This is a genomic window from Acinetobacter sp. CY17 (genome assembly GCF_059515825.1).
In genome coordinates this window covers 1-57,671 of the sequence record NZ_JCAKMX010000021.1, presented here as the reverse complement: position 1 = coordinate 57,671, position 57,671 = coordinate 1, and the positions used below count along the sequence as shown (strand labels likewise).

The window sequence follows — 57,671 nt, the reverse complement described above, 5'->3', positions numbered from 1 at the left end:
CCTATGCTGGTTTTGCAAAAGGCATGCGTTCTTAGAAGTTAGTGTCTCAACTTACCAGTCACGTTCTTAACATCTTTATTTGTAGAATTTGTGATTTACTTGCAAAGTTTCTTGAAAACTTGTTGATTTATTAACAAAATAATCGGAATAAAAAGCTGTTTTTTTCTCAATAAGCCATTGTTAAGGTATAAAGAAGCACTATTTAACGTGCCAAATGATAAGAATCGTGAATTGATAAGGATATTTCATGTTGAACCGACCAATATTCCAATTGAGTGCATTAGCTTTAGCACTACAGGCAACCAGCTTAGTATATGCAGAAGATAACATTCGCCAGCTTGATGATTTGGTCTTACAAGCGCAAAGTGAAGATCCACTTGAAAGTAGTAAACAACAACTCATTACAGTGGCTGGTGCAACTAACCTCATTGAGGTTGCAAATCAGCAGCATAGAATCCAAAGCAATGCTGATATATTACAGGGTGAACCAGGAATTTATGCTCAAACTGCAGGTAATGAAGGTATTAAAATTTCAATTCGCGGCTCAGGTATCAATCGAGGGTCTGGAGCACATGCATCGGGCAACTATATTTTGCTAGATGATATCCCTTTAACAGGTCCTGGAGGCACGCCCTATGAGTTACTTGAGCCAAATTGGCTGTCTCATGTGGAGGTTCTGCGTGGCAGTAATGGTTTTGAAAAAGGTGCACTTGCATTAGGGGGCGCAATTAATTATGTAAGTCTCACGGGTAAAAATCATTCAGGCGCACAACTGAAAATTGCTGCAGGTAGTCATGCTTATCAAAAATACCACTTCAGCTATGGGCAAGATTTAGGTGATTTAGACTACTATATTGCTGCAACTCATACTCAAACAGATGGTTACCAACAGCATAGTCAAAGTGAGGCGACAGGTATTACGGCCAATATAGGCTACCAAATGAATGATCAAGTGGATACACGTTTTTATATACGCTACCGTGAAACTGAACATCAAACTCCAGGTCGTTTAACTCAGCAGCAAATAAAGGAAAATCCTGAGCAAGCCAATCCATATAATTTAACGATTGATGCAAAACGTATTCAGCCTGGCAGTACATGGCTGGCCAATCAAACCACATGGCACTTAGCACAAGGTGGTCGTTTACAAGCCAGTCTTGCTTACCATGATTATCCAATGGATTTACAAGAAAGTTTATACCGTATTTATGTCGACTACACGGACCTCACAGCAAAGCTGGCATGGAAACAACCGTTTATCTGGTTAGATCGGCAAAATATTGCAAAAGTCTCTTTGAGCAGTACTACGCAACATAATTCTGCCAATGGCACAGAAAGCTTGCGTTTTAACAATGCCTATGGCAATGCAGGTAGCGTGAGTCGCCGCTATGTTCACCGTGGTCATGATCAAGTTTTAAATGTACATAATGAGCTCGAATGGTCGCCAGGATTGTGGTTTATCACAGGTCTAGGTGCAATCTACAGCCAACGTGATGCTTATGTGACCTGGCCACAAGTGGATGAAAAGTTGCAACAGAATAAATGGGACTACGCCTATCGTTTGGGAGTACGTTATGAACTTAATGATGATACTCAGCTCTATGCGAACTTATCGCGTAGTATTGAACCTGCACATGCCTGGTCAATGTTATGGGGATCGAATCAATATTTCCCCGTAGGTAGTGGAACTGCAACAGGACGCCAAAATACCGCTGTCCCTCTAAGTAACCAACAGGCAACCAGCTTTGAAATTGGCGCACGCGGAGAGAGTACTGTTGGGGTTTGGTCTGCGACTTATCATCGTGCACATTTAAATGACGAACTCTTAATGGTTGAAATTCAAGCAGCACCCGATCAAATTATTGCTGAATCTAATGCCAGTGATACGATTCATCAAGGTGTAGAATTGGGCTTGAATAGCAAATTATGGCAAGCTTCAAATGGTGCAGATCTGTCTTTAAAACAAGCTTATACTTTTAGTGATTTTTATTATGAAAAAGATAACAATTTTAAGCGTAATGAGTTGGCCGGTATTCCTCGGCACTATTACCAGGCTCAGCTGAAGTATCAGCATCCACAGAGTTGGTTTGTGGGTTTGAATACTGAATATGTGGCAAAGATGCCGATTGATTATGCCAATACCCGCTATTCAGATGATTATCAAATTTGGGGGATTAATGCGGGTTGGAATGCGATTCGTCCAGGCATAGATCTATGGTTAGATGTTAAAAATCTAACCAATAAAAAATATAGTTCAACGATTACACCAGGCTTCAATGATTTAGGTGAAGATCGTGCGCGTGCTACACCTGGAGAAGGAAGGGCATTCTATGCGGGCATCAATTATCAATTTTAAGAGCAAATACTTGCATTGCTTCTTCTAAGAAAAAGCCCCTTATACTTGTCTTAAGGGGCTTAGTATACAAAGCAATTTACTGAATATGCTTAGACTTGAGCAGCTCTCTGCTGCTTTAAAACATTTGAGGCCCATTGAATAAAATCTTTTTCATTTAAGAAATGCGGTAATTCATGTGCATTAATACTTAAACTTTGTGGATGATGGCGATGAGTAATCTGGATTCTGTGGTGATCATTGATCATACAAGAAAGTCCCAATTCAAAAAAAAACTCCTGAATATTCTCTAGATTACTTTTTTTATTGATTTCTGGTCTTTCTAATAAAAAATAATAAATTTGGCGTAGTAAATAAACAGGTGATTGCGTCATTTTAACTCTCTAATTGTTATTAAGTTTTTCGTAGTATTTGCAATTTTTATAACAATGTCTATAGTCAAAAGCTTACAATTGCATAAAAAATGACCTTAATTTATATTTCGTTTATTGTTATGTTAAATTTATATAAGAATAAGTGGAAAAATCACATATTTTTAATCAAGGATACCCATGTTAATTCGCTTAAACTACGCTAGCCAGTATTTGTCTGGAGAACAAGACTTACTTGAAGATCTTCGCGCGATCTTGGTCAAAGCTCGGACTGTGAATGTAGCACAAGGCGTTTGTGGTGTTCTGTATTATGCGCATGGACATTTTTTTCAATGCCTAGAAGGTGAAGAGCAGCAGGTGATCTCTATATATGAAGGTATTAGAACTGATTCTAGACATCAGATATTGAAATGTTTTGAAATAGAAAATATTGAGACAGCCAGTTTTGCTCAATGGTCAATGAAATATGCCAAAACCAGTTCAATGTTACAGAGCTTCTTAAATAAGAAAGGGATTCAAAGTTTCCAGCCACAAAATTTACAACAGCAAGATTTGCCAGAATTTATTCATTTATTGCTTAAAGCAGATAGCCTAAGTATGAAAAAAGCGCGTAATGGGACAGCACGTGGCTATCAGCACTATTTTTAATTTTTTGATAAATGCTTTGAATTTCCAGGCAATATAACTTCCAAAAAATAGTCTAAGTATAGTAAATAATAAGAGCATATAATCAAAAACCTAATAAAAGATTAAAGAAAAGAGAATTTCATATTTGAAAATATTTTCAAATATGAAATTATTAACCTTATTGTAAGTAATTAAAATATATGGATTTTTACTATGGCATGGCTTTTGCTAAATTAGTGTTAGCAGGAGGAGCATGTCATGGATCTACAACAAAAACAAAATTTAAAAACCTTAATTCAACAGCAATTACATTACCGTTTAGCACGGGATATTCATATTCACAAACTAAGTGGTGGGGCGATTCAAGAAAATTGGGCTATTGCTTCATCAGAACAAGATTGGGCCATTGTGCTACGTAAGAATGCTGACACTGTCGTTGATGCTAGTTCAGATCGTGCTCAAGAATATCAACTACTTAGACGTTTATTTGAACTTGGTATTCAAGTGCCAGAGCCTTTGTATTTTTCTGCAAAGGACAATTTTCTAAATAGTGATTTTTTTATGATGCAAAAAATATCAGGTGTGACTGAAGGACACAAATTAGTCCGTCTTAAACAACCTGAATTACAAAAAAAGATTGTTCAGGATATTGGTCGGCATCTCGCGCGTATTCATCAGATACAACATGACCAAGAACTTGAAAAAATTCTGCCTTATCCAGACTCTAAGAATTATCTGACCAATTTAATCCAACAACTTACTCAACAATTAGAGAACCTTAAACGTGCACGCCCTATAGTGGAATTTGCTTTGCAATGGATGCAAAAACATCAACCAAGCGTTGATGAGATTGTCTTGGTGCATGGTGATTATCGGACAGGAAACTTGATGATTGAAGATGACCATATCAGTGGCATTTTAGATTGGGAGTTTACTCACTGGGGTGACCGCCGTGAAGATATTGGCTGGTTTACAGCAAAATGTTGGCGTTTTGGTCAAAATCAAGCATTGGCAGGGGGGATTGGGGATTATGAGGATTTTATGCGTGCCTACGCAGAAGAAAATGATATTTATATCCCTGAATTTGAAATGAAATTTTGGCATGTATTGGCACATGTGCGCTGGGCAATTGTCGCTATGCAACAATCCGATCGCAATTTAAATCATTTTCCTTATTCACTAGAGTTGGCTCTGACGGAGTTTTTAGTCCCACAACTTGAAAAAAATATTTTAGATCTTATTGGAGATAGAACATGAATCAAGAAAAACTATTAATGCTGATTCAAGCCAGTCAAGATTGTTTAAAGCATGAATTAATACCCAAACATAGCGAGTCTAAATATGAGCTTTTAATGCTGCTGCGTAGCTTTGATTTATTAAAGCAATACATCACCCATGCAGCACAGCAAGATCAATCCATTCAGGCCACATTACATGAGATCTATGGTGTTCCGATTACCAATATAGAAGAAGGTCTACAGCATTTATCTCAAGACTTACGTCAAGATTATCAAATAGATTGGTATAACTATCTTGTTAAACTTAATCGAGCAGAGCTTGCGATCACACACCCAGAGGAGCTTAAACATGGCTAATTGGGGACGTCTATATTTGGTTAGACATGGGCATGTGGATTATTTTGATGCTGAGCATCAACCCATTAATCCAAAATTTGCAGCACTTTCAGCACAAGGACGTCAGCAAATTCAACTTTTGTCTGAGCAGATGCAAGATCTACATCTTGATCATATTTACAGTTCAACTCTATTACGCGCAGAACAAACAGCAAGCATTTTAGCGGCTGAGCGTGATATATCTGTTCAAAAAATAGCAGATTTCTGTGAAATTCGTTCGGGGAGACTACGTGATATACACCTCGATCAAGCAGAAATTTTGATTAAGTATGCGTATGCGGCTGCGGAGCATCAACTCGAACAATTTATGCAAGGTGAACATTGGCAAGCCTTCCAAGAACGAGTATTGGCTGCATTACATGAGATTTTAATCCAAAACCCAGCTCAACAAATCTTAATTGCAGCCCATGATGCGGTCAACCGCGTCATCATTAATTGGGTATATGGACAAGACAAGCATCATTTTTATGTCCAAGAACAACATTATGGTTGCTTAAATATTATTGATTATTGGGTCAAAGATCAGCTGTTAGTTCAAAAACGCTTACAACTACAGAACTACACGCCTTATAACATTTTCAAAATCAATCAACAGCACAGTGCGATGGATGAAATCTATCGGATCTATCAACAAGCCAACGGATTTCAGGAACTTAAAACATGATTACTTTGACCCCAGAATTACAAGATTTACAACAAAAGGTCCGCCATTTTATCCAAGATAAAATTATTCCTTATGAAAATGACCCGCGCATGGACGAACATGGGCCTTCAGATGAATTGCGTGCAGAACTCATCCAACATGCACGCGAGGCAAATTTACTCACGCCACATGCTAGTCTTGCAAGCGGCGGCTTAGGTTGGACACATTTGCAAAAGGCAATTGCCTTTGAAGAAGCCGGCTATTCATGTTTAGGGCCCATTGCGCTGAACATTCACGCGCCTGACGAAGGAAATATCCATCTCTTAGATGCTGTTGCGAATGATGAGCAGAAACAACGTTGGTTAAAACCTCTGGTCGAAGGCCATATACGCTCTTGTTTTGCCATGACAGAGCCTGCACCAGGTGCAGGTTCAGATCCCTCTATGTTACTGACAACTGCCGTTAAAGATGGCGATGATTATCTGATTAATGGACGTAAATGGCTCATCACTGGGGCAGATGGGGCAAAGGTCGCCATTATCATGGCTAAAATGCCAGATGGTACAGCCTCTATGTTTTTGACTGATACTGATGTAACGGGCTATATCTTAGAAAAAAACATGCATGCGATGGATTCTTGCTTTGCTGGTGGACATGGCATATTACGTTTTGAAAACTTACGTATTCCAGCTAAGAATATTTTAGGTGAGGTCGGGCAAGGTTTTAAATATGCCCAAGTACGTTTGGCCCCAGCACGCCTCACACATTGTATGCGTTGGCTTGGACAAGCACGGCGTGCCCATGATACTGCGACAGCATACGCTAGAGTGCGACAATCTTTTGGCAGACGCTTAGGTGATCATCAAGGCGTTGGTTTTATGTTGGCTGACAATGAAATTGATTTGTTGACCACACGTTTAGCGGTGCATTACTGTGCCCAAGTCTTAGATGCCAAACAACGTGGTAATTATGAATCAAGTTTGGTCAAAGTATTGAGTGCCGATGCAATTTGGCGCGTGATTGACCGCAGCGTACAGGTACTGGGTGGGCAAGCAATGACAGATGAATGTGTGGTGAGTAAAATTTTTACTGATGCGCGTGGTTTTCGGATTTACGATGGTGCCAATGAAGTCCATCGTATGAGTATTTCACAAAAATTATTAAATCAAAAACAATAAAAATGAGGCGATCCTATGAACAATATTTTTGACGTTACGGGTAAAAATATCTTAATTACAGGGACATCAAGTGGCTTAGGTGAACATATTGCTCATCTTTTTGCAGCATCAGGTGCCAATATTATTATGTGTGCACGGCGCAGTGAACGCTTACAAGCATTACAAACCCAGCTTGAACAACAATATCAGGTGCGGATCTATCGCTATACGCTGGATGTCAATCAGCGTGAACAAGTCCAACAGATGCTAGGCGATTTAGAACAAAAGGGGGTCTATGTAGACGTATTAATCAACAATGCAGGAGTCAGTGACACCAAAAAGTTTTTAGATTATCAAGATCAAGATTGGGATAAGATTGTGGGCACGAATTTAAAAGCGCCTTGGTTATGTAGTCAAGAAATTGCCCAGCATTTCATTCGGCATAATATTCAAGGGGCGATTATTAATATTACTTCAATTTTGTCGCAATCGATTAATTTAGGGGTCAGTCCCTACTGTGCTTCAAAAGCGGGTCTCAAGCATTTGACGGAGGTGATGGCGGTCGAATTAGCACGTTATAAAATTCGCGTAAATGCCATTGCACCTGGTTATATGGTCACTGAAATTAACCAGGATTATTTGCATAGCGATGCCGGACAACAATTAATTAAAAAAATTCCGCTCAGACGCTTTGTTGAATTTGAAGACCTAAATGGGGCATTATTACTACTTGCCTCAAATGCCAGCCAAGGAATGACGGGCATTGAGATTAAGGTAGATGCAGGACATAGCTGCACACCCATTTAGATGATAACAATAAAGATAGGATGATTATGCTGAACCAAAAACCGATTCAAATTTTAGTGACTTATACCAAGTACCCACAGATCAATGGTTTTCGGGATTTGGTTGAGCAAACCATCCAAAATCTTGCCACAGACCAAATCGGTTTTCTTGAATGCCATATTTCAGAAGTCCTTGAAATGGCGCAGTGCTTAGTACAACAAGGGGCCAGTATAATTTTGTCGACCGGTGCAACGGCAAATTTCTTACAGAAAAAACTCTCTATTGAAGTCCATCCTATTCATACTGGGGCCTTTGATGTCTTACAGGCAATTTCTAACTTAAAAGACTGTCATAAAATTGCCTTAGTGGCCAATCAAGCGACCATCAATTTAGCCAATTATGCCGATGTCTTTGCTCTGGAAGTGAAGCAGTTTAGCTACGACTCCTATTTAAGTGCAAGGCATTGTATTCAACAAGCCAAACAACAAGGCTTTGATGCTGTGATTGGTTCACCTGTGGCTGTAGAGTTGGCTCAAAGTAATGGCCTAAAAGGGCAATTGGCTTTAAGCCATAATGCATTACAAGACCTTTGTTTAAATGCTTTACAGCGTTTAGATAAGATTCGTCAGGAAAAACAGCATTTACAGCATCTGACCGCGATTTTCGATCATTTAAGTGATGGTATCTGCGTAGTCGATCAACATAGTCGTATTTATTTTGTCAATGCTGCCTTGCAACAGATTTTGGGGATGAATTCGCAGCAATTACAACATCAAAACTTAAATAAAATTTTTAAAGATTTAAGCTTAAATAAAGAATCAAGCCTACAAACTATTGATTATAAAAATAAAAAAATTGCTGTACATCTCGCACCTATGCGTACTGAGCATTTAGATGGTTATGTGCTTAAAATTCAAGAATTACAACAGGTTGAGCGCTCAAGTCGGGAATTTCGAAAGATTTCAAGTCGCAAGTTTAACCCACGCTACCAATTTAGCGATTTGATCACTCAAAATCATGACTTTGAGCAAATTCTACAGCTAGCTAAAGAATATGCCAAAAGCGAAGCAACCGTACTCATTACTGGTGAAAGTGGTACAGGTAAAGAAGTCTTAGCACAAAGTATTCATCAAGCCAGCTTACGTCAGCAAGGTACATTTGTGGCAATTAACTGTGCTGCATTTCCAGAGAGTATTTTAGAAAGTGAATTGTTTGGTTATGAAGAAGGTGCTTTTACAGGGGCCAGAAAAAATGGAAAATTGGGCTTAATTGAAGCCGCAGATCAGGGAACTTTATTTTTAGATGAAATTGGCGACATGCCTTTACACTTGCAAACCCGATTTTTAAGGGTATTACAGGAACGACAAGTGCAACGTCTAGGAGCATTGCATAGCCATGCCATTGATATTCGTGTGATTGCAGCCACACATTGTCACTTGGAACAGTTGGTCGCTGAAGGACGCTTTCGCGCAGATCTATACTATCGCTTAAATATTTTAAGGTTACAGATTCCAAGTCTAAATGCACGGCGTGAAGATATCGTATATTTCAGTCAAAAATTTTTAGCCCGTAACAATATCGCTTGGCAAAATGTGCCTTCTTATGTAGTGAGGGCTTTAAATCAGTATCACTGGCCAGGGAATATTCGTGAACTTGAAAACGTCATCGAGCGCTTAAGTGTGATCTTAAACTTAACTGAACCGCTGACCCCAGCGCGTTTTAAACAGTATGTGCCCGAACTTTTCACTGAGCAACAAGGTTATATTCCTCCCCTTAAAGAAGTTAAATATCAGCAAGAACAAAGCCTCATTAGCCAAGCTTTAGAACAAGCTCAAGGTAATTTAGATTTGGCTGCTCAGCACTTGAATATCAGCCGTACTACTTTATGGCGTAAGATGAAATACTTGAATCTCAAACAACAAAAATAAAGGTGCAAAATTGCAATGAATTTCAATTTTGAAACAATGTTAATTTACGCAATATTTTGATTTAAATCATTTTTTTATTGGCATTATGCTTGCAATAGTCCTGTTATCTATGGATAAGGACAAAATAATAATGAATGGACAGATGATGTTCTGTGATTTAAACATCACTTCAATTATGCAACATGCCTTGTTAGCGTACCCACATCAGCAAATCGTGAGTTTAAAATCCGATGGTAAAGCGGTTCATCGTTATACCTATCAAGATGCATTTGAGCGTGTTGCCCAAGCTGCACATGCATTTGACCATTTAGGCATCAGATCTGATGCCATTATGGGAACACTGGCATGGAATACCTATCAACATATTGAACTGCACTATGCGATTCCTTGCTCAGGGCGGATCAACCATACCATCAATCCACGCTTGTTTCCCGAACAAATCTTACAGATTATTCAGGATGCTCAAGATCAAGTTTTATTTGTAGAACCTGAATGCATTGGCTTGGTCGAAAATATGTATGAACAGATTAAATCATGTGTGGAACATATTTTTATCTTGGGCGATATAGATCCGATGCTGCGTGCAACATTCCCATTTCAGTTTTACGAACAGATTTTACAGGATCAGCCGACCTCCTACCTATGGCCAGAAATTAAAGAGCAGCAAGCCAGTGGCTTATGCTATACATCGGGTACCACAGGACAACCAAAGGGAGTGCTTTATTCACATCGCAGTACAGTCTTACATGCTTTGATTTTAAGCATGCGCGAAGTGGTGGGGTTGGATCTGCATAGTGTGATGATGCCTATGGTGCCGCTCTATCATATCAGTGCCTGGGGAATGCCCTATAACACTATTTTATGTGGTGCAAAACTCGTCTGCTGCCATCAATTTGCCGGTCAAGCTGACAAAATGGTGCGCTTAATCCAGCAAGAGCAAGTTGATATTGCTATGGGTGTACCGACAATTTGGGCAGGTATTCAAGCCTATTTACAGCAATATCCACTACAGAACTTTCCCTTAAAACGCGCGATCTCTGGCGGCTCTGCAGCATCTTTGGCTTTAATTGAGCGTATGCAACGTCTCGGTATTCAACTCGATAATGCATGGGGAATGACAGAGACCAGCTCCTTAGCAGCATGTAATCATGGAGAATATGCACCAACATCTCATCCAGAACAAAGCTTAAAATGCGGCCGTCCAATCTTTGGGACACAAGTTCGGGTCAAAGATCAGCATCAACAGGTGTTGCCTTTAGGTGAATTGCAAGAGGGACAATTGGAAATTAGAGGTCACGCCATTGTCGAACACTATATGCACCAAGACAGTGGCGCTGAACAAGGTTGGTTTAATACCGGGGATATCGCCAGTATTGATAAATTGGGTTATATCCACATCACAGATCGTGTGAAAGATATGATCAAATCAGGCGGTGAATGGATCAGTAGTGTGGCCTTAGAAAACGCCGTGATGGGCTACGAAAAGATTCATGAAGCAGCTGTGATTGGGATAGAACATCCCAAATGGGGTGAACGCCCGTTGCTGGTGGTGGTCCCCAAGGCCCAATATGCCACGATTCAGCATGAAGAAATCATCAGCTATTTGTCATCATCCATCGAAAAATGGGCACTTCCTTCTGCCACTATTTGTGTCAAAAATATTCCGCACACCGCAACCGGTAAAATCAGTAAAAAAACCTTACGTGAACAATATCACAGTTATTTCGCGCAGATGAATGTTGTCTAAGACAACATAAGTCAAGGAGCATGTTATATGGATATACAACAACAAGAACAAGCCATTATTCAAGATCAGCATTTTCAGGCGATGGTACGTTCTCGCAATCGTTTTGCCTGGCTACTGAGTGCTAGCGTGTTGATCATTTACTTTATATTTATTTCAATTGCGAGTTTTAAACCTGAAATTCTGGCACAAACCTTTGGTGATCGTGTGTTAACGGTAGGATTACCTCTAGCAGCATTAGTGATTATTGTCAGTTGGTTGATCACAGGTATTTATATTTACATTACCAATCGTCATTTTGATCAGATTAAGTTACGTCTCAAGAAGGAGTATCACTATGAATAAATTCCTTCTACTGTTATTGGGCTTAAGTTTAAGCTTGCCTGCCTATGCCGCAGGGCAAAATTTAAACTGGACCGCAATTAGTATGTTTGCTGTCGTGGTATTCATGACCTTATTGATTACTTGGTGGGCAGCACGGCGTACCCGTTCAAAAGAAGATTTCTATACTGCGGGCAATTCTATTTCCGCCCAACAAAATGGTTTGGCCATTGCGGGTGATTATATGTCGGCGTCTACCTTACTTGGTGTCTCAAGTATGGTGTTTTTCAAAGGATATGACGGCTTTATTTATGTGACGGGCTTCTTTGTCTGTTGGCCTATTCTGACCTTTTTAATGGCAGAACGCTTACGTAACTTAGGCCGTTATACCTTTGCTGATATTGTATCCTACCGCTTAGATCCACAAAAAACCCGAATTTTAGCCACGTGTGGCTCACTGATTGTGGTGGTGTGCTATTTGTTATTACAAATGGTGGGGGCAGGGCAATTGATTAAACTACTCTTTGGAATTGACTATCAGATTTCAGTCATTTTAGTGGGTTGTCTCATGCTGGTATATGTCATGTTTGGTGGCATGCTGGCCACAACATGGATTCAGATTACCAAAGCGATTTTACTGCTTTTTGGTGGCACATTGCTCCTATATCTCGCACTCAAGCACTTTGGTTTTAGTCTAGATCGTTTAGCACATGCTGCGGTCACCAGCCATCAACTGGGTGAAAAAGTCCTACAACCGGGAGGTATGCTCTCTAATCCAATTAATGCTTTATCCACTTCGATTGGCTTGATTTTTGGTTTAGCCGGTTTACCGCACATTTTAATGCGCTTCTTTACTGTGCCCAATGCAGCGGATGCACGGCGCTCTGTGTTTTATGCCTCAGGTTATATCGGTTATTTCTTTATTATTGTCTGTATCTTAGGTTTTGCTGCAATTTCAATTGTCGGCACCAGTCCGCAATTTTTTGTCAATGGTCAAGTCGGTGGAGAATTACTCGGCGGCTCGAACATGGTCGCGATTCACTTAGCCGGTGCACTCGGTGGTAACGCTTTACTTGGCTTCTTGTCTGCTGTGGCATTTGCCACGATCTTAGCAGTGGTTGCAGGTTTAACCTTAGCAGGTGCGTCTGCGATTTCCCATGACCTATTTAGTAAAGTAATTAAAAAAGGCCAAGCAACGGAAAAACAAGAAATGCTGGTGTCACGCTTAGCGGTGATTGGCTTAGGAATCGTCGCAATTGCGTGTGGTATTTTATTTGAAAAAATGAATATTGCGTTCTTAATGGGGCTGACCTTTGGTATTGCCGCTTCAGCTAATTTTCCTGTGCTATTTTTAGCGATGTATTGGAAAGATCTCACCACGCGTGGCGCGATTTGGGGAGGATTTACAGGCATTATCTCAGCCATTGTACTGGTGATCTTATCACCAACGGTTTGGGTGGGTGTCATGGGCTATCAAACGGCGATTTTCCCTTATGATAATCCTGCGTTATTTTCGATGCCTTTTGCGTTTATGGTGAGTATTTTAGTTTCTAAACTGGATCAAAGTGAGCGTGCACGTATTGACCGTGCAGGTTTTGAACAACAAGTGGTACGTTCTGAACTAGGAGCACGTCAAGAAGATTTAGAAAAAGCACCTCTACACTAAACTTGGGACCTATAGGCGTCTTTAGCCAAAAGCTAAGGGCGCTTTTACTTTTAGTCACAACATCAATAAGAAAATTTCATTGATAAAAAGATGAAAATGCAAGTTTTGAGGCGTACATTAAGCACAGTTATATCATGGGACCTCAACTTTGATTTGGATTCTTTTTACCCTCATGGCTGCTTTCATGCAGGCGTGGCGGAATGCTTTTCAGAAGCAACTCAGTAGCAGTGTCGATGTCTATGGGGTGACATTGGCACGTTTCTTATTTGCTGTACCCTTGGCCATAGCCTATTTAGCATGGATGTATCATGCCCATCCTGTAGAGACCAATGTATCTTTTAATCTGCAATTTGCAGTGTATATTGTCATTGCAGGCATTACCCAAATTGCAGCTACTGCACTGATGGTACAACTCTTTAAGCAAAAAAATTATGCCATTGGTGTGGGGTTGGCCAAGAGTGAAGCGATTTTAGCTGCCATCATCGCCGTGCTGTTCTTAAGTGAGCCATTAAGTTTATATGCATGGGGTGGGGTGTTATTGGGTGCTGTGGCAGTATTTTTACTCAGTAGTGGACGACAACTGAAAGATTTATCTGTTTCCACTTTAACGATTGGTATTGCAAGTGGCCTATGTTTTGCCATTACCTCACTCTTAGTCAGAGAGGCCAGTTTAGAGCTGACCATGCTGCCACATCTACACCGCGCGGCGTGGGTCTTATTCTGGGTGATTAGTTTCCAATGTATCAGTATGTTGCTGTATTTAGGGCTGTTTAGTCGAAAAACGTTATATGCACTGTGGCAGCGTCTAGGCTTAACCTTAAAAGTGAGCCTATGCAGCTTTTTGGCTTCATTAGGTTGGTTTAGTGCCATGAGTTTACAGTCTGTTGCGATTGTCAAAACTTTAGGCCAAATTGAAATCTTATTTAGCTTACTCATTTCTATGTTCTTCTTTAAAGAAAAATTAGCTAGGCGTGATCACTGGGGGCTCGTCTTGGTTGTTGTCGCTGCCATATTGGTTATCTGGGCATAATGTAGGTCAATAATATAAGCTGTGTTTGTAACAAAAAAGCGCGATATCAGGTCGCGCTTTTTTGTATCAGATCGTAGATCACTTCATTGAGATCCCGCTATTACAAGTCGGGAATGCCGTACAGAGCGTTAAATCTACAAGCTTCCGCCACCATCAACATGAATCACTTGGCCAGTGATGAAGCTTGATTGCGCTGAGAGTAAGAATGAGACTGCGTTGGCTACATCTGCTGGCGTACCTATACGGCCCATTGGGATATTTGCCAATAATGCTTTTTCAGCTTCACTGCCTTTCGGACGAGTCTGTCTAAATAACTCTGTCTCGATCGGTCCTGGTGCGACACAATTGACTGTAATGCCATATTGTGCGAGTTCAAGTGCCCAAGTACGCGTACAGCCAACCAAAGCGCTTTTTGCGGCAGCATAGGCAGTTCGGTCTTTGGAGCCATACATCGCTCGACTACCAATATTGATAATACGACCATACTGTTGCTGTTTTAATTGTTCAACAAAATGCTGCGTCACCTGAACGGCTGACCTCACATTGAGATTCCATACATCGTGCAATGCATTCAGATCAATCTCACCTAAAGCCTGAGGTCGGCTAATTCCTACATTATTGATAATGCCATGGATCTGATATTGGGACGCAATAGTATTTAATATCGCTTGAGTTTGCTGAGTGTCACTAAGATCACACTGGAACATTTTTCCAGGAAAGTTAAGGTTTTCTGGATGTCTTGCAATCCCAATCACCTCATGACCTTCATCCTTGATTTTTTCACAGATTGCGCGCCCAATGCCACGGCTAGCACCAGTGACTAAGTATGTTTTTTGCATGACCCATATTCTATTTCAATGAAACAATTGAGGATCATCATACAATATCTGTACCCAACACAATATAAACCAGCCCGATCAAAATCGGGCTCTTCCAAGATTAAGCGTCTATGAGCTCATCTTGCTCGACTTTCTGTTGAGTTAAGTCACGGTACTGTGCAGCACGGTGATCTTCACTTAGACGTGGGCCTTGACCAAACAGCTTTTCACGTAAAGTACCTTGGCGATATTCTGTTTGATACACACCACGGCGTTGTAATTCAGGTACTACGTAGTCCACAACATCTTCGAAAGATTGATGTGCGAGGATATAAGCCAAGTTAAAACCATCAAGACCTGTCTCTTCCACCCATTCTTGCAAACGGTCTGCTACAGTAGTGGGTGATCCAACAATTACAGGACCATTACCCCCCATACTGGTCCATTTGGCAATTTCTTCAATGGTCCATACTTTATCTGGATCTGCTTTGACATATGAGTTCAGCAAAGATTGGATGGCATTGGTCTCAATATATTCAACTTGATCTGTGGATTGATATTGAGAAAAATCAACACCCGTCCACCCTGAAACCAAGGTCAGACCCCCATCATAACTGGCATATTGTTGATATTCGGCAAATTTTTTCTGGGCTTTCTCATCAGTTTCATCAACGACAATAGCAAGCATGGTATAGATTAAAACAGAATCTGGTGCACGACCTTCCTGAACTAAATTCGCTCGGATCCCATCCACGAGCGGCTTCACTGCCGCTTTAGTCGGTGCAGAAATAAACACACATTCTGCATTTTGGCTAGCAAAGCGCTGGCCACGGCTGGATGCACCAGCTTGATATAATACAGGGGTACGTTGTGGAGACGGTTCACAGATGTGGGTACCTGGAACACTAAAATATTTACCCTCATGACGGATCGGATGTACCTTTTTAAAATCAGCGAATACACCGCGTTGTTTATCACGGACAACAGCATCTTCTTGCCAAGAGCCTTCCCAAAGCTTGTACAAAACTTCTAGATATTCATCTGCAATGTCATAACGTTGGTCATGACTCACTTGCGTTTTTAAGCCTAAATTTTTAGAGCCACTTTCCAAATACGAAGTCACAATATTCCAACCGGCACGACCTTGGGTTAAGTGGTCAAGCGTCGTCATACGTCTTGCAAATGGATAGGGATGTTCAAATGAAATCGAGGTGGTTACGCCAAAGCCTAAATGCTCGGTAACGGCAGCCATTGCCGGCACCACTTGTAGGGGATCATTGACTGGGACTTGTACCGCACCTGTAAGAGCATGTTCATTATTACCATGGTACACATCATAAACGCCCAGCACATCGGCCAAAAAGACGCCATCAAATTTTCCACGTTCTAAAATTTTGGCTAAATCTGTCCAGTACTTTAAATTTTTATATTCTGTCGAACGATCATCAGGATGACGCCAAAGACCAGGGGACTGATGCGCAACGCAGTTCATTTCAAAAGCATTAAAGCGAATTTGTTTAGCCATATTGTTGTATCTATTTGAGTTACTATTGCTATGCATCTTAAATAAAAAATTTACCCCTATTTATAACAATTCACTGTTTGGATATCAGCTATTTATATTTGTCAAAATCTGCTTTAGATAGCGTGAAAAATGCTGAATAAAAAATAAATGTCTAAATATCAACATTAAAAACCTACTTAATTTTGCAATTTTTTTTATTTCCCTAAGTGAAATTAAGCATGCTAGCGTAGGCTTAATTTCACTAAGAGCGCCAAGAATGACTGCAAAAATTATTGATCCAATTCAAATAGATAGTCAGATTCCTAAAGATTTTTATCAGCTTGAGTCACCTGCACATATTATTCAAAATGATGCCGAAGCAATTTTGATTGCTCAACAATTAGCAGAACAATTTAGCTTAGAGTCAGGTGCACGTGATCAGGAGCGTCGTCTACCTTTAGCAGAGATTCACACTTATTCACAATCAGGTTTATGGGCAATGACGGTACCCAAACGCTTTGGTGGTGCCGAAGTCAGTTATAAGACTTTAGGTGAAGTGGTTAAAATTATATCCGCAGCTGACTCATCCTTAGGACAGATTGCACAAAATCACTGGGCTTTTTTAGAGCACATTCGTTTAGATGCAAGCTTAGAACAACAGCAATTTTTCTTTACAGAGGTACTAAAAGGCAAACGTTTAGGTAATGCCTTTTCAGAAAAAGGCTCAAAAACAGTGGCTGATCTGACCACAACCCTCACTGTACAAGATGATTATGCCCTCTTAAATGGCCAAAAATTCTTTGCTACTGGCGCGCTATTGGCACATTGGATTCCTGTGGTGGCTGTATACAATGAGCAAGCTTATGCTGCCATTATTCCACAGCACAGCGAAGGTCTCACAATTATCAATGATTGGAGTGGTTTTGGCCAACGCACGACAGCAAGTGGCACAGTCATCCTAGAAAATGTTCGTGTAGATTTAGAACATCTGATTCCGATTCATCAGGCCTTTGAACGTCCTACAGCAGCGGGGGCGATTTCACAGTTTATTCAAGCTGCTGTTGATGCAGGCATTGCACGCGCTGCAATTGAGGCAACAATTCACTATGTTAAACATTACACTCGTCCTTGGATTGATTCTGGTCTAGAAAAAGCCACGCAAGATCCCTACACGCTTGCCAATATCGGTGAACTTAAAATTAAACAACGTGCGGCAGAAGCAGTACTTGACCTTGCTGCTTTAGCCATTGACCAAGCGATTGAATCACCTACAGAGTCTCAGGTAACAGAAGCAACATTATTGACTGCTGAAGCCAAAGTATTGACGACCGAATTGGCTATCTTATCAACCAACAAACTATTTGAATTAGCGGGCACGCGTTCGACTTTAAGTGAACTCAACTTAGACCGTCATTGGCGTAATGTACGTACACATACCTTACATGACCCTGTACGTTGGAAGTTTAATTTGATCGGTAACTACTATTTAAATGATGTGCCACCACCACGTCATGCTTGGAGCTAAATCATGACCACAATCACCACTTCTCATTTATCTCTAGGTACCGATTACCAGCAAGTGGCGGCAAAGTACCGTCCAATTTTTAAAAAAATTGCTGAGGGTGCGGTACAACGAGAAACCGAACGTCAATTACCCTTTGAACAAATTCAATGGTTAAAACAAGCAGGTTTTGGTGCTGTACGGATCCCGCTCGAATATGGAGGCGATGGAGTATCTCAACAGCAACTTTTTGAACTTCTCATTGAACTTGCCGCAGCTGATTCAAATCTTGTACAAGCCTTACGTGGTCATTTTGCCTTTGTTGAAGATCGTTTGGTTGCACATCGTGACCAAGATCAGAGTGTTTGGTTTAAACGCTTTGTACAGGGAGATTTAGTCGGTAATGCTTGGACTGAGATTGGTAAAGTCCAAATTGGTGATACTCTTACCCGTGTAACGCAAGATCAAGAGGGCCAATTTTGGGTCAATGGTAAAAAGTATTATTCCACAGGTAGCATTTATGCGGATTGGATTGATTTGTTTGCTTATGATGAGACACAAGATCAGCATGTCATCGCAGCGATTTCTACCCATACACAGGGGGTTGATATACAAGATGACTGGGATGGTTTTGGTCAAAAAACCACAGGTAGTGGTACTTTAACTTTACAACATGTATCGGTACCTGCAGATCATATCCTACCATTCACACAACGATTTAAATATCAAACAGCATTCTATCAAGTCATACATTTAGCAACTTTAGCAGGTATTGCCCAGGCAGCAGTGGAAACATTTAGTGCAGAAGTTAAAAAACGTGACCGTATTTATAGCCATGGTAATGCCGATTTAGTCCGGCATGATCCTCAAATCCTGCAAGTCATTGGTCAAGCCTCTGCGCAAAGTTATGCTGCAAAAACTATCACCTTAGATACAGCAAAAGCATTGGATCAGGCTTATATCAGTCACTTTTCGCAAGACACAGCACAAGATCTAATCACCAATGATGCAGCAGAACTGAGTGCTTCGCAAGGTCAGGTGGTGGTTAGCGATCTGGTCCTTGATTTAAGCACAAAATTATTCAACAGTTTAGGTGCTTCAGCTGCAAGTCGCCAAAAACAACTTGATCGATTCTGGCGTAATGCCCGTGTGATTTCTTCACACAACCCTACGATATATAAGCAGAAAGTCATAGGAGACTGGCTGATTAACCAAAACCCCTTACCTTATGTATGGCAAATTGGGAACAGTCCACAAGCGCAACACTAAAAAAGGGCGTGATCGCCCTTTTTTTATTAATTCAACATTAATTGAATTTCTTGTCGACTATAACCACGTTCTCGTAAAGTGGCATAAATGGCACGCTTTATTTGTGGACAGTGACTGTTCTGGTGTTTTTGAAATAAATAAACTTCGCTTTCACTACGTAATACTTGCTTAAGTTGTAAAACGTGTGTGGTATTTTGAGGAAAAAAGCGTTTAAAAAACTGACGTATTCGGGAGGACATATAACATTTAAGTAACTAAGATAACATGAATATTATCTATTTTTATTTCACTTGCATATCCTATATTGATCCCGAATTGTTAAAATATGTTATGAAAATTCAGATCGAAACTATAGGATTTATGACTATTGTTTAGATCTGTCCAGAGCAGCTTAGATAACTCTATAAATCTTTGTTGTGACGTTGCTTTGAAAAAGCATTTCAAAACTTGGTCGGATATTTTCACCATCTACAGTAATATGTTTAATGTGATCAACTGTATGAGCTGATGAGAGGACTTTATTGAATGTCGCTTGAATAGACAATTTACTGCCAAATTGATCTATGACATGAATATTTTGTGTCAGCATATATATACCTAAAGAAAAAGAAAAAGAAAAAATGTAAGACCAAAATTAAGATCTTTAAAAATAAAAGGGTCTACAAGAAAATAGAAATGCATTCGATGAACAATTTGTTCAACTCATTTAATTTTTAATGTATAAAAAAAGCACTAAAATTAGTGCTTTTTTTGAATATCGTTAACCGCTTATAGGGCAACAATATTAACGGCATTTGGGCCTTTTTGACCTTGAGTTACGCTGAACTCAACCATTTGACCTTCGGCCAAGGTTTTAAAACCTGAATTTGCAATTTCACTAAAGTGTGCAAAAACATCTGGACCTGACTCTTGCTGAATGAAACCAAAACCTTTAGTTTCGTTAAACCACTTTACTGTACCTTTAACAACATTTGAGTTTGACATAATATATCCTACTGAATTTTAATAATTTTAAGTCGTTTTACTGACTGAATGTAACTTTGAAAATAATAAAGATTGGCGCTTAAAATCTGAAAAAAACGAAGGATTATAAATAAAACTGCGATACTTAATAGAGATTTACCGAACAAGACTTTTTTCTAGTTAAGTTAACTATACACTAAATAATAAATTAATCAAGTTTTTTTATATGCATATTTAATTATCTTATAAAATATTTACCTTTTGATGAATACTAACAGACGAATTAACCGTATAAAGAGTCAGTTTTACCAAAAAAAACCATGTGGTAGCTGCTAAAAAATAGTAGCCGTTGACTTTTATTTAATCGAAATATATACATGATGAAGGATGTATTTTACATCTGGCTATAATAATAAATAGGAATTAAACATGATCGGACTAATCGGAATAGTCTTATCCTTAGTATTGTTGATGTATTTAGCATATAAAGGATTTAGTGTCATTGTACTTGCACCGCTTTTGGCACTTTTTGCAGTGGCTTGGAGTGGTCTAAGCAATGAATTACTTGGTTTTTATTCACAAATTTTTATGACTGGCTTAGGCGGTTATATTATCAAATATTTTCCATTATTTTTGCTTGGTGCGATTTTTGGAAAACTGATGGATGATTCAGGTTCAGCTCGAACCATTGCACATTTTTTTGTCAATAAGTTAGGGCATCATCGCGCGATGCTGTCAATTGTATTGTCATGCGCAATTTTGACTTACGGTGGTGTGTCATTATTTGTTGTTGGTTTTGCTGTTTTCCCGATTGCAGCCGCATTGTTTCGGGAGTTAAATATACCTAAACGTTTGATTCCTGGTGCGATTGTATTAGGTGCACTGACCTTTACCATGACAGCCTTACCCGGTACACCTGCAATTCAAAATGCCATCCCCATGCCATTTTTTAACACCGACCTCTATGCTTCACCAGGTTTGGGTGTATTGGCATCCATATTTATTTTAATCACAGGAATGTGGTGGTTAAATCGTCGTGTAAATTCAGCTCAAGCACAAGGCGAGGGATATGGACAACATCACGAACCTGATCAAATTACTCCACAACTTAGCCATCATGACCCCAGTTTAATCAAAGCATTTATCCCAATTTTTGTGGTCATTATTACTAATTTATTGCTCAGTAAATTAATTTTTCCGTCAATGAATACCGCTTATTTAGCCACAGATAAGTTTGGCAACACTTCTTTAAGTGCTGTAGTGGGTCTGTGGGCTATTGTATGTGCCTTAGTTTTGGCATGTATCGCCATTATTATTCTCAATTGGAAAAATATGAATGATATTCGAAATTCGATCCAACAAGGGGTATCCTCTTCATTTTTACCTATTTTTAATACCGCTTCAGAAGTAGGTTATGGTTCAGTGATCGCATCTTTGGCCGGTTTTATTATTTTGCGTGATTTTCTTGTCGGTATTGCACCTAATAACCCGCTGATTTCAGAGGCTATTGTGGTTAACGTTTTGGCAGGTATTACTGGATCTGCTTCGGGTGGCTTAAGTATTGCCTTAAACACCATGGGTGAAACCTATAAAAATCTTGCACTTGAATCTGGCGTGTCCTTAGAATTGATGCATCGAGTGGCATCTATGGCTTCGGGCGCTTTAGATTCATTACCACATAATGGGGCAGTGATTACCATTATTGCTTTATGCGGTTTAACCCACAAACAATCTTATTATGATATGTTTATTGTTTGTGTGGTGATCCCCCTGATTGCGCTGATTGGCGTAATTACGCTAGGCACATTATTTGGCTCTTTTTAAACAATAACAATAGATAGGTTTATTTTTATGTCTCACACAATTCATTTACCACGTATTATGGAAATTGGTAAAAACTCAAGAAATCAACTACCTGCGATTTTAGCTAGCCTTGGAGCAAAAAGACCGCTGATTATTACTGACCACATGATGGTGACTTTGGGCTATGTAAAATACATACAAGATGTATTAAATCAAGCACATATAGAAAGCGATTATTTTGATCAAACCATTCCTGAACCAACAGCCGCTTCTATTAGTGCAGGGGTAGAATACGTGAAGGCCAAACCCTATGATGCCATTATCGCTTTAGGTGGGGGCAGCCCAATTGATAGTGCAAAAGCGATCAGTATTTTAAGTCGTTTTGGTGGAGAAATTCGTGACTATAAATTCCCACGTCAAGTCAATGAAACTGGTTTACCCATCATTGCTATTCCCACCACAGCAGGCACCGGCTCAGAATGTACTCGATTTACGATTATTACCGATGAAAAAACCAGTGAGAAAATGCTCTGTGCTGGCTTAGGCTTCCTGCCTGTTGCAGCAATTGTGGATTACGAATTAACACTTTCCTTACCACCAAGAACTACAGCAGATACTGGCATTGATGCTTTAACACATGCAATCGAAGCCTACGTGAGTCAGAAAGCGAATTTGTATAGTGATGCTCAGGCATTGGCAGCGATGCGTTTAATCGGTCCAAATTTAAAATTGGCATACCATGAACCCAATAATGAACAGGCACGTGAAAATATGATGCTAGGTTCAACGCTGGCAGGAATTGCTTTTTCTAATGCATCGGTCGCATTGGTTCATGGTATGAGTCGTCCTATTGGTGCATTTTTTCATGTACCCCATGGTCTATCCAATGCGATGTTACTACCGATGATCACCGAATTTTCAATCCCTGCTGCGCCACAACGTTATGCAGATTGCGCACGCGCGATAGGGGTTGCTACATTGGAAGATACTGATGTAATTGCCAATCAAAAATTAATCCAAGAATTAAAATCAATTAACCAAGAACTTCAAGTCCCCACCTTGGCTGAATTTGGTGTAGATAAAAAGCATTTTGATGACGTCGTCAATACGATGGCAGAACAAGCCTTAGCTTCAGGCTCACCAAACAATAACCCGCGTGTACCTGAAGTTTCAGAAATGATTGAACTCTATCAAGAACTATGGGCCTCTTAAAAAAAATAATCTTATTCAATCATTCTCCCTATCTATATGGATAGGGAGACTCTAAAGAAGCTGTATTTCAATTTATTTACATACTAATTCACTCAAAAAAATAAATATATATGAACAAACATTAAAATCATCTCAACTTTTCGCCCAATTCTACATCATTGAAAATCTACATATTTTGAGCGCTAAAGCGCTCTTTTTACTATCTTAATAGCTTGTAAGGGAGTAATGCCTGAATAAGTGGTTATTTTATGGGTTACGTCTATGGTTAATTCATCGTTAAACCTATAAATAAAACACATTAATTACATACACTTAATGATTTGTATGATGCGTCTTACACGCATCATATTTAATACTTGTTATTTTAATAAAAGTGCTTTAGATTGCACACATGTATTCACCATTAAAATTGATATGAGTTTAACTGAACAACGCGTACGCCAAGCCAAACCACGCGATAAAATGTACTTTATGGCCGATGATGACGGCTTAAGTTTAAAAGTAGAACCGAACGGCAATAAGTCTTGGAGTTATCGCTATTCACTCCCAAATAGCACCAAGAGACCACGAGTAAAGCTCGGGACTTATCCAGCGATGTCTTTAAAAGAAGCACGTCTTGCCCGTGACGATAAAAAAGATCAAGTCTTTAGTGAAAATGAACCTAGCTCAAGCCAGTTAAGCTTTGAGAAAGTTGCACTAGAGTGGATGGACTTTAAAGAAAAAAATGCCTTAGCAGACCGTCCACGTTCAGGTGTACTTGAGCTGGCACGCAAAGCCTTAATGCAAGACATCCTACCTTTATTGGGTGAGCGAGACTTTTTGAGCTTAAAGCGTTTTGATCTTGTGCAAGTGATTCGTCATATCGAAAGTCGTGGGGTAAAAGAGCCTGTTAAAAAAGCGTGTAGCTATTTAAATCAAATTTATGATTATGCTGTCGCGATGGGCTACACCGATTATAACTTGGCAATCGGCTTACAAAAAGTCATTATCAAGCAGCGTGTTAAACAGCATTATCCATATTTACAAACGGATGATTTACCTGAATTCTTAAAACGCCTGCAAAAAAATCAGGCTCATCCTATTGTTAAAAAAGCCCTATGGTTAAAGCTGTATACTGGGGTGCGTGGTGCTGAGCTGTTATCGGCAGAACCTCATCATTTTGATTTAGAAAATAAAATCTGGCGTATTCCTGCAATGCATGTCAAACAATTTAGACGCCGTGTGGTCTTGGGTATGCAAGTGCCGGATTATTTGGTGCCACTCTCTGATCAAGCAGTTGAAATTATACAATCTGCCATGGATTGGTCAGCGGGTGAAAAGTATGTATTTGCAAGTCCACGCCAAGCAGGACAACCTTTACATTTTAATACTTTAAACACACTGATCCGTCGTATGGGATATAGCAGTGAGCAATTATCTTCACATGGTTTACGCTCAACATTAAGCACCATTTTAAATGATTCAGGTCTTTTTCAGTCGAGTTGGATTGAGGCACAGCTGTCGCATACCGATAAAGATCAAACGCGTGGTAGTTATAACCATGCTGAATATTTAAATCAACGTCAAGAAATGATGCAATGGTGGGCAGATTATTTAGCTAAGCATATGCATTAAAATATTTTTTGAATCAGTAATAAAATCAGTAAATGGGCAGGATAAAATGCATATGCCCATTTATTGACTGGAGAAATCTTGAACTTTATTTCTCGATTTAAATATTGATAACTGAACCAGATCCCTAGAATAACTATCACTATAAAAGCCAAACTCATTTTCCATAACTGAGTATTTAATAATAATGAAAAATTATGTGATAAATTAAAAACCAGATATAAATTAAACATAATACTGATTAATATAGGTAAAAATATTAAATTTTTATTTAAAAAAGCTAAGTAAAAACATAAAATTGCATACACACCCAACACATCATATTGTATAGAAAATTTGGTTTGATTTAAAATGAGCGTCAATACCAAAGGAATAAAGAAATAAACTGGCGCATAAACAGGTTTTCTGACATATGCATATAAGAGTATAAAACAGAGTATCAGTGTTGGAAATATATTTAAGCTTTGTGTGTTTGTAAAATACAACTGATAGGGTATTTCACTTAAAAATGCATATACAATTAAATTTTTAAAATAACGTTGATCGCTGGCTAAAATATTATGTTTATCTTTGCTACGATAAAAATAATGAGCCATTAAAAACAAAAATAATGGGTAGGCTAAACGTCCTATAGAGTAGCACCATAGATCAAATTGACTAGATGCTGGGTTTAAAAAGCGCAAATGATCGATCAGCATCGTGATTAAAGCCACCCATTTAATCAGATCTAAGTTTTTTAATCGCATGTGATGACCTATCGCAACTATGCAAAATACATACAGTAAATATTGGATCAGTCAGCGAAAATATGCCTATTTAAACATTGAAGTATGTCGTCCATGTCAGAAGAATCCCATGTGCTGACCAAGCTGCCTTTTTTTATTTTGGAGCCTTATTTTAGACCTACTTTTTTGTATAAAGAAGCTTTATCCTTAGAACGACCCGCTTTGTTTGTGGGTAATCATACCTTATTTGGTATTTTGGACTTACCTTTTATTTTGAAGGAAATTTACCTTAAGCAGGGGGTCAGCTTAAAAGCTTTAGGTGACCATGCACACTATCACTTTCCAATTTGGAGAGACTTACTCACTCAAGCAGGCATGGTCAGAGGAACACCAGAAAATTGCCGCCAGCTTATGCAACAAGGGCAATCCATTTTGGTTTATCCGGGTGGCTCACGTGAAGTGATGCGCAGAAAAGCCGATGCAGATCAATTATTCTGGAAAAATAGAACGGGGTTTACTCGCCTTGCATTGGAATATGATTACGATATTATTCCTTTTGCATCAGTCGGTGCCAATCAAAGCTATAACATTCATGCAGATGCAGATTCTTTGAAACAGCATGCGCTCACAAAGAAACTCTTTGAAATTGATGCTTTAAAGCCTTATTTACGTGATGGTGATGCTTTACCACCGATTGCGACGGGGGTGATGGGTTTGCCTCTGCCACAACCACAACGTTTATATATTCAATTTGGCGAGCGTATTCAAGCCGCTGATTTTAAGCAAGCTGAAGATGCGGCATGGCAATTACGAGCATATGTTGAACAGCAAATTTTACAGCAGATTGCAGATTTAAAGCGCTATCGTCATCAAGATCGTGCCAACTGGTCTTGGTTAAGGCGCCAACTGACACGAATCTAACAGCCCATCATTATTTTGCTGCTGTGGCTTGAATATCGACCGCTTTAGGAATCAGTTTCAACTGATAGAATGAATCTGCAACTTTTTGCTGGGCCTGAATAATCTCTAATGAGGGCACATCGACCTGATTAGGTGATGGTTTCTTCTGAATCACGGCGCGGGCAATATCTAAACTCAGTCCTGTACTCTCTGCTAAAATATGTGCCGTCTCCTCTGGATTTTTTTCAATCCAATCATCGGTTTCATTAAGCACTTGTTTAATTTGATTGACAGCTTGAGGGTATTCCACTTTAAACTGTGGCTGCGCTGAATAGAAAGAATAGACAGCTGGTAATGCTTTCGAATCAAAGAGAATTTTAGCATTGCCTTGAATTTCGGTAGCGCTAATATAGGGTTCCCAAATTGCCCAAACATCAATGGCATTTTTATCCAGTGCAGCACGCGCATCCGCAGGGGTTAACCAAACAGGTTCAATATCTTGCCAACTCAATCCAGCCTGTTTAAGCGTCTCTGAGACAAAATAATGAGCACTTGAGCCTTTGGTTAAACCAACTCGCTTAGCTTTAAGTTGCTGTAAATTTTGGATCGGGCTGTGCTTGGCAACGAGGAGAGCATGTGCTTGACGTGATGCTTGTTCTGCCACTAAATAACGCAGAGGTTTATCTGCAGCCAGTGCAAATACAACAGGTACGTCACCGGTATAGCCAAAATCAATAGCACCTACAGACAATGCTTCAAGGGTTTGTGGACCTGCAGGAAATTCTTTCCAACTGATTTTTGTCTCAGGGAAGGCCTGCTCAAAGCTTTGATTTTTCTTCGCCACAATAAGCTTTAATGCTGCTTTTTGATAACCGATTGCTAGCTCACTCGGTACTTGAGCGTGAGGATTGTTGTCACTAGAAGCTTGAGATTGTTGTGGATTTTGATCACATGCACTCAGTAATACAGTTAAACTCGTAAGCGCAGTAAGGTATTTAATTTTCATGTTACATTTATACTTATGTCGATTTTTAAAATATAAACAGCACACTGACACAAACAAAATCTTAAATTCTGCTATGCATATCTTAAATTTAAAATCGATTTAAAAACCAGATAGGTTGTTGATATTTAATTAAAAATAAAAAATAAAATAACACACCCTTGGATATCTCTTTTTAGCGCAGTTTTAGATTTTTTTATGCTAAGACTAAATATTCATTAAAGCAGATAAAAATTAATATAAAAGCTAAACCCTCAATCTAAGCGTTTTTTTGGAAAAAACCGCACAAAATCAAGCGATCACTATTACAAAAAACTTAATAAATACCACGATTAAATGACGTTCTGTGTAAGCCCCTACGCTTACACTCGAAAGAGAAACGAAAATAATAAGTATGAGCATATGTCAGTACAGGAATTTATTCAAAGAACAACACAAGCCGAACGACGCGATCAAAATCATATGACTGCTGCAGTGAATTTACAAAAACTCATTCAAGCCAGCACAGATATTGCCCACCCAGGTGAAGGGCATACCTTATCGCGTTGGCAAACGCTGTCTCAAGTGGCAGCGACGGATTTGAATTTAGTGAAATGGTTTGAATCTCATCTCGATGCACTGAGTATCTTGCATGAACTTGGTTATACAGCTGAACATGATGCGATTTACGCGGTATGGGCAGCAGAAGGTGGTCCACAACCTTTGCGTGTTCAAGATGATCACTGCTACGGAATGAAAGCATGGTGCTCAGGGGCTGGAATCGTCGAAAAGGCGCTGATGACCTATCGTGATGAACAGCAACAATCACAATTAATTTTAGTAGATTTACGTGATGCCAATATTCAAATTGACCATAGTGTTTGGCAAGCCGTAGGAATGGCACAAACTGCCACTGCAAATATTAGCTTTGATCATGTCGCAGTCGAAAAAATTGCGGGTCCAAATGCTTATCTTGATCGACCTGGTTTTTGGCACGGCGCTGCGGGCGTGGCAGCATGTTGGTATGGGGCAAGCAGTCGCTTAGCACAACAGCTGTTTAATCAGCTTCAAAACAAGCCGCATCCCTTTAAAGCCATGTATTTAGGTGAAATCAGCACCGCGCTACACATCAATCGGCAGTATTTTTATGAGATTGCGCAGCGTATTGATCAATCTCCTCATCAGACGCACGAATATAAGATTCGGATGCTACGTCAATTTACAGAGCAAACGGCACGTCTTGTAATGGAAAAGGTTGGACTGGCCCTGGGGGCAGCACCTTATTGTCAGGATGGACATTTTGCCCGACTGATTGCAGATTTAAGTGTGTTTATTCGTCAAACCCATGGGGCATTTGATCTTGCGCAAATTGGAGAGCTTACGATTGAACAGGAGATAGAACAATGGACATTATAAAACACGATATTGTAGATGACCGCGTTATTTTTGGGGATGGGACCAGCACGCAAGTGTGGGAAAATTGGCAGGGTTTGCAACAACTTCCTGCACTGGATTTAAAACATGCTTTTCCTCAGCAACGCCGTGTCTGTATTTTAGCCCCACATCCTGATGATGAGATTTTAGGCTGCGGCGGCTTAATTCAACAACTGATTGCGCAAGGCAATCCAATTTTGATTATTGCAGTGACCAATGGTACCGCAAGCCATCCACATTCAAAACAATATACAGCACAAGATCTCGATCAACTGCGACCACAAGAAACCTTGGCGGCTTTAGCGCATTTAGGCGCCACCGATCAAGTGCAACGCATTGCACTCAATTTACCTGATGGTCAAGTCTATCAACAGAAAAACTCTCTTTATTTAGCACTCGAAAATATTATTCAAGATCAAGACATTTTAGTTGCAACCTTTGCACAAGATGGTCATCCAGATCATGAAGGTACTGGAAAAATTGCAGAAAAATTTGCACGTGATCATGGATTAGTGTGTTATCAAGTTTTAATCTGGGCTTGGCACTGGGCTAAACCCAATGATGAGCGTATTCCTTGGCAACGTGCCCAGCGTTTAGATCTTAGCTCACATCAACAAAACAAGAAACGTCAGGCGATTGATCATTTCAAAACTCAAATTGAGCGAGACCCAACCACCATGAATGCTCCCATTCTTTCGCAACAGGCGATTGAACGTATTTGCAAGGCATGGGAGGTCTATATATGCTAAAAACCCAAGTTTATTTTGATCAAATTTATGCGGAAGGTCATGACCCTTGGGGTTATGAACAGCGCTGGTATGAGGCCCGTAAGCGGCAAATTTGTCTGAGTGTATTATTGCAGCCAGAATATGACAATGCCTTAGAGATCGGTTGCAGCAATGGCGTGTTTAGTGAAGCATTGGGACAACGTTGTCACCAATTGCTGTGTTTAGATGGGCATCCTAAAGCAGTTGAGTTGGCACGGCGCCGTGTTGCGGCTTATCCTCATATTCGCATCGAACATGCTTGGGTACCTGAACACTTGCCCAACCAGCGCTTTGATTTAATTGTGGTGGGGGAAATCTTATATTATCTTGATCCTCCTCAACTTCAGCAATTAATCACTTGGCTGAATCAGCATCTTCATGAGACTGGGACTTTATTATGCTGCCACTGGCGACATCCGATTGAAGATTTTGAACTCACTGGCGATCAGGTGCATCAAGTAGTCAGGCAGCAGCTACAACTTGAGCACTATTTAAATGTGACCGATCCAGATTTTTTAATTGATGTCTGGTCTAAATCCAACTTAAGTCTTGCCAAACAAGAGGGCTTAATATGATTGGTGTCGTCATTCCTGCTTGTAATGAAGAAGACAATATCCAAGCCTGTTTGCTTGCGGTAAAGCGATCTATTGCGCAGCTCAATGCCAACATTGAAGTCAAAATAGTGGTGGTTTTAGACAGTTGTGACGATCAAACATTACAACGTGTTGAGGATCTTAAGGTTCATTACTTGTGTTGCAATGTGCGCTGTGTGGGGCAGGCGCGTGACTTAGGCGTACGCTATTTAATTGATCAAGGCGTGACGTGGATTGCATGTACGGATGCCGATAGTTGTGTGTACAGTGACTGGTTAAACCAACAAATCTCACATCAACCAGCTGATTTAATTTGCGGTGTAGTGGTGATTGACGATTGGCAGGATTTATCTTCACAAACACAAGCCCTGTATAAAGCACATTATCAAGATCGTATGAATCATCGTCACATTCACGGTGCGAATTTAAGTTTTAGCCGCGAAGCCTATTTAAAAGTAGGGGGCTTTCAGGGCTTAAGCTGCCATGAAGACGTTGATTTGGTACAACGTATGCTCGCTGAGCAGTGTCAGGTGGTGTGGAGTAATCAAGTCCGTGTGGCGACCAGTAGTCGCCTTGATGGCCGTGTGGATGAAGGGTTTGCCCATTTTTTAAAAAACTTACAATACAAACAGCAATTATTGAAAAAAGTGAGCAACTCATAGAATTAAACTCTAAACCTAAGTTAATGTTTATTCAGTGAAAAATAACAAGCAAACGCTTTTGTTTAAATTTACTTAAAAATAAGCTGTATTTTAGCCAGAACTGTGTATAATTTCGCCAAATTACCCCTGCATAGATTATTTTTTAATCTAATTTTGCAGGGGTTTTTCTATGGAATTTCTGCAATTGGATGCTTTATTTTGTTGTGTCGGGTTATTACATGCTTCAATCCAAAACCATTGCGCTGCAATCAGGCGTCCAATCACAGCGTTTATCTGCTCAGCGCTTAGCCACCTTACTGTGCTTCTTTAGCTTAGGGTTTTCTACGGCAGCTTGGGCACCGTTAATTCCCTTTGTGCAACAACGCTTAATGTTAAATCACGCCGATTTTGGTGGCTTATTATTGTGTGCAGGTATTGGCTCAATGCTGGCGATGCCTGCCACAGGCTTTGTGATTCAAAAAATTGGCGGGCGTGCCATTATTGCCACTGCTTTAGCCTTATTTATTCTGGTGTTACCTGCATTAGCAATGGTGCCAAATACTTGGCTACTGGCAGCGAGCTTATTTACCTTTGGTGCAGCAGCAGGCAGTTTAGGCGTTGCAATTAACTTACAAGCCGTGATGGTGGAAAAGCAATACGCAAAAAACATGATGTCGAGTTTTCACGGCATGTGCAGCTTAGGTGGCTTACTCGGGGTGATGAGTATGACAGCTTTACTGGCTTTAGGCGTTACCCCCTTGATGGCAGCACTTAGTCTGGTGGCACTCATTTTATTGCTTGCCTTGATTGCTGTCCCTAAATGCTTAACCAAGACAGAGCAACAAGAGCCTGAGGTGAGCACACCTAAAGCAAAACGCGGCCTACCAAGTGCATTTGTTGCTCTCATTGGTGTCATGTGTTTTATTGCCTTTTTATCTGAAGGTTCTGCAATGGATTGGAGCGGAATTTACTTAACCCAAGAATTCGGTGTTCAAGCGGCTTATGCTGGGCTTGCCTATACCTGTTTTGCGGTGACCATGACCATGGGGCGTTTTGCAGGACGTCAAATTCAGCAATTTTTAGGCGAAACCAAGACCATTTTATTCAGTGCCTTAGCAGCAGGTTTAGGTTTAGCGACTGTAATTTTGGCCCCGCATTGGCTGGTTGTATTACTCGGTTATAGTATTTTGGGATTAGGCTGTGCCAACATCGTGCCGATTATGTTTTCCCGTGTGGGGCGCCAGAATCAAATGCCAAAAGCAGCAGCATTATCTTATGTCTCTACCTTTGCCTATACAGGTTCACTTTTGGGTCCAGCATTGGTCGGTTTAGGCAGTGAAGTGTTTGGCTTAACAGCAGTCTTCATGGTGATTGCGATCGGTTTAAGCTTAATTGCTGTGCTTAATCAATTCACGCTCAAACAAGAGCGCCGTGCGATTTAAACGGCACTCTGGCGTATTCCCGTGACACTTTTTAAATCTGTTAAAAAGTGTTCACGCCAATCCTCAATATTCTCATTATCAATCCCATCCATCAAAGCTTTATAGCGATGCATACGTTCTGCTAGAGACATGGTCAGCGCTTGGTATAAGGCTTGTTTTAAGCTTGTGGCATCATGAGGATCCACAATTAATGCCTCTTGCATTTGTTCTGCTGCCCCTGCATAGCGCGATAAAATAAGAACGCCTGGATTGTGTGGATCTTGGGCAGCAATATATTCTTTGGCCACCAAATTCATGCCATCTTTAAGCGAGTTGACCCAACAGATTTGACTTTTTCGATATAACTGCATTAATTCATGATGGGCTAACATTTGATTGGTTAAGTAAATCGGTTGCCAAGTTGCTGTTTTTAAATCCTGATTGATAGCACGAATGCGCTGATTGACCTGTTCAAAAAGTTTTTTATAAATAGGCACTTCCATTCGACAAGGACACGCGATTTGTATCGCAGCAAAACGACCTTGCAAGGATTTTTCACGCAGTAACGCTTCCATGGCCTCAATACGTTCAGGAATTCCCTTAGAATAATCCACGCGTTCAGCAGAAATCACTAAAGGTTGATCTAGATTTGGACAAGGATCAAAATAACGTTCCAACTTTAAACTATTGCCTTGTGCGGCCTTTTGAATCAACTTGGGATTTACACCAATAGGATACGCCTGAATCAGCACCTGTCGTTTTTTCTGGACAATCATATTGTCTTGAAGGCTGCTATGCAGTAAGTCTTTATAAACCTGTAAACAGATTTTTTGGTCGGCTTTGGTTTGCAAACCCAACACATCATATTCTAATAAGTCATGTAATAGGGGCGTGGCAACGCTCAGCTGCTGCCAATATTGCAATTGACTAAATGGAATATGCAGGAAAAATCCGATACGATTTTTAAGCCCTAATTGGCGACAATATTTGGCAATACTGAAAAAATGATAATCATGCACCCAAATAATATCATCAGGCTGGGCAATGTTTGCAATCTGTTGCGCAAAGCGCTGATTAACTTGCTGATAAATGGCGTATTGCTGTGGATCTTCACGCACTAAATCGCTACGGCTGTGCAACATTGGCCATAATGTATTATTGGCAAAGCCAGAATAAAAACCTTGATATTCAGTCTCAGTCATTGGCGTGGTGAGATAGAGTACTTGCTGCTGTTGCTGCTCACCAAACTCAGGCAACTGACCATCTTGAATTTGCTCACCATTCCACCCCAGCCAAATCCCGCCTTGATCTTGCAAAGCATCATTCAGGGCCACCGCAAGCCCCCCAGCTGTTTGCTGGCTATTGGGTAAACTCACTCGATTAGAAACCACAATTAATCTACTCATAGCATGTTCCTGCTCTTGTAATGAATTATTTTTTTTGTAAATTGTTCTAAGAATTCTGCGCAGTCTATGACGTTGTCAACGCGATACTGCGCTTGGGTTGCACCTTGACCCACCTTAATACTTACACCACCCATTTGATTGACAACGCCAAAACCATCTTCATCAGTGACATCATCACCAATAAAAATCGGACAATGCTGCTGCAAGGCTAAAGTATTGTGTATACGTTGGATCGCATTGCCTTTATGGGCGGCTTTGGGGGCAATTTCCCAGACACATTGACCTTGTTTAAGATAAAAATCTGGAAAATCTTGCACAACTTGCATGGCGATTTGGGCAGCTTGTTGTGCTGATTGAGGATATTCACGGTAATGCAAAGCCACTGAATAATCTTTGTATTCTTGCCTTAACGCAACACCTTGACAGGCGTGTGTCACAGATTGGTGTAAGGCTTGAATCTGATCAGCTTTGATATCTGGGAGGTATCTTTTGCGTTTTAAATACAGATCTAAACCATGACTCGCTGCAATATCCACATCTAGACCGGCGACGAGTTGCTGAGCTTCTGCTAAGCAGCGACCTGTGACCAAGATTACAGGATGATCCAAGGCGATGAGGCAACTTAAAAGATGTAAGGTTTTTTCAGGAATGAAGCTCTGTGTGGGATCAAGCTGAAACTCGGCTAAAGTGCCGTCAATATCTAAATAAAGCACATAGTGTGCATGAGGTGGCATGGTATCTAGAAAATGTGAGACAGCATGACAAGTGGTCGGCATTGTAATGATAGAGCTTTATTAATAGACAGATGTCTTGTTATAGCAGTACTCAGAGCTAAAAAGTTGATTCAATTACAAACCGCTAACACGCGGACTATTTAAGCTTACATCTGTTCTTTTTGGCACACTGCGCCCCAAAATGGAACATGATTTTTGTCTGATTGTGCTTTTTAGTATGATAAAAACAAAAAAACGTAATACTAATTTGGCACAGCCTTTGCATCTATCAAGCTCATCATAAAGTGATCTAGGGTTCCGATACATAAAATGAGTGTATGTCTGAGACCGAGAGTTCACGGCGAGAAGAAGTACTGATCGCTACACGGAGGGATAAAAGCCCGGGAGGTAAACCGTTAAAAGCTTGAGGTAGATGCACATGAACACAACAACTTATCACGAAGATCAAGTCCTTTGGACTGAACGTTTACCGGGTGGACACCATTGGTCTGCACGCATTCAGCGCGGCGCAGTCTTACAACTTAAATCCTTAGGTGAAAATGCCAATGTTGCACTGTACTGCGTCAATAGTGAAGATAAACTTGAACGCTATAACATGCCAGACAGCTTAAAAGGGCAACATACGGCATTTTTAAGTACAGGGCACATTTTAGCTTCTGATTTAGGTCGAGCGATGATCTCGATTGTGAAAGATGATCATGGTTGGAATGATGCTTTTTGTGCACCAAGTACTGCTCAACAAATTGAACAACAATTCGGCACGAAAACCTTTCAAGATGCTCGTAATGAGATGTACCGTAACGGCAAAGATAGTTTATTACTGGAAATGACTAAATTTGGTTTATCTGCAACCGACCTTAGCAGTACTTTAAATCTATTTTCAAAAGTTCAACCTGATGACAATGGCAACTTAAGCTATGTGGCATCTGACAATACTGATCAAGTGATTGAGCTGCGCTTTGAAATGGATTGCTTGGTGTTTTTATCGAGCGCACCACATGCTTTAGACAATAGCGCCGTGTATGCACCTGCCGATATCGAATTAAATCTGTATAAAGCACTGCCTTTAGGCGACAGCGACATATGTCGTGATTCATGCCCGCAAAATCAGCGTGCTTTCCAAAATAACAATCGTTACTACGCACTCAGCGCTTAATTGGGGGAATACAACATGACTGCACTTGTGAACTCACTACAAAATCATGAAAAAACAGTGTTAAGCGAAGTCTGTCCTGCTGGTGAAGCATGGATGTGCGAAGTCAAAAAAGGACAGTATTTCCGTATTGTTGACCTTGAAGGCAACCAAGCGGTTGATACGCTTTTTATCTCCGCTTCAAATCCTGAAGAGCGTTATAGTGCAACAGATACCTTAGCGATTAATCAACAGATTTATTTAGAAAAAGGCACGGCTTTATATACCAACTTTGGAAACAAAATTGCCATCATCAACGATGATAATTGCGGTCGCCACGACACTTTGGGCGGTGCATGTTCATGTGAAAGCAACACGGTGCGTTATAGCTTAGATAAATATCCAATGCACAGTTGCCGTAACAACTTCATGATTGCGCTGTCACAACATCCGATTGCGAAAAAGCATGGTTTAAACGTGCATCATATTGGCCCAAACATTAACTTCTTTATGAATGTCCCTGTGACTTCAGAGGGTCATCTGAAGTTTGATAATGGTATTTCTGCACCGGGGAAATATGTGGAAATTAAAGCCGAAATGGATTTAATCGTCCTCATTTCAAACTGCCCGCAGTTAAACAATCCATGTAATGCCTATAACCCAACAAAAATTCAATTGATCATCCGTGAAGGCGAGGAATAAGAACATGTTCAACAAAGTTTTAATCGCCAATCGTGGTGCAATTGCGTGTCGTGTCATTCGTACCTTAAAAAAATTAGGCATTCAGTCTGTTGCGGTGTATTCCGAAGCTGATCGTGATTCACTGCATGTGACTTTAGCCGATGAAGCCGTATTTATTGGTGATTCACCTGCCAGCCAAAGCTATTTAAATGTCGATAAAATTTTAGAAGTTGCCAAACAAACAGGCGCACAGGCAATACATCCGGGTTATGGTTTTTTATCTGAGAATGCTGAATTTTGTGACTTATGTGAAGCACAAGGCATTGTGTTTTTAGGGCCAAATTCAAGCCAAATGAAATCTTTTGGTTTAAAACATACGGCACGAGAATTGGCGATCCAAGCCAATGTACCTTTACTGCCGGGTAGTCAACTCTTAGCGGATGAAGCCGAAGCATTATTGGAAGCCAATCGTATTGGTTATCCTGTGATGCTGAAAAGTACCGCAGGCGGTGGTGGTATTGGGATGCGTTTGGTGTGGAACGAAGAAGAGCTGAAAGATGCTTATGCAACCGTATCCTATTTAGCGCAAGCCAACTTTAAAGATGCAGGTTTGTACTTAGAGAAATTCGTGCAAAATGCCCGTCATATTGAAGTGCAAATCTTTGGTGATGGTCACGGCTTAGTCTTAGCTTTGGGCGAGCGTGATTGTTCGGTGCAACGTCGTAACCAAAAAGTGATTGAGGAAACACCTGCACCACATTTAAACGATGAACAACGTGCCTATATCCAAGATGTTGCGATTCAATTGATGCAGTCGGTCAATTACCGCTCGGCAGGTACGGTTGAATTTGTCATGGATACCGACACCCAAGAATTCTATTTCTTGGAAGTGAATACTCGTCTGCAAGTCGAGCATGGTGTCACCGAACAAGTGTTTGGTGTGGACTTGGTTGAATGGATGGTAACGTTAGGCAGTGGGGATTGGACGCCACCAACAACTCAACTTGAGTCACAAGGTCATTCGATTCAAGTTCGTCTCTATGCCGAAGACCCAATTAAAAACTTCCAACCAAGCGCAGGTTTACTGACGCATGTCGAGTTTGATGCCAATGCCCGTAATGAAACGTGGGTAGAAACAGGCTCTAACGTCTCATCTTTCTATGATCCAATGATTGCCAAAATTATTGTGACCAGCGAGTCCCGTGATTCTGCGATTCAAGCCATGACAGATACTTTGGCGAAAACCTCGGTTGCAGGTATCGAAACTAACCTTGAATATCTACAAAACATTATTGACTGTGATGTCTTTAAAGCAGGCACGCAAACTACACGCTTCTTAAATAGCTTTGAGTGGAAAACCCAAAAAATTGAAGTGCTTCAAGCAGGCATTCAAACCGCCGTGCAAGATGTCACAGGTCGTTTGGGCTATTGGGATGTCGGTGTTCCGCCCTCAGGTGCGATTGATCCATTGTCTTTAAATGTGGCAAATCAACTGCTTGGCAATGCCTATAACACTGCAGGTTTAGAATGTACCCTACAAGGACCCAGCTTAAAATTCCATTGTGATAGTCAAATTGCCATCACGGGTGGTGAAATGTCGGCAACACTGGATGGCGTAGCCGTACCGATGTGGCAAACCGTCAACGTCAAAAAAGGGCAAATTCTAAAATCAGGTAAAATTGCCACAGGTTGCCGTAGTTATATCGGCATTAAAGGTGGTTTGAATGTGCCTGAATATTTAGGTTCACAAGCGACCTTTACCTTAGGTCAATTTGGCGGTCATGCAGGGCGTAACTTACTGATTGGCGATATGCTTCCAATCACGGCATTTACATCGACTGAAACGAAAACGCTTGCACCTGAACAAATTCCTGCATTCTCAAATACATGGGAAATTGCGGTGATGTATGGTCCACATGGTGCGCCTGATTTCTTTACCAAACGTGATATTGATTCTTTCTTTGCGCAAGAGTTTGAAATTCACTTTAACTCAAGCCGTACAGGTGTGCGCTTAATTGGTGAAAAACCTGAGTGGGCACGTACTGATGGTGGTGAAGCAGGTCTGCATCCATCGAACATTCATGACAATGCCTATGCGATTGGTGCCATTGATTTTACAGGCGATATGCCAATTATTTTGGGGCCAGATGGTCCAAGTTTAGGCGGATTTGTCTGTCCTGCGGTAATCGTCAGCTCAGAACTGTGGAAAGTGGGTCAACTGAAAGCAGGCGATAAGGTGAAATTTGTGCCTGTCAGCTACCATCAAGCCAGCATTTTAAATGAAAAATATCATGCCATGCTGAATGCTGAAAACACGGCATTGGTAAATTTTGATGAAGCCTTTTATGCCGAGAAAAATACTTTAGAAACACCTATTTTAGACACTTTAAAAGCTGAAAATGGTGCGCCTGATGTGGTGTATCGTCCTGCAGGTAACAACTATATGTTGGTCGAATACGGCGATTTAGTGCTTGATCTAAATTTACGTTTCCGTATTCATGCCTTAATGCAGTGGGTCAAAGATCAAAATATTCAAGGCATTATTGATTTAACCCCTGGGATTCGTTCTCTACAAATTCATTTTGATTCAATTCAACTTGATCAAACTGATTTACTGCGTTTATTGCAAGTGGCGGAAACTGAATTGCCAGATGTGACAGAAATGCAAGTGCCTTCACGTACCGTGTATTTACCGCTTGCTTGGGAAGATTCGCAAACGCAATTGGCAACCGAACGTTATATGCAAACCGTACGACATGATGCGCCGTGGTGTCCTGATAACGTGGAGTTTATTCGCCGTATTAATGGTTTAGATTCTAAACAAGCGGTAAAAGACATTGTATATAGCACCAATTATTTGGTGATGGGTTTGGGTGATGTGTATTTAGGTGCACCTGTGGCAACACCGCTTGATCCACGCCATCGTTTGGTGACCACAAAATATAACCCTGCACGTACATGGACGCCTGAAAATGCCGTGGGTATTGGCGGTGCCTATATGTGTGTTTATGGGATGGAAGGCCCGGGTGGTTATCAGTTCGTGGGTCGTACCACGCAAATGTGGTCACGTTACCGTAAAAACCCTGACTTTGAACAAGGCATGCCGTGGTTATTGCGCTTCTTTGACCAAATTAAGTTTTATGAAGTGTCTGAAGCAGAACTGATGCAGATGCGTGAGGACTTTAAAGCAGGGCGTTTAAAACTTCGTGTTGAAGAAGGTGTGTTGAACTTAAAAGAATACAATGACTTTTTAACTGAAAACCAAGCGTCTATTGCCGAATTTAAATCGGTTCAACAAGCCAATTTTGATGAAGAACGTCGTCGCTGGCATGAAGCAGGTTTGGCTGAATATGTGTCTGAAAGCCTTGATGCTGTGACGGATGACAGTGATGTTCAAATTCCTGATGGTGGTTGTGCAGTGGAGTCGCATATGCCGGGTTCAATCTGGAAAATTGAATGTCAGTCAGGGGATATTGTGGAAGAAGGTGCAACTTTGGCCGTGATTGAAGCAATGAAAATTGAGATTCCAATTATTGCGCCTGAGCGTATGAAGGTTGAAGACATTGTTATTGAAAAAGGGCAGACAGTGAAAACGGGGCAGGTGTTGTTTACGTTGGCGCCAGTGGCTTAAAGAATTCTCCCTAACACTCCTTACCCTCCTTTTTAAAGGAGGGAATTTGCTTTCTTTACTGGATATGACAGATGAATACCGTCCGTATATGGGGGTATTAGTGCTTGCTAATAATGACAATTGTCGCTGTTATAATTTTAATATAGCCGCCACGCTTAGTTCTTCTTAGGAAGTCCGCGCAACCTTGGCGGTTTTTTACGTCTACAAATCAGCTAATTATGTTAAAAGATTAAATAAAAACAATTACTTAAACTAGTAAAGATACAACAGGCGAAGAACTGGGTATACATAGCAACATCGCTACTGCGAACAGCAAAGTAAATGAAGTCCCAGACTTACAAGCGATTTTAGAACAACAAAAGATCATTGCAGATGCGACATCGACAATAGTTGCAGCAAGACAAACCCATTCACAAAACCAAATTAAAGCTACTACTAAAAAAACCACAGTATTGGCAACAGAATTTTATGATCAATTGAGTCCAGAAGATCAAGAGAAATTAAAAACAACAGTCAAAGAAGCATATTTATGCTTTCTTCTTTCTATAATAGAGATAAACGCCGAGTTGTAAAAAAATTAGATACGCTAATTCTCTTAAGATAGTTCTGAAAATATCAGATTCTGACCAGATAGCACTGATGATAAAGAATATCGTTATGATAAATAAATGTAGGTATAGAGGCTTTTCATTTTGTTCTGTATTGGAGCATGATGCATTGAAATACCCAAGAGCTATTAAACCAATTATTCCTATGGGAACTGCGACATAAAAACTGAAATAAATTGAGTGAACATTATCAATAATAAAAGTGACGATAACTGTAAGTACCATTAATGCTAAGCATGATAGAAAGAAATTTTTTATATAAAATTCAGGAATATAATATTTAGGCATATTACAAATTGTAAATGATTATTATTTGTGATTATATGGTTTTTGATAAGTAATTAAAACTTAAAATTTTCTAAAATTAATATAATACAGATTATACGAAGTCAAAAATGGGAGCTAAGCTCCCATTTTTGATGACTTTTTTAAATAAGGCCAGGATGTGCATCTAAGATTCGAATTAATGTTGCTGCTGGTCCTGTTGGATAGCGTCGGCCTTGTTCCCAGTTTTGCAGAGTACGATGGCTAATCTGGAGACGTGCTGCAAATTCGCTTTGACTTAAACCAGTTTTTTCTCGCACTTCCTTAATATCTGGTAATTCAAGCTCGGTTGTTCGACTTGCCTGGATCTCTTTGCGCTTGATTGCTCCTGCTTCTTTAATCGAAGCGACTAAGTCATCAAATAAGTTGTTATCCATGAAATTGCTCCTTCACGAGTTGGCGTAGTATAGCGGTTTCTTTATCCGTTAAATTATCTTTTACAGATTTTGGATAAGCCACCAAAAAAAAGATTTGATCATCCTCATTTACCCAATAGTAAATTACTCTGATACCGCCACTTTTACCTTTATTACCTTGAGCACAACGTACTTTCCGAATGCCACCGCCATTCTTGATTAAGTCACCTTTATCTGGCTGAATCAATAGATCTTGTTGAAGTTGACGATATTCCTCATCAGATACAAGGTCTTTAATTTGCTTGGTAAAGATACTGGTTTCAATGAATAACATAGATTCTTTATACGTCAATGGCGTATAAAAGATTCTAGCATTTTCTGTATCAAAAAACGAGAGCTGGGGCTCTCATCTCGTATAATCGTCATTATCTTAAATAGATTGAATGTAATCATTCTAAACTTATTTCATAATTGGCGTGATTTACCATATTGATGGCGTAATTCGATTTATATAGAAAATGAAAAGCCTCTAATATTGATTTATACATAATCAACATGAAGAGTTTCGAATGTAAAATAAAATTGCACTGATCACAGGTGGAGCATCGGGTATTGGTAAAGCAACCGCAATAAAGCTGGTGTCACAAGGGACTACAGTTATTATTTCTGGTCGACGTGCAGAAATAGGATTAAAAGCAGTTGAAGAAATAAAAGGCTTCGCAAAAAATAATGCTCAGGTACGATTCATTCGTAATGATGTATCAAATGAAGATGATGTCAAAATTATGATAGATCAAATCGTGCATGAATTTGGACGTTTAGATATGGCTGTCAATAATGCTGGTATTTCTAATGAGACCTCAACCATCAATTTATCAGATACGAACCTGTATAAAGAGATGATTAATACTAATATTTTAGGCGTTTATTTCTCAATGAAGTATGAAATCATTCAAATGCTTAAACAAGGTCATGGATCTATTGTAAATCTTGCGTCAATTGCTGGCTTAAATGGTATTCCATGGGCAGATACATATGCTTCGACTAAACATGCAGTTGTAGGGTTAACTAAGTCTTCAGCAGTTGACCATGCTTCTCATGGTATCCGTATTAATGGTGTAGCACCTGGAGCTGTTAAAACAGACATTATTGCGAAGCAATTAGAGGGGGGAGATGCAAATTATAATGAAGCGAACATCAGCGCAATGCACCCTATGAATCGTTTAGGAAAACCAGAAGAAATTGCGAATGGCATTGCTTGGCTACTTTCGGATGAAGCCAGCTTTGTTACGGGACATATTTTAAGTATAGATGGCGGATTCCAAGCAAAGTGATATCTGAGAATATAAAATTACCAACAGCATTTTGGTTAGCAGTAGAGCGGCTTAGTTTAAGCCGTTCTATGTTAATTAAAGAAGCAGATCTACCCTTACATGTTGCACGTGATGATGCACGGATAACAACCCTACAGTTTTTTAAACTGTGGCAAGCCTTAGAAAATTTTAAGGGTAAGAATGTTGGGATTAAACTTCTTCAAGTATTGGATAGCGGAAACTTACCACCGTCTTTTTTAGTAGCATATCATGCAAAAAATTTACGTGATGCTATCCAACGTGTTTCGCGATTTAAGGCTTTATGCACCCCCGAAGAATTATTCCTAACAGAAGATAAAGGGTTACTCTGTATCACAATTAAATGGCCTACTGAACAGCTTAAACCGCCTCATGCACTTATAGATGCCACAATTGCTTCTTTAATTTACTTAGCTAGAGAAGGTACTCAGCAATTGGTTCAACCTGCCAAATTAGATTTAAATCGTGACATTGCAGATGTTTTTACAGGATTTATTAACTGCCCGATACACTGTAACTCAAGTGAGAATAGAGTGTATTTTTATCAAAAAGATTTAGATCTTGGTTTCCCTAGCTACAACGATGAATTATTAAAGATTTTAGATGCTGCGTTGGAAGTAAGTTTTAATCAACAAAGCGCAGGTTTAACAGTTTCTGAGCAAGTTAAATGGCTATTGCGAAGATCTTTAACTGCGGGACGACCTGAACTAAGAAGTGTTGCAAAAGAACTATCCATCAGTCAGCGGTCATTGCAAAGACATTTAAAGAATGAAGGCGCAAGTTTCCAAGCATTACTTTCTGAAACTAGAAACCAGCTCGCTTGTGAGTATTTATTGGATTTAAGCCTAGATCTTGCTGAGATTTCTTATTTACTTGGATATGAAGAGCAAGGATCATTTTTTCGTGCATTTCAGGAATGGGAAAACTCAACACCTACAAAATGGCGGGAAGCACATCTTAACGAAGTATTGAAAGTGAAAAAATAATGAAAATTGTCATCTTTGGTGCCAGTGGCATGGTGGGAGTAAAAAACGAATTTTGGAAAGTGCAAAAGTCATTTTGAAAGATTGTTTTTCTGAGGATGTGCATTTAACAAAACTAGCAGCAGAGCTAAATGTGAAAAGATTGTAAAGCTCACTTTGAATAAGCTCGAAACCCTTTTAGACAATCTAAAAAACTCCGAAAAACAAATTCAGTGGATCTGTGTATTTATATAAAGTGAAATTGAAATCAGTAGGGTATCGTTTGGTCTATCAATTCATTGATGAAAACGTTTTAGTGCTTGTTTTAGACATTGACCGAAGCGATACCATTTATAAAAAGATATAAAAAAACCGCATAAAGCGGTCTTTTTATTGATCTTAAATTAGGGCTTCTGATCCAAATGTTCATGCAAAATTCGTCTTAACTCCAAAATCGTTTCAGGTTTGGCATGAATCGAATGCCCACCTTTAAAAACCTGTTCAGACTGTGCACCTTCTAAATGCGAACTTGCATAGGGCACAATCCCATCGGACATTCTTTGCGGAGTATCAAATTTGGTGGCATTGCCCAGAATCGAATGATAAGGCAAACCTGCTTTAGGCATGATCTGATGGGTTAATTGCATAAAACGTGAGTTGGGGCTTAAATCATCCGGTCCTGAATGAATCAAACCTTGTGTACTATTTTTAGCATCTAAGCGCACATCTACTTGCTCAAAAAAAGACGTTGGCAATTTAACCAATTTTTTGGCCCATTCAACATACCACCGATCAGTCAAATCGCTGCCACGGTGCGGTGCTGCGACAAATACTGCACGGCTAAAAGGTAAATCTGCTTTGAATTGGAAACGCTCCGCAATCACTGGATTTTGTTGTAAACGACTATATTGCTCGTAATTCATCAAAGGAATCGCTTGCTTAGAAATATCAGCATCACTGACCAATAAGCGACTAATAATCCCACCCATGCTGTGTCCAATCAACACTGCGTCTTTGGCAGAGTTTGAATTGGACTCAACTTGAGCAAATGCCTGTTGAAGTAAGGCATGAATTTGGAAGCGACTCTCAAAAATTGGCATATTGGTAGAATAGGCCATCATCCATACTTGGTAATTTTCTCTTAATACCGGATCACCCAAAATATTATTGGTTAAATTGACCCAAGTTTCAGGGCTACTGGCCAAACCATGCACCAAAACAATCACTTTCTTGTGTGGTTGGTAAGGCTCTAAGCGGTATAAATGCGGCATACGCAAAGCTTCAGCCCGATCCAGCAAGCTCAAATATCCAACTTTACCCAATTTATTATGGGCTAACCAGTACGCAAAGGGCGCCGTGTAATTTGCTGTTAAGGTATATTCTTGCTCATTTAAGCGTGCCAATTGATGTTGATAAGGATTGTAGACACTTAACTTGAGAGGAGTTTGACCTGAAATAATATCTGTGGCAGATGCTTTTGCATCAATCGGTTGTAAAGTGGCTGTAACCGTTAAATATTGCGGGTGATGTAACCGAGGATTCTCTCGATTTTTGTAATAATTTGCAGGATCAACAATGAAATCATTGGCGACTTCAGGTTCAGCAGCTCTAGCTACAACAAATTCAGCCCCTAAGCCATCTTGTCGGTTGATCTTACTAAAACCAGAAAAATTGAGCGTATAACTTGACTGTAATGCATCTATCTCAAGCGCTTTAAGTTCAGGATAATTTTGCGTGTCGATGTGATAGAGATGTTGTCCAATATAAAATTGCGCTGGCAATGTTTTAAAGCGCTTGGTTTGGTATTGCAAACTAATTAAACGTGATAAAGCATAGTTATATAAAGTGCGAACCTGCATTTGACGCAGATCAAAGGCATGCTGATGAGGGTGGGTGCCTGCTTTAAATAAATAAGCATAACTATAACGTAAGCTTAAATCTAAAGCAGACAAGGTCTGCTGAGTACACGCTTTGGTTTTACAGTGCTGATCTAAGGACAAAGCGTGGGCTAAATAAAGCTCACTTAAAGCACTATAACGCTCATGTGCCGGAATCACCTGTTGGGCACTAATCGCATGGCTACACTGTTGAAACTCACGAAAGCAGCTGGTGTCGCTATAAGCGCTCATGGCCAATAAACTTTGTGTGTCGGCACTTAATTTTGAACTGCTAATAATGGTTTGACTACGCTGTTGAATGGCTTGTTCGATTTTATTGTGTTGAATGTTGACCAATTGACAACCACTGACACTCAGTACACTGGCGCTGAGTATGCCTAAGTAGATTAATTTTTTATTTATTTTAAAAAGATTAGTCATCATAAAACTTAAGCCATAACATTTAATGCTTCATTTTAACTGCTTCGAGCTCACTTGAATATGCTCCTCTGCTCCAAGTAAGCAAGGTGTCTAGGTCAATTGTGCTCATTGCATCTAGAATCATTTTTTTTGATTTTTTAATGTGCTTTTTCATAGATAGTGATCTGCATACTAATGCCAGCAAAATTAAAGCATCTACTAAGCTTTGGCACGCTTTATGCTAATTATTTAGTAATACAAATTTTAAATTTCGTCATACTAAATTGGGAGTATTGTCATGTATTCACAAACCAAATTATTGCAACGTACCCTGAAAGCTTTTTTTATTGCTTTATTTAGTGCGCGCGCTGGCGTATATCTATCAAAAAATCAACATAAATAAGGAAAGAAGTGTGCCAAAACATAAACTTGCTCGCATTAGTATTACCGTTCCTGAAGCCACATTAAGCGCTTTAGACGAGAAGATTGTTGAACAGCGCTATGAAAATCGTTCGCAAGCGATTGTTGATATGATTCATCAGCATTTGGTCAATGCAGACGAGCAAGCCAACGCAGTGATGGTGGGCACACTGACCTTACTTTACAGTATTCAATCTAAAAATATTCACTATCAGATCATTGATTTACAGCAAAAACACCTGAAAGAAGTGATTAGCTCACAGCATATTCAACTTGATGATCAAAAAATTATGCAAGTGATGTTGCTACAAGGGCAAAGTCATGACTTAAAAAGAATCAGTCAAAATTTTATTGCACTAAAAGGTGTCATCAAAGGTCATTTAGAGCTGATGGACGCCGTCATGCCACCTCTAGCGCAAAACGAAATAGGATAACAACATGCACGCTTATTGGACCCTTCAAGATTGGAAAACTGCTTATCAAGATCAGCAGATTCAGCTGAATGATTTATATGCCTATACCCAGCAATTAGACAATACCGATCATGCATGGATCAGTATTGCCTCACGCGAGCAACTTCAGCGCCAAATTGAAGCATTAGTACGTTTACCATCAGATTTACCGCTTTACGGTATTCCCTTTGCAGTCAAAGACAATATTGATGTGGAAGGGTTTTATACCACTGCCGCCTGTGAAGCAGCAGCCTATCTCGCCACGCAAGATGCACATGTGGTGGCAAAACTAAAAGCTGCAGGTGCCATTGTTATTGGCAAAACCAATCTTGATCAGTTTGCGACCGGCTTGGTTGGGGTACGTTCACCGTATGGTGCGGTAAAAAATAGTTTCAATCCAGCGTATATCAGCGGTGGGTCAAGTTCGGGTTCATCCGTGGTAGTGGCCAAAGGGTGCGTGCCCTTTAGTTTAGGTACAGATACTGCAGGTTCTGGGCGGGTCCCAGCAGCTCATAATAATATTGTAGGTTTAAAGCCCACCAAGGGCTGGTTCTCTAACACAGGCTTGATTCCTGCCTGTCGTACCCTTGATGTAATCTCAATTTTTGCGTTGACAGTCGATGATGCTTGGCAAGTTGCACAAATCATGCAAGGCTTTGACACCCAAGATGCCTATTCACGCCAGCATCCTGGCAATGTCGCCACACAATTTTCTAAGGGAAAAATTGCGATTCCGGCACAGCGAGAGTTCTATGGCGATATACAAGCGCAACACGCATTTGATCTTGCTATAGCGCGTGTTAAACAGCTCGGCTATCAAATTCAAGAGATTGATTTTCAAGACTTCAATCAGTTGGCATCGGCACTTTATCATAAAGCTTGGGTCGCAGAGCGTGACAGTGCAGTCAAACAGCAGGTGAGTCGTCATGCCTTACATCCTGTCATTTGTCATATTACCAGTCAAGCCGACCAATACAGTGCTGTAGATTTAATTGAAGCGGAGTATGAACGTGCCGAACTTTCCCGACGTATTCAACTGGCTTTACAAGCGTTTGATGCATTAATGGTACCTACAGCACCAACTATTTATAAAATCAGTGAGCTTGAGGCAGATCCAATCACTAAAAACAGCCATATGGGAGCTTATACCAACTTTGTTAATTTTGCAGATTTAGCAGCATTGGCCTTACCTAATACGATCCGTGCTGATGGCTTGCCAAGTGGTGTAACGTTTATTGCAGCTGCATGGATGGATCAAGCCTTGGCCCATTTTGGTCAAACATGGCAAAAGGCCACTGCTTTAAATCTAGGTACCTCCACACAGCAGTATCAAAAAACATCTGAAATTTCTGGCAAAACGAGTGTCAAACTGGCTGTGGTGGGTGCACACTTAACCGGCATGCCACTGAATTTTCAATTAACCTCTCGCTGTGCCACCTTGCTAAAGCAGACAGAAACTGCCGCACATTATCAACTTTTTGCGCTTGCCAATACTCAGCCTGCCAAACCAGGTTTGGCTTATACACAACACGGTCAAAGCATTCAGGTCGAGGTTTGGGATGTACCAATGGCTCGCTTTGGTGAAATTGTGGCAGAAGTACCCGCACCTTTAGGCATTGGCAACGTACAACTCGCAGATGGGACGTGGGTAAAAGGCTTTATTTGCGAGGGCTATGCCTTAGAACATGCAACCAATATCAGTCAATTTGGGGGTTGGCGTGCCTATATCCAACAACTTAGCCAAGCGCAAAGCCATGCCAGCACCCCCAAAACTGTTGAGGTACTGCCATGAAAGCCCTAACCTTGACCGTGCTTGGTAGTGTTCTCTTTTTCACAGGTTGCGATAAAACCGCCAAAATCCCTGAACCTTCTGCCCAAGCCAAACTCAAGCAAGCCATGCAGCCGATTAAAATTGGTTATAGTGATTGGCCAGGTTGGGTCGCTTGGCAGGTGGCGATTGAAAAAGGCTGGTTTAAAGACGCGGGTGTTGAGGTTGATTTTAAATGGTTTGATTATTCAGCCTCCATGAATGCCTTTGCAGCCAATCAACTTGATGCAATTTCGATATCCAATGGGGATAACTTAGTGATTGCTTCAGGTGGCACACGCGGTGTCATGATTATGGCAACAGATTATTCGGCAGGTAATGACGTCATTATTGCCAAAGCAGGTATTCAAAGCGTGCAAGACTTAAAAGGTAAAACCATTGCAGTTGAGAAAGGTCTGGTCGATCATAACTTGCTTGCTACAGCACTAGAGGATGTTAATATTCAAGAGCAAGAGGTTAATTTGGTCAATGCCATGACCAATGAGCTTCCTCAAGTGTTTGCCAGCAGCCATGTAGACGCTATTGCAGTATGGCAACCCGTTGCCAATCAAGCCCTAAAAAATGTGGCGGGTGCTCACATTATCTATTCTTCTCAGGACAAGCCAGGCTTAATTTACGACACCTTAAGTGTCAATATGAGTCATTTAGCCAAATACCCAGAAGAGTGGAAAAAAATTATTCAGGTTTGGGATCGTACCGTCCGCTACATTCAAGATCCTGCCACACGTCAAGATGCCCTAAATATTATGGCAAAGCGTGTAGGGGTTGCACCTGAACAATATGAGCAATTTATGAATGGGACTCATCTGTTAGATTTAAAAGCCAATCAACAGGTATTTAAGAAATCTAATGATTTAAGTTCCATTTATGGCTCGACTTATCATGTCAATCAATTTAACTTGAATCACGGCGTATATGAGGTCAAATTGGACTTAGATGGCTTGATCTATCCTAAGCTGGTCACAGCTCTACCTTAGGAGAAAAAAAAGCCAAGCAAAGAGGGGAGAATTGCTTGGCTTAAAGGATGATCATACACAGGCATTATGCGTTGCAGCTGTGTTGAATCACTTGATCTATATCTAGAATAAGCACAATACATGCAACAGTAAAACAAATAAAATTCATAAAAATGATCGATTATTTAGATTTTATTTTCTGCTGACGACGACAACGTTCTGAGCAGTATTGCACCTCATCCCAACAACGCTGCCATTTTTTGCGCCACGCGAAATTTAAACCGCAGCTTGCGCATATTTTTTGAGGTAAATGTTGTTTCTTCATTTTCAACCTCTTTACTGAATTAAGTTTAGACAAAACAAGGTTTAAGCAACAAAAAAATCACATATATTTCACTTTTACTCGCTTAAGATAAGTTTCAAAATATGTCGGTTATAGGTCACCTTGATGTTACATCGCGCGATAGATCTCTCACGAGTCATTGAAATGGCTTGGGAAGATCGTACCCCATTTGAAGCCATTTTTCGTGAATATGGTTTAAATGAAGCTGCCGTGATTCGCTTAATGCGTAAAGAGCTTAAATCCAGTAGTTTTAAGCTTTGGCGTCAACGTGTCACTGGGCGTAAAAGCAAACATTTGGCTTTACGTTCACCTGAAATTTCACGCGCCTATGGTAGCCGCCAATATAAACCTGTATAGGCTAGAAGGAGAACGCTTTTGGCAGCGTCTAGCAGTAAAAAAATTTGGATGATTGCTGTTGTGGTGACTCTCATTATGGGTCTATGGGCTTGGCGTAGCTGGCAAGGCCCTGTTGTCAGCACCTATACAGTTCAACAACAGCCTTTGGTACAAACCGTAGTTGCTTCTGGACGTTTAGAAAATGTCTCTCGCAGTGAAATTGGTAGTGAAATATCTGGGGTTGTACTGGAACGCCGTGTGCAAGAAGGTGATCAAATCCAAGTGGGTGATGTTTTAGTGGTCATTCAATCGGATGATCTGAAGGCGCAAGTCCGTGAAGCTGAAAATGCCATTCAAGAGTTACGTCGTATCCGCTTTCCACAAGCCCAAGTTGAGCTACAAAGTGCGCAGTTTCAACTGCAACAAGCCAGCCGTGAAGCAAAGCGTCGTCAAAATACTGAACCTGGTGTGTTATCGATAGAAGAAAAAGAACAAGCGTTAGAAGCTGAACGTCTAGCACGTAACAATTTGGCTGCCGCACGCTTAAAAGCACAAAGTTTAGCACCCGGTCAAGTTGAAGAACGGACTCTGATTGAACGCTTAAATGCCTTAAAAGCCCAATTAGCAAAAAGTGAAGTGCGTGCACAAGTCGCAGGCACGATTTTAACCCGTGAAGTAGAAACAGGAGACGTGGTGCAACCGGGTAAAACTTTATTTACCCTTGCCGTAGATGGGCCAACCCAAATTTTAGTACCGCTAGATGAACAAAATTTACCTTATTTAGCATTGGGACAAAAAGCACAGATTATTGCGGATGCCTATCCAGAACGCCCTTTTCCCGCACAGCTCAATTTTATTGCACCGAGTATAGATCCACAGCGTGGCACAGTTGATGTCAAACTTGGAGTTGATCCAGTACCGGATTTTTTACGTCAAGATATGACGGTTTCAGTCAACATTGAAACCGCACGCCGTAATCAAGCTTTAGTTATTCATAATGATGCAGTATTTGATATTCAGGGCAATAACGCCAGCGTTTGGGTTGTACGTGATAATACGCTTTATCGTCAAGCGATCCAAATGGGTCTAAAAAGTGCCACTCAAGTTGAAGTTGTCAAAGGCTTAAAGGCGGGTGATCAAGTGTTACAAGATCCTGCACAAGGTCAAGCAGAGCGACGCGTCCGTACTGAGCAGGTGGAAAAAGATTGAATATAAAGCGCTTGTGGACAGACTGGCTGATTGCGATTGGCTTTTTACGTGAAGGTCGTAGTCAATCATTAATGATTATTGGTGGGGTTGCCATTGGGGTGGCGGTCATTGTCTTTATTAGTGCTTTAATTCAAGGTCTACAAGCCAACTTAATTGAACGGACTTTAGGGACACAAGCGCATATCAGCTTATCAGCACCCGATGAAATCAATCGTATTATAGAAACCAAAGATGCGGTCCAGCTGGTCTATGAAGACCAGCGCGCTCAACGCTTGCGTTCAATTAACAATTGGCAAGAAGTGGTCGAAAATCTAGATAAAATTCCAGATTTACAGGCTGTTTCACCCATGGTTTCTGGTCCTGCTTTAGTCAAACGTGGTGAAGCCATTCAATCAGTTGCCATTATGGGCATTGATTTGCCGCGTTATCAGCGTATTGTGCCCTTACAAGAGTACATCACCAGTGGACAATTACGTTTAAAAGCCGATGATGTACTGATTGGCAGTGAAATGGCCAAAGATTTAGGCGTACGAGTGGGCAGTAAAATACGTTTAGATAATGGGCTTGATGTAAATGCCGTGATGAATGTCGCCGGTATTTTTGAGTTAGGCGTACGTGAACTCGATTCTCGTTATATGTACGTTGACTTAAAACGTGCTCAATCACTGCTTGATCTACCCGGAGGCGTCACGCTGATTGATTTACGCATTCAAGACATTTTTGCAGCTGAAGCTGTTGCAGCACGAATGCAGCGTCTAACCGGTTTAAAGTCAGAGAGTTGGATTGGTAGCAATGCCCAACTGATGAATGCTATTTCTGCACAAAGCTTGTCAACCAATATGATTATTGTATTTGTTGGCATTTCTGTGGCATTTGCCATTGCCAGCGTACTTTCAATTAGCGTGGTACAACGCACCCGTGAAATTGGCATCTTGCGTGCTACAGGCGCCAGTCGTCAGCAAATTTTAGTGATTTTTTTGATCCAAGGTGCCGTGTTTGGCCTATTGGGTTCACTGGTCGGTATTTTGACAAGTTATGCCTTAGTATGGTCATTTAACCAATTTGGACCAGGATTATTCTATATTCCCATTTCGCCAACCCTAATTATCTCAGCACTGTTGCTGGCAACATTAAGTGGTTTAGTCGCAGCGGCTATTCCTGCACGCCGTGCTGCACGCCTTGACCCGGTAGAGGCCATTCGCCATGTCTAATGATGAAGTACTTCGTTTAGAAGCTTTAAAGAAATCTTATAATATTGGTCAACCCAATGAAATTGAAGTGTTACATGGGCTTGATTTCACCATTAGACGTCATGATTTTGCTGCCTTAATTGGTCCATCTGGCTCAGGCAAGAGTACTTTACTCAATATTTTAGGTTTACTGGATCAACCAACCGAAGGCGAGATTTATTTACTGGGTCAGGCCACTCGCCAAATGGATGATCAAGAACGCACTCGCTTACGTGGACAGAGCATTGGTTTTGTTTTCCAGTTTCATCATCTCATTCAAGCCTTTAGTGTTATTGAAAACGTACTCATGCCGCTGATGTTGGTCCATGGTAAACCCAATAAACAAGCGGTTGAAAGAGCACACTATTTGCTTGATGCTGTGGGGTTAAAGGATTTCTCAAAACGCAAAGCCAGTCAACTCTCAGGAGGCCAGCAACAGCGTGTTGCGATTGCCCGCGCTTTAATTACCCAACCTGCTTTATTACTTGCTGATGAACCAACAGGCAATTTAGATTCTCAGACCGCCACAGAAGTCTTTGAACTGTTTCGTGAAGTCAATGCGCAGCAAGATTGTGCCGTTTTACTGGTGACCCACGATCCACGCTTATCTGCAACCTGCGACCGAACCATCAAACTGGTCGATGGGCGTATTGAAAGTGACCAGTTATCAAATGCTTAAATAAATGTTTTTCAAATTATATCTAAGCTACATGAAGTTTCTTAATCTTAAAAATGAGTAATATTTAAGCATAAATGATTAAAAAACAACCTAAATTATTACATTTATCCAGAAAAGCCCCCAAATGAGGGCTCGTATGACTTAGAAAAATTAATTCGGTCTTCTTTGGATAAATCCACTCTTAAGCCAATAATTGAGATATTTATGTAAGGTCGCCTCATCCAAGGTAGGGGAGATTAAGTTATTTCCTAATGCTTTTTTTACATTCGCTGTATCATATACTGGCATATCCTCATATACCTCCCAGCGAGTCATAGAGTTATAAACTGGCTCCTTAAGCATGGGAAGTAATGGAAGTAGAGGATTTTCATAAAGATGTCCTGACTCCTCTAAAATATTTAACCAATCGCTGTAGTTTACCAGTTTTAATGAGTAACCGTATTCCAGTAGATATTCATGTAACTTTATTAAGTTAATCGATTTATGAGGATCAAGCGGAACTAGGTTATAGCTCTGAGAATAGGTCATTTGCTTTGCTAGTTTTAAAAGGCATTCACTCACATAGTCTACAGAAATGAACTCTTTCTTCTGATGTTCTAGTTTAGGAAATGCTCCTATCTCTATACAGCCTTTTAAAAAGCGAGCCACAAAATCTTTTTCATTACCAATGCCTCGTTTACTGTCTCCCATGATAAAACCAGGACGATAAATATTAATAGGTAGCCCGATAGCTTGAGCACTTACCATAATTTTTTCAGCTACCCACTGGCTTTGAGAATATCCAGTGTCATATTGTAAACAGTTCAAATGATCATCTAATGATTCATTTTCAGACAAAAAATTCACTTTATTAAAGAAACCTGTTGGACCGAAAGCAGCAATACTAGACGTGTAATGCAACGGTTTTACTCTAAAATCAGTAGAAAATTTTAAGATATTGAGAGTACCAGTGACGTTAGCGGGTTTATGAACAGAGTAAGGCTGAATGTAATTCACATGCGCACCTAAGTGGAAAATACATGATATTTTCTCGCTAAGAAGGTTATATTCATCTTTTGCTAGACCAAAGTACTCTTGATCTAAGCAACCACAAACAACTTTTACCTTATCAGAAGATCGTTCATTCCATAGATCATATTTTTTCTGATTCTCCAAAATTCTTTCTAAGCCTGCCTCCGATGTGTCGGCCCTAACCAAACAATATATTTCTTTCACATCACTATCTTCACAGAGTAGGTCTAAAAAGAAAGCACCTAAGAACCCCGTTACACCCGTTAAGAAAACTCGACCTTCTTGATGAGATATCCAATTAATCGGTAAAAAATTTTGGTCAATAGTTGGTAATGGTGACCTCCCATCTTCCTTTAAGGTATCTAAGATCGAGTCAAACGCAGTAACATCTGTATGATTAATTTTATTTTCAACTAGTTCTGCCAAACTTTTTAGGACTTGATGTTTATAAAGTTCACATATTGATATGTTCACATTAAACTCTTGTTTTATATCAATCACTAAGGTTGCAACTTGCAGTGAACTTCCGCCTAAATCAAAGAAGTTATCCTCCTCAGAAATATCAAAATAATTTAATGTCTTACACCATATTTCTCTAATTTTACTGATAGTTTGACTTTTATCTTCATTATCAAAGTTGGAGCGCTTAGAGATTGAGAGTTGATGTAAGGCTTTTTTATCTGCTTTCCCATTAGGATTTAATGGAATGTGATCAGTAATATAAATTCTTGGTATCATATAACTAGGCAATACTTGAACTAGGCTCTTTCTCAAATCCTTCGCTAAATCCTTAAACTTAGGAACTATGTAAGCTATGATATAAGATTCAATATTCCTATTGTCTGACTTAATAATATCAACGACTACTGAACTGACCATGCCTGTTTTTAGAATGGATTGCTCAATTTCTTCCAAATTGATACGATGTCCACGAATCTTAACTTGATTATCTTTACGACCGTGGCACTGTATATAGCCATTTTTATCAATTAATCCAATGTCGCCGGTTCTATATATTTTGTATGAAGTGCCGTTCTGCTCTAATGTCGTAAATCTCAGATCCCTCGCATTGTTTACATAAGATCTAGCCACTCCGTCACCAGCAATCGCGATTTCACCTATTTTTCCTATTTCAACAACTTGTAAGTCATTATCGATAATAAATATTTCTGTGTTGTTGATGGGGGTACCAATATCAATACTTATGTTACTGTTTAAGTAATCTAAAGTCACATGTCTAGTCGTAGCATATGTCGTACATTCAGTAGGACCATAGCCATTTCTCAAATTAGGTACCTTAGAATTAAGTAAAACCTCTTTCATAGCAACCGCATTAGCAGGTTCACCCCCTACGATAATAGAGCGCACTCCTTGAAATGCTTCAGGCTTAGAAAAAGCCATTAAATTGAACAATGATGTAGTTATTGCCATAATAGAAATTTCTTTTTCTTTTATGCCAGAAGCAAAGGAAGATACATCTAAAATTTGATCTTTAGGAAAAATATGAAGGGTGCACCCATTTGAAAGAGCTCCATAAATTTCAAATAAAGATGCATCGAAAGTTGGATTACTAATATGTGCTACGGAATCACTACTATTAAATGGGCAAAAATCTGTATTGAAAGCCAAACGTAAAATACCTTTTGCCAGTATTTCTACAGCTTTGGGAACGCCACTAGTACCAGATGTATGAAGAATATGTGTTCTATGTTCTAGATCAATTATTGTAGAATCGGTGGAGAGAGAGTCACTATTATTTAGCTGTGAGTAGAGTTCATTAATTGTTAGTTGATGTTGTGCGTGAATTGAGTTTTCGGTAATTTCTCTACTAACAGCAACTTTGATATCAAGATTATTAATTAGACTCTGAAGTCTAAGAGTTGGCTGATTAATATCTAAAGGAACACATGTTCCACCACAATACAAAATACTCAACTGTGCCACAATATTATCTATAGAAGGTTCTAAGATAATAGCTACTGGTTGTTCCTTTCTTAATATAAATTTTGAGAGCTTTATTGAACAAATTTTAGCCTTATAGATTAAATCCCCATAACTTAGAGTAACACCTTCCATCTCAATCGCTATCTTTTTAGGGTGGTCCTTAGCATATTTTTCTATAGTGGAGAGAAAATTTATTTTACTTAAGTCAATATATTGATGTGTGATGTGATTTGCTTCTGTAGCCATTTTTAATTCCTTAAGTTCTACTAATAAACAGTTTGCAAATTTAAAATATTATTATGACTAAGAGTAGATTTAACTCACTATTATTTAATTATTATTAAAAGTTAAAAGAGATTTAAGTCTCTGTTTTAGACTAAAATTAGAAGTAGTTAAGAAAAAGATTTTTTAATGACAATGTGTTTTAAAAAATTATTAAAAAACTTATTCACAAAAGAGTTAGTATTGTAGTGGTTTAATAAAGTTGGACACCAATTTAGGTGATAATGTATTCACCAAAGAGGTGCTCAATGAGAACAAGACGAACATTTACTCCAGAATTCAAATTAGAAGCAGCAAGCCTTGTACTTGATCAAGGCTATTCAATTTTACAGGCCTGTCGTGCTTTAGATGTTGGGCAGACAGCATTAAAACGTTGGGTTGATCAACTTCAATTTGAACGAACAGGACAATCTCCAACAATGCCTGCTCTAACAGCTGAGCAAAGGGAAATACAACAACTTAAAGCTCGTATCCATCAACTCGAGCAGGAGAAGATGATCCTAAAAAAGGCTACAGCTCTCTTAATGTCAGACGAATTCAAACATATGCGTTGATTGATCAATTAAGAAAGCTAAGCTCTGTTAAATTAATCTGTCGTGCCTTTGGTGTACTGCGTTCAAGCTATTACCATTACCGTTCAACAAGTAAAACTCCTCATCCAGATCGTATCAAGCTTAAAGTGATGATTAAAAGTCTATTTAAGCAAAGTCGTCACTCTCTTGGTAGTCGGGGAATTCGATTTATGTTGTTGAATCAGGGCATTAAGATTGGACGCTATCTGGTACGTAAGTTAATGCGTGAATCAGGTCTTGTTTCCAAACAACGTAAGAAGTACAAATATCAAAGCAACGTAGCTGAAGTCCCTGCTGTTCCAAATATATTAAACAGGCAATTTAAACCTGTTCAGCCTAATCATGTGTGGAGCAGTGACATTACCTATATTTGGACAGGTAAAACATGGGCTTATCTTGCAGTTGTTCTTGATCTGTATGCTCGTCGAGTGATTGGTTGGTCTATGTCGTCCCAAGCAGACCAACATTTAGTCATTAAGGCATTAGATGAAGCATGGCATCGGCGAGGTAAACCGAGTGGCGT

The 57,671-nt window shown here is 40.0% G+C and carries 51 protein-coding genes and 1 riboswitch; of the genes, 37 read left to right on the top strand and 14 right to left on the bottom strand.

Features of this window, described 5'->3' with window-relative positions; translation table 11 throughout:
* The first annotated feature begins 247 nt into the window (after positions 1-247).
* Positions 248-2,356, top strand: coding sequence for a TonB-dependent receptor family protein (locus tag AC5YCI_RS13410; RefSeq protein ID WP_496130603.1), 2,109 nt, complete (start codon positions 248-250; stop codon positions 2,354-2,356).
* A gap of 89 nt (positions 2,357-2,445) precedes the next feature.
* On the opposite strand, the gene AC5YCI_RS13405 is transcribed toward AC5YCI_RS13410, so the two are convergent.
* A complete protein-coding gene (locus AC5YCI_RS13405; RefSeq protein WP_496175684.1) occupies positions 2,446-2,727 on the bottom strand; it encodes a hypothetical protein in 282 nt (93 codons plus the stop codon).
* Between the two features lie 177 nt (positions 2,728-2,904).
* Between AC5YCI_RS13405 and AC5YCI_RS13400 the strand changes: the two genes are divergently transcribed.
* The 11 genes from AC5YCI_RS13400 to AC5YCI_RS13350 all read left to right on the top strand — a co-directional run bounded on the left by AC5YCI_RS13400 (position 2,905) and on the right by AC5YCI_RS13350 (position 14,260).
* Positions 2,905-3,372: a BLUF domain-containing protein gene (locus AC5YCI_RS13400; RefSeq protein WP_496130605.1), complete on the top strand. Its 468-nt coding sequence runs from the start codon at positions 2,905-2,907 to the stop codon at positions 3,370-3,372.
* 237 nt (positions 3,373-3,609) lie between these two features.
* Positions 3,610-4,608 (top strand): phosphotransferase family protein, encoded by a 999-nt coding sequence (locus AC5YCI_RS13395; RefSeq protein ID WP_496175683.1) that lies wholly within the window; start codon positions 3,610-3,612, stop codon positions 4,606-4,608.
* The gene (locus AC5YCI_RS13390; protein WP_496130607.1) at positions 4,605-4,946 is read left to right on the top strand and encodes a hypothetical protein; all 342 of its coding nucleotides are present in this window, start codon (positions 4,605-4,607) and stop codon (positions 4,944-4,946) included. Before AC5YCI_RS13395 ends, AC5YCI_RS13390 begins: the two co-directional genes overlap by 4 nt.
* The gene (locus tag AC5YCI_RS13385) at positions 4,939-5,649 is read left to right on the top strand and encodes a histidine phosphatase family protein (RefSeq protein WP_496130608.1); all 711 of its coding nucleotides are present in this window, start codon (positions 4,939-4,941) and stop codon (positions 5,647-5,649) included. Before AC5YCI_RS13390 ends, AC5YCI_RS13385 begins: the two co-directional genes overlap by 8 nt.
* Positions 5,646-6,806 carry an acyl-CoA dehydrogenase family protein gene (locus AC5YCI_RS13380; protein ID WP_496130609.1) on the top strand — a complete coding sequence of 387 codons (1,161 nt, stop codon included), beginning with the start codon at positions 5,646-5,648 and terminating at the stop codon, positions 6,804-6,806. The genes AC5YCI_RS13385 and AC5YCI_RS13380 overlap by 4 nt, the downstream gene beginning before the upstream one ends.
* Positions 6,807-6,821: 15 nt before the next feature.
* A complete protein-coding gene (locus tag AC5YCI_RS13375) occupies positions 6,822-7,592 on the top strand; it encodes an SDR family NAD(P)-dependent oxidoreductase (RefSeq protein WP_496130610.1) in 771 nt (256 codons plus the stop codon).
* Positions 7,593-7,618: 26 nt separating this feature from the next.
* Complete coding sequence (locus AC5YCI_RS13370; protein ID WP_496130611.1) at positions 7,619-9,499, top strand: sigma 54-interacting transcriptional regulator; 1,881 nt, start codon at positions 7,619-7,621, stop codon at positions 9,497-9,499.
* A gap of 130 nt (positions 9,500-9,629) precedes the next feature.
* Positions 9,630-11,246 (top strand): long-chain-fatty-acid--CoA ligase, encoded by a 1,617-nt coding sequence (locus tag AC5YCI_RS13365; protein WP_496175682.1) that lies wholly within the window; start codon positions 9,630-9,632, stop codon positions 11,244-11,246.
* A gap of 27 nt (positions 11,247-11,273) precedes the next feature.
* A complete protein-coding gene (locus tag AC5YCI_RS13360) occupies positions 11,274-11,588 on the top strand; it encodes a DUF485 domain-containing protein (protein WP_496130613.1) in 315 nt (104 codons plus the stop codon).
* Positions 11,581-13,230, top strand: coding sequence for a cation/acetate symporter ActP (actP, locus tag AC5YCI_RS13355; RefSeq protein ID WP_496130614.1), 1,650 nt, complete (start codon positions 11,581-11,583; stop codon positions 13,228-13,230). Before AC5YCI_RS13360 ends, actP begins: the two co-directional genes overlap by 8 nt.
* Positions 13,231-13,378: 148 nt before the next feature.
* On the top strand, positions 13,379-14,260 hold the full coding sequence (locus AC5YCI_RS13350; protein ID WP_496130615.1) for a DMT family transporter: 882 nt from the start codon (positions 13,379-13,381) through the stop codon (positions 14,258-14,260).
* A 134-nt stretch (positions 14,261-14,394) separates the two neighbouring features.
* On the opposite strand, the gene AC5YCI_RS13345 is transcribed toward AC5YCI_RS13350, so the two are convergent.
* Both AC5YCI_RS13345 and AC5YCI_RS13340 read right to left on the bottom strand, forming a co-directional pair.
* A complete protein-coding gene (locus AC5YCI_RS13345; RefSeq protein WP_496130617.1) occupies positions 14,395-15,099 on the bottom strand; it encodes an SDR family oxidoreductase in 705 nt (234 codons plus the stop codon).
* Positions 15,100-15,199: 100 nt separating this feature from the next.
* Positions 15,200-16,603 carry an LLM class flavin-dependent oxidoreductase gene (locus tag AC5YCI_RS13340; RefSeq protein WP_496175681.1) on the bottom strand — a complete coding sequence of 468 codons (1,404 nt, stop codon included), beginning with the start codon at positions 16,601-16,603 and terminating at the stop codon, positions 15,200-15,202.
* 256 nt (positions 16,604-16,859) lie between these two features.
* Here AC5YCI_RS13340 and AC5YCI_RS13335 point away from each other — a divergent pair, with 256 nt between their 5' ends.
* Together AC5YCI_RS13335 and AC5YCI_RS13330 are read left to right on the top strand one after the other, a co-directional pair.
* On the top strand, positions 16,860-18,107 hold the full coding sequence (locus AC5YCI_RS13335) for an SfnB family sulfur acquisition oxidoreductase (protein ID WP_496175680.1): 1,248 nt from the start codon (positions 16,860-16,862) through the stop codon (positions 18,105-18,107).
* Positions 18,108-18,110: 3 nt separating this feature from the next.
* Positions 18,111-19,352 carry an acyl-CoA dehydrogenase family protein gene (locus AC5YCI_RS13330; RefSeq protein ID WP_496130620.1) on the top strand — a complete coding sequence of 414 codons (1,242 nt, stop codon included), beginning with the start codon at positions 18,111-18,113 and terminating at the stop codon, positions 19,350-19,352.
* 391 nt (positions 19,353-19,743) lie between these two features.
* On the opposite strand, the gene AC5YCI_RS13325 is transcribed toward AC5YCI_RS13330, so the two are convergent.
* Together AC5YCI_RS13325 and AC5YCI_RS13320 are read right to left on the bottom strand one after the other, a co-directional pair.
* Complete coding sequence (locus AC5YCI_RS13325) at positions 19,744-19,941, bottom strand: hypothetical protein (RefSeq protein WP_496130622.1); 198 nt, start codon at positions 19,939-19,941, stop codon at positions 19,744-19,746.
* A gap of 179 nt (positions 19,942-20,120) precedes the next feature.
* Complete coding sequence (locus tag AC5YCI_RS13320; RefSeq protein ID WP_496130623.1) at positions 20,121-20,336, bottom strand: cold-shock protein; 216 nt, start codon at positions 20,334-20,336, stop codon at positions 20,121-20,123.
* Positions 20,337-20,744: 408 nt separating this feature from the next.
* Here AC5YCI_RS13320 and AC5YCI_RS13315 point away from each other — a divergent pair, with 408 nt between their 5' ends.
* From AC5YCI_RS13315 to AC5YCI_RS13305, 3 genes are all read left to right on the top strand, one after another.
* Positions 20,745-22,139, top strand: coding sequence for a GntP family permease (locus AC5YCI_RS13315; protein ID WP_496175679.1), 1,395 nt, complete (start codon positions 20,745-20,747; stop codon positions 22,137-22,139).
* A 27-nt stretch (positions 22,140-22,166) separates the two neighbouring features.
* Positions 22,167-23,330, top strand: coding sequence for an iron-containing alcohol dehydrogenase (locus AC5YCI_RS13310; protein WP_496175678.1), 1,164 nt, complete (start codon positions 22,167-22,169; stop codon positions 23,328-23,330).
* A 414-nt stretch (positions 23,331-23,744) separates the two neighbouring features.
* Positions 23,745-24,944: a tyrosine-type recombinase/integrase gene (locus AC5YCI_RS13305; RefSeq protein ID WP_496130832.1), complete on the top strand. Its 1,200-nt coding sequence runs from the start codon at positions 23,745-23,747 to the stop codon at positions 24,942-24,944.
* Here the strand turns inward: AC5YCI_RS13305 and AC5YCI_RS13300 are convergent.
* Entirely contained in the window at positions 24,941-25,687 is a 747-nt protein-coding gene (locus AC5YCI_RS13300) for a TraX family protein (RefSeq protein ID WP_496130833.1), read from the bottom strand. The two genes, AC5YCI_RS13305 and AC5YCI_RS13300, sit on opposite strands and share 4 nt — an antisense overlap.
* Before the next feature lie 93 nt (positions 25,688-25,780).
* Here AC5YCI_RS13300 and AC5YCI_RS13295 point away from each other — a divergent pair, with 93 nt between their 5' ends.
* A complete protein-coding gene (locus AC5YCI_RS13295) occupies positions 25,781-26,587 on the top strand; it encodes a lysophospholipid acyltransferase family protein (RefSeq protein WP_496130834.1) in 807 nt (268 codons plus the stop codon).
* A 10-nt stretch (positions 26,588-26,597) separates the two neighbouring features.
* Here the strand turns inward: AC5YCI_RS13295 and AC5YCI_RS13290 are convergent, their stop codons facing one another.
* Positions 26,598-27,572, bottom strand: coding sequence for an aliphatic sulfonate ABC transporter substrate-binding protein (locus AC5YCI_RS13290; RefSeq protein WP_496175677.1), 975 nt, complete (start codon positions 27,570-27,572; stop codon positions 26,598-26,600).
* A gap of 399 nt (positions 27,573-27,971) precedes the next feature.
* Between AC5YCI_RS13290 and AC5YCI_RS13285 the strand changes: the two genes are divergently transcribed.
* The 5 genes from AC5YCI_RS13285 to AC5YCI_RS13265 all read left to right on the top strand — a co-directional run bounded on the left by AC5YCI_RS13285 (position 27,972) and on the right by AC5YCI_RS13265 (position 32,425).
* Positions 27,972-28,964: an acyl-CoA dehydrogenase gene (locus AC5YCI_RS13285; protein ID WP_496175676.1), complete on the top strand. Its 993-nt coding sequence runs from the start codon at positions 27,972-27,974 to the stop codon at positions 28,962-28,964.
* On the top strand, positions 28,952-29,731 hold the full coding sequence (locus AC5YCI_RS13280; protein ID WP_496130507.1) for a PIG-L deacetylase family protein: 780 nt from the start codon (positions 28,952-28,954) through the stop codon (positions 29,729-29,731). The genes AC5YCI_RS13285 and AC5YCI_RS13280 overlap by 13 nt, the downstream gene beginning before the upstream one ends.
* The gene (locus AC5YCI_RS13275) at positions 29,725-30,324 is read left to right on the top strand and encodes a class I SAM-dependent DNA methyltransferase (protein ID WP_496175675.1); all 600 of its coding nucleotides are present in this window, start codon (positions 29,725-29,727) and stop codon (positions 30,322-30,324) included. Before AC5YCI_RS13280 ends, AC5YCI_RS13275 begins: the two co-directional genes overlap by 7 nt.
* A complete protein-coding gene (locus AC5YCI_RS13270) occupies positions 30,321-31,004 on the top strand; it encodes a glycosyltransferase family 2 protein (RefSeq protein WP_496175674.1) in 684 nt (227 codons plus the stop codon). Before AC5YCI_RS13275 ends, AC5YCI_RS13270 begins: the two co-directional genes overlap by 4 nt.
* A gap of 218 nt (positions 31,005-31,222) precedes the next feature.
* A complete protein-coding gene (locus tag AC5YCI_RS13265) occupies positions 31,223-32,425 on the top strand; it encodes an MFS transporter (RefSeq protein WP_496175673.1) in 1,203 nt (400 codons plus the stop codon).
* Here AC5YCI_RS13265 and AC5YCI_RS13260 read toward each other — a convergent pair.
* Together AC5YCI_RS13260 and otsB are read right to left on the bottom strand one after the other, a co-directional pair.
* Complete coding sequence (locus tag AC5YCI_RS13260; RefSeq protein ID WP_496175672.1) at positions 32,422-33,810, bottom strand: alpha,alpha-trehalose-phosphate synthase (UDP-forming); 1,389 nt, start codon at positions 33,808-33,810, stop codon at positions 32,422-32,424. The two genes, AC5YCI_RS13265 and AC5YCI_RS13260, sit on opposite strands and share 4 nt — an antisense overlap.
* Complete coding sequence (gene otsB / locus AC5YCI_RS13255; RefSeq protein ID WP_496175671.1) at positions 33,807-34,586, bottom strand: trehalose-phosphatase; 780 nt, start codon at positions 34,584-34,586, stop codon at positions 33,807-33,809. Before otsB ends, AC5YCI_RS13260 begins: the two co-directional genes overlap by 4 nt.
* 236 nt (positions 34,587-34,822) lie before the next feature.
* Positions 34,823-34,933: riboswitch (guanidine-I (ykkC/yxkD leader) on the top strand.
* Between the two features lie 29 nt (positions 34,934-34,962).
* Between otsB and AC5YCI_RS13250 the strand changes: the two genes are divergently transcribed.
* Genes AC5YCI_RS13250 through uca form a run of 3 tightly spaced genes read left to right on the top strand, consistent with a single transcriptional unit; the run spans position 34,963 to position 39,988 of the window.
* A complete protein-coding gene (locus AC5YCI_RS13250) occupies positions 34,963-35,700 on the top strand; it encodes an urea amidolyase associated protein UAAP1 (protein ID WP_496175670.1) in 738 nt (245 codons plus the stop codon).
* A 15-nt stretch (positions 35,701-35,715) separates the two neighbouring features.
* Positions 35,716-36,378 (top strand): urea amidolyase associated protein UAAP2, encoded by a 663-nt coding sequence (locus tag AC5YCI_RS13245; RefSeq protein WP_496175669.1) that lies wholly within the window; start codon positions 35,716-35,718, stop codon positions 36,376-36,378.
* 4 nt (positions 36,379-36,382) lie between these two features.
* A complete protein-coding gene (uca, locus tag AC5YCI_RS13240) occupies positions 36,383-39,988 on the top strand; it encodes an urea carboxylase (protein WP_496175668.1) in 3,606 nt (1,201 codons plus the stop codon).
* A 1,036-nt stretch (positions 39,989-41,024) separates the two neighbouring features.
* Here uca and nadS read toward each other — a convergent pair.
* Together nadS and AC5YCI_RS13230 are read right to left on the bottom strand one after the other, a co-directional pair.
* On the bottom strand, positions 41,025-41,297 hold the full coding sequence (nadS, locus tag AC5YCI_RS13235; protein WP_496130516.1) for a NadS family protein: 273 nt from the start codon (positions 41,295-41,297) through the stop codon (positions 41,025-41,027).
* A complete protein-coding gene (locus tag AC5YCI_RS13230) occupies positions 41,290-41,610 on the bottom strand; it encodes a type II toxin-antitoxin system RelE/ParE family toxin (RefSeq protein ID WP_496130517.1) in 321 nt (106 codons plus the stop codon). The genes nadS and AC5YCI_RS13230 overlap by 8 nt, the downstream gene beginning before the upstream one ends.
* Positions 41,611-41,857: 247 nt before the next feature.
* Here AC5YCI_RS13230 and AC5YCI_RS13225 point away from each other — a divergent pair, with 247 nt between their 5' ends.
* Both AC5YCI_RS13225 and AC5YCI_RS13220 read left to right on the top strand, forming a co-directional pair.
* Positions 41,858-42,610 (top strand): SDR family NAD(P)-dependent oxidoreductase, encoded by a 753-nt coding sequence (locus tag AC5YCI_RS13225; RefSeq protein ID WP_496175688.1) that lies wholly within the window; start codon positions 41,858-41,860, stop codon positions 42,608-42,610.
* A gap of 68 nt (positions 42,611-42,678) precedes the next feature.
* Complete coding sequence (locus AC5YCI_RS13220) at positions 42,679-43,614, top strand: helix-turn-helix domain-containing protein (protein ID WP_496175667.1); 936 nt, start codon at positions 42,679-42,681, stop codon at positions 43,612-43,614.
* A gap of 380 nt (positions 43,615-43,994) precedes the next feature.
* Here AC5YCI_RS13220 and AC5YCI_RS13215 read toward each other — a convergent pair whose 3' ends face one another.
* On the bottom strand, positions 43,995-45,911 hold the full coding sequence (locus AC5YCI_RS13215; RefSeq protein ID WP_496175666.1) for an alpha/beta hydrolase: 1,917 nt from the start codon (positions 45,909-45,911) through the stop codon (positions 43,995-43,997).
* 389 nt (positions 45,912-46,300) lie between these two features.
* On the opposite strand from AC5YCI_RS13215, the gene AC5YCI_RS13210 reads away from it, so the two are divergent.
* The 3 genes from AC5YCI_RS13210 to AC5YCI_RS13200 are packed head-to-tail and all read left to right on the top strand — an operon-like array spanning position 46,301 to position 49,564.
* Entirely contained in the window at positions 46,301-46,741 is a 441-nt protein-coding gene (locus AC5YCI_RS13210) for a CopG family ribbon-helix-helix protein (protein WP_496130520.1), read from the top strand.
* Positions 46,742-46,745: 4 nt separating this feature from the next.
* On the top strand, positions 46,746-48,551 hold the full coding sequence (gene atzF / locus AC5YCI_RS13205; protein ID WP_496175665.1) for an allophanate hydrolase: 1,806 nt from the start codon (positions 46,746-46,748) through the stop codon (positions 48,549-48,551).
* The gene (locus AC5YCI_RS13200; RefSeq protein ID WP_496175664.1) at positions 48,548-49,564 is read left to right on the top strand and encodes an ABC transporter substrate-binding protein; all 1,017 of its coding nucleotides are present in this window, start codon (positions 48,548-48,550) and stop codon (positions 49,562-49,564) included. Before atzF ends, AC5YCI_RS13200 begins: the two co-directional genes overlap by 4 nt.
* Positions 49,565-49,724: 160 nt before the next feature.
* Here the strand turns inward: AC5YCI_RS13200 and AC5YCI_RS13195 are convergent, their stop codons facing one another.
* On the bottom strand, positions 49,725-49,868 hold the full coding sequence (locus tag AC5YCI_RS13195) for a DUF2256 domain-containing protein (RefSeq protein WP_496175663.1): 144 nt from the start codon (positions 49,866-49,868) through the stop codon (positions 49,725-49,727).
* A 123-nt stretch (positions 49,869-49,991) separates the two neighbouring features.
* On the opposite strand from AC5YCI_RS13195, the gene AC5YCI_RS13190 reads away from it, so the two are divergent.
* The 4 genes from AC5YCI_RS13190 to AC5YCI_RS13175 all read left to right on the top strand — a co-directional run bounded on the left by AC5YCI_RS13190 (position 49,992) and on the right by AC5YCI_RS13175 (position 53,339).
* Positions 49,992-50,243: a TIGR03643 family protein gene (locus AC5YCI_RS13190; protein WP_496130525.1), complete on the top strand. Its 252-nt coding sequence runs from the start codon at positions 49,992-49,994 to the stop codon at positions 50,241-50,243.
* 48 nt (positions 50,244-50,291) lie between these two features.
* Positions 50,292-51,431, top strand: coding sequence for an efflux RND transporter periplasmic adaptor subunit (locus AC5YCI_RS13185; RefSeq protein WP_496175687.1), 1,140 nt, complete (start codon positions 50,292-50,294; stop codon positions 51,429-51,431).
* Positions 51,432-51,502: 71 nt separating this feature from the next.
* A complete protein-coding gene (locus AC5YCI_RS13180) occupies positions 51,503-52,642 on the top strand; it encodes an ABC transporter permease (RefSeq protein WP_496130531.1) in 1,140 nt (379 codons plus the stop codon).
* Positions 52,635-53,339: an ABC transporter ATP-binding protein gene (locus AC5YCI_RS13175; protein WP_496175662.1), complete on the top strand. Its 705-nt coding sequence runs from the start codon at positions 52,635-52,637 to the stop codon at positions 53,337-53,339. The genes AC5YCI_RS13180 and AC5YCI_RS13175 overlap by 8 nt, the downstream gene beginning before the upstream one ends.
* A gap of 150 nt (positions 53,340-53,489) precedes the next feature.
* Here the strand turns inward: AC5YCI_RS13175 and AC5YCI_RS13170 are convergent, their stop codons facing one another.
* A complete protein-coding gene (locus AC5YCI_RS13170; protein ID WP_496175661.1) occupies positions 53,490-56,540 on the bottom strand; it encodes a thioester reductase domain-containing protein in 3,051 nt (1,016 codons plus the stop codon).
* A gap of 284 nt (positions 56,541-56,824) precedes the next feature.
* Here AC5YCI_RS13170 and AC5YCI_RS13165 point away from each other — a divergent pair, with 284 nt between their 5' ends.
* Entirely contained in the window at positions 56,825-57,130 is a 306-nt protein-coding gene (locus tag AC5YCI_RS13165; RefSeq protein ID WP_419354288.1) for a transposase, read from the top strand.
* Positions 57,127-57,671: IS3 family transposase (locus tag AC5YCI_RS13160; protein WP_496175660.1), on the top strand; the 545-nt coding region annotated here is incomplete at its 3' end. The genes AC5YCI_RS13165 and AC5YCI_RS13160, both read left to right, overlap by 4 nt.

Coding starts and splice junctions, on each gene's coding strand:
- atzF (WP_496175665.1), top strand. CDS start 46,746: ATGCACGCTTATTGGACCCTTCAAGATTGGAAAACTGCTTATCAAGAT.
- AC5YCI_RS13190 (WP_496130525.1), top strand. CDS start 49,992: ATGTTACATCGCGCGATAGATCTCTCACGAGTCATTGAAATGGCTTGG.
- AC5YCI_RS13180 (WP_496130531.1), top strand. CDS start 51,503: ATGATTATTGGTGGGGTTGCCATTGGGGTGGCGGTCATTGTCTTTATT.
- AC5YCI_RS13305 (WP_496130832.1), top strand. CDS start 23,745: ATGAGTTTAACTGAACAACGCGTACGCCAAGCCAAACCACGCGATAAA.
- AC5YCI_RS13320 (WP_496130623.1), bottom strand. CDS start 20,336: ATGTCAAACTCAAATGTTGTTAAAGGTACAGTAAAGTGGTTTAACGAA.
- AC5YCI_RS13340 (WP_496175681.1), bottom strand. CDS start 16,603: ATGGCTAAACAAATTCGCTTTAATGCTTTTGAAATGAACTGCGTTGCG.
- AC5YCI_RS13295 (WP_496130834.1), top strand. CDS start 25,781: ATGTCAGAAGAATCCCATGTGCTGACCAAGCTGCCTTTTTTTATTTTG.
- AC5YCI_RS13395 (WP_496175683.1), top strand. CDS start 3,610: ATGGATCTACAACAAAAACAAAATTTAAAAACCTTAATTCAACAGCAA.
- AC5YCI_RS13325 (WP_496130622.1), bottom strand. CDS start 19,941: ATGCTGACACAAAATATTCATGTCATAGATCAATTTGGCAGTAAATTG.
- AC5YCI_RS13250 (WP_496175670.1), top strand. CDS start 34,963: ATGAACACAACAACTTATCACGAAGATCAAGTCCTTTGGACTGAACGT.
- AC5YCI_RS13170 (WP_496175661.1), bottom strand. CDS start 56,540: ATGGCTACAGAAGCAAATCACATCACACATCAATATATTGACTTAAGT.
- nadS (WP_496130516.1), bottom strand. CDS start 41,297: ATGGATAACAACTTATTTGATGACTTAGTCGCTTCGATTAAAGAAGCA.
- AC5YCI_RS13380 (WP_496130609.1), top strand. CDS start 5,646: ATGATTACTTTGACCCCAGAATTACAAGATTTACAACAAAAGGTCCGC.
- AC5YCI_RS13335 (WP_496175680.1), top strand. CDS start 16,860: ATGACTGCAAAAATTATTGATCCAATTCAAATAGATAGTCAGATTCCT.
- AC5YCI_RS13165 (WP_419354288.1), top strand. CDS start 56,825: ATGAGAACAAGACGAACATTTACTCCAGAATTCAAATTAGAAGCAGCA.
- AC5YCI_RS13310 (WP_496175678.1), top strand. CDS start 22,167: ATGTCTCACACAATTCATTTACCACGTATTATGGAAATTGGTAAAAAC.
- AC5YCI_RS13375 (WP_496130610.1), top strand. CDS start 6,822: ATGAACAATATTTTTGACGTTACGGGTAAAAATATCTTAATTACAGGG.
- AC5YCI_RS13400 (WP_496130605.1), top strand. CDS start 2,905: ATGTTAATTCGCTTAAACTACGCTAGCCAGTATTTGTCTGGAGAACAA.
- AC5YCI_RS13200 (WP_496175664.1), top strand. CDS start 48,548: ATGAAAGCCCTAACCTTGACCGTGCTTGGTAGTGTTCTCTTTTTCACA.
- AC5YCI_RS13195 (WP_496175663.1), bottom strand. CDS start 49,868: ATGAAGAAACAACATTTACCTCAAAAAATATGCGCAAGCTGCGGTTTA.
- AC5YCI_RS13390 (WP_496130607.1), top strand. CDS start 4,605: ATGAATCAAGAAAAACTATTAATGCTGATTCAAGCCAGTCAAGATTGT.
- AC5YCI_RS13365 (WP_496175682.1), top strand. CDS start 9,630: ATGAATGGACAGATGATGTTCTGTGATTTAAACATCACTTCAATTATG.
- AC5YCI_RS13215 (WP_496175666.1), bottom strand. CDS start 45,911: ATGATGACTAATCTTTTTAAAATAAATAAAAAATTAATCTACTTAGGC.
- AC5YCI_RS13285 (WP_496175676.1), top strand. CDS start 27,972: ATGTCAGTACAGGAATTTATTCAAAGAACAACACAAGCCGAACGACGC.
- AC5YCI_RS13385 (WP_496130608.1), top strand. CDS start 4,939: ATGGCTAATTGGGGACGTCTATATTTGGTTAGACATGGGCATGTGGAT.
- AC5YCI_RS13410 (WP_496130603.1), top strand. CDS start 248: ATGTTGAACCGACCAATATTCCAATTGAGTGCATTAGCTTTAGCACTA.
- AC5YCI_RS13405 (WP_496175684.1), bottom strand. CDS start 2,727: ATGACGCAATCACCTGTTTATTTACTACGCCAAATTTATTATTTTTTA.
- AC5YCI_RS13370 (WP_496130611.1), top strand. CDS start 7,619: ATGCTGAACCAAAAACCGATTCAAATTTTAGTGACTTATACCAAGTAC.
- AC5YCI_RS13260 (WP_496175672.1), bottom strand. CDS start 33,810: ATGAGTAGATTAATTGTGGTTTCTAATCGAGTGAGTTTACCCAATAGC.
- uca (WP_496175668.1), top strand. CDS start 36,383: ATGTTCAACAAAGTTTTAATCGCCAATCGTGGTGCAATTGCGTGTCGT.
- AC5YCI_RS13280 (WP_496130507.1), top strand. CDS start 28,952: ATGGACATTATAAAACACGATATTGTAGATGACCGCGTTATTTTTGGG.
- AC5YCI_RS13330 (WP_496130620.1), top strand. CDS start 18,111: ATGACCACAATCACCACTTCTCATTTATCTCTAGGTACCGATTACCAG.
- AC5YCI_RS13265 (WP_496175673.1), top strand. CDS start 31,223: ATGCTTCAATCCAAAACCATTGCGCTGCAATCAGGCGTCCAATCACAG.
- AC5YCI_RS13345 (WP_496130617.1), bottom strand. CDS start 15,099: ATGCAAAAAACATACTTAGTCACTGGTGCTAGCCGTGGCATTGGGCGC.
- actP (WP_496130614.1), top strand. CDS start 11,581: ATGAATAAATTCCTTCTACTGTTATTGGGCTTAAGTTTAAGCTTGCCT.
- AC5YCI_RS13175 (WP_496175662.1), top strand. CDS start 52,635: ATGTCTAATGATGAAGTACTTCGTTTAGAAGCTTTAAAGAAATCTTAT.
- otsB (WP_496175671.1), bottom strand. CDS start 34,586: ATGCCGACCACTTGTCATGCTGTCTCACATTTTCTAGATACCATGCCA.
- AC5YCI_RS13315 (WP_496175679.1), top strand. CDS start 20,745: ATGATCGGACTAATCGGAATAGTCTTATCCTTAGTATTGTTGATGTAT.
- AC5YCI_RS13275 (WP_496175675.1), top strand. CDS start 29,725: ATGCTAAAAACCCAAGTTTATTTTGATCAAATTTATGCGGAAGGTCAT.
- AC5YCI_RS13270 (WP_496175674.1), top strand. CDS start 30,321: ATGATTGGTGTCGTCATTCCTGCTTGTAATGAAGAAGACAATATCCAA.
- AC5YCI_RS13360 (WP_496130613.1), top strand. CDS start 11,274: ATGGATATACAACAACAAGAACAAGCCATTATTCAAGATCAGCATTTT.
- AC5YCI_RS13185 (WP_496175687.1), top strand. CDS start 50,292: ATGATTGCTGTTGTGGTGACTCTCATTATGGGTCTATGGGCTTGGCGT.
- AC5YCI_RS13290 (WP_496175677.1), bottom strand. CDS start 27,572: ATGAAAATTAAATACCTTACTGCGCTTACGAGTTTAACTGTATTACTG.
- AC5YCI_RS13300 (WP_496130833.1), bottom strand. CDS start 25,687: ATGCGATTAAAAAACTTAGATCTGATTAAATGGGTGGCTTTAATCACG.
- AC5YCI_RS13230 (WP_496130517.1), bottom strand. CDS start 41,610: ATGTTATTCATTGAAACCAGTATCTTTACCAAGCAAATTAAAGACCTT.
- AC5YCI_RS13220 (WP_496175667.1), top strand. CDS start 42,679: ATGTTAATTAAAGAAGCAGATCTACCCTTACATGTTGCACGTGATGAT.
- AC5YCI_RS13245 (WP_496175669.1), top strand. CDS start 35,716: ATGACTGCACTTGTGAACTCACTACAAAATCATGAAAAAACAGTGTTA.